The 54,546-nt window shown below is 71.7% G+C and carries 54 protein-coding genes, 3 rRNA genes and 1 pseudogene (1 of these 58 only partly in view); 16 read left to right on the top strand and 42 right to left on the bottom strand.

What is annotated here, in order from left to right; genetic code table 11:
• Together ASG32_RS28595 and ASG32_RS28590 are read right to left on the bottom strand one after the other, a co-directional pair.
• Positions 1–1,934, bottom strand: the 5' portion of a protein-coding gene (locus tag ASG32_RS28595; RefSeq protein ID WP_056533058.1) for an ABC transporter ATP-binding protein/permease. The gene continues 178 nt to the left of window position 1, outside the view; the window shows 1,934 of its 2,112 coding nt (coding positions 1–1,934); it begins with the start codon at positions 1,932–1,934; its stop codon lies off the left edge, out of view.
• A 148-nt stretch (positions 1,935–2,082) separates the two neighbouring features.
• A complete protein-coding gene (locus ASG32_RS28590; protein WP_026604902.1) occupies positions 2,083–2,400 on the bottom strand; it encodes a hypothetical protein in 318 nt (105 codons plus the stop codon).
• Positions 2,401–2,691: 291 nt separating this feature from the next.
• Here ASG32_RS28590 and ASG32_RS28585 point away from each other — a divergent pair, with 291 nt between their 5' ends.
• Positions 2,692–3,324 carry a 2OG-Fe(II) oxygenase gene (locus ASG32_RS28585; RefSeq protein ID WP_056533055.1) on the top strand — a complete coding sequence of 211 codons (633 nt, stop codon included), beginning with the start codon at positions 2,692–2,694 and terminating at the stop codon, positions 3,322–3,324.
• Between the two features lie 22 nt (positions 3,325–3,346).
• Positions 3,347–4,036, top strand: coding sequence for a hypothetical protein (locus tag ASG32_RS28580; protein ID WP_056533052.1), 690 nt, complete (start codon positions 3,347–3,349; stop codon positions 4,034–4,036).
• A gap of 9 nt (positions 4,037–4,045) precedes the next feature.
• On the opposite strand, the gene lpxB is transcribed toward ASG32_RS28580, so the two are convergent.
• From lpxB to ASG32_RS28535, 9 genes are all read right to left on the bottom strand, one after another.
• Complete coding sequence (lpxB, locus tag ASG32_RS28575; protein ID WP_056533049.1) at positions 4,046–5,224, bottom strand: lipid-A-disaccharide synthase; 1,179 nt, start codon at positions 5,222–5,224, stop codon at positions 4,046–4,048.
• Positions 5,221–6,084 (bottom strand): UDP-2,3-diacylglucosamine diphosphatase LpxI, encoded by an 864-nt coding sequence (gene lpxI / locus ASG32_RS28570; RefSeq protein WP_056533046.1) that lies wholly within the window; start codon positions 6,082–6,084, stop codon positions 5,221–5,223. Before lpxI ends, lpxB begins: the two co-directional genes overlap by 4 nt.
• Positions 6,085–6,095: 11 nt before the next feature.
• Positions 6,096–6,914, bottom strand: coding sequence for an acyl-ACP--UDP-N-acetylglucosamine O-acyltransferase (lpxA, locus tag ASG32_RS28565; protein WP_056533043.1), 819 nt, complete (start codon positions 6,912–6,914; stop codon positions 6,096–6,098).
• Positions 6,911–7,387: a 3-hydroxyacyl-ACP dehydratase FabZ gene (fabZ, locus tag ASG32_RS28560; protein ID WP_020092987.1), complete on the bottom strand. Its 477-nt coding sequence runs from the start codon at positions 7,385–7,387 to the stop codon at positions 6,911–6,913. Before fabZ ends, lpxA begins: the two co-directional genes overlap by 4 nt.
• Positions 7,388–7,496: 109 nt before the next feature.
• The gene (lpxD, locus tag ASG32_RS28555; RefSeq protein WP_020092986.1) at positions 7,497–8,555 is read right to left on the bottom strand and encodes a UDP-3-O-(3-hydroxymyristoyl)glucosamine N-acyltransferase; all 1,059 of its coding nucleotides are present in this window, start codon (positions 8,553–8,555) and stop codon (positions 7,497–7,499) included.
• Between the two features lie 50 nt (positions 8,556–8,605).
• Positions 8,606–11,176: an outer membrane protein assembly factor BamA gene (bamA, locus tag ASG32_RS28550; protein WP_026604899.1), complete on the bottom strand. Its 2,571-nt coding sequence runs from the start codon at positions 11,174–11,176 to the stop codon at positions 8,606–8,608.
• Between the two features lie 422 nt (positions 11,177–11,598).
• Positions 11,599–12,753, bottom strand: coding sequence for an RIP metalloprotease (locus ASG32_RS28545; RefSeq protein WP_020092984.1), 1,155 nt, complete (start codon positions 12,751–12,753; stop codon positions 11,599–11,601).
• Positions 12,754–12,933: 180 nt separating this feature from the next.
• A complete protein-coding gene (locus tag ASG32_RS28540) occupies positions 12,934–14,520 on the bottom strand; it encodes a DHA2 family efflux MFS transporter permease subunit (RefSeq protein WP_056533040.1) in 1,587 nt (528 codons plus the stop codon).
• 8 nt (positions 14,521–14,528) lie between these two features.
• Positions 14,529–15,791 (bottom strand): HlyD family secretion protein, encoded by a 1,263-nt coding sequence (locus ASG32_RS28535; RefSeq protein WP_056533037.1) that lies wholly within the window; start codon positions 15,789–15,791, stop codon positions 14,529–14,531.
• Positions 15,792–15,928: 137 nt separating this feature from the next.
• On the opposite strand from ASG32_RS28535, the gene ASG32_RS28530 reads away from it, so the two are divergent.
• Positions 15,929–16,567 carry a TetR/AcrR family transcriptional regulator gene (locus ASG32_RS28530; protein WP_026604898.1) on the top strand — a complete coding sequence of 213 codons (639 nt, stop codon included), beginning with the start codon at positions 15,929–15,931 and terminating at the stop codon, positions 16,565–16,567.
• A 112-nt stretch (positions 16,568–16,679) separates the two neighbouring features.
• On the opposite strand, the gene dxr is transcribed toward ASG32_RS28530, so the two are convergent.
• The 6 genes from dxr to ASG32_RS28500 form a co-directional block, all read right to left on the bottom strand.
• Positions 16,680–17,858, bottom strand: coding sequence for a 1-deoxy-D-xylulose-5-phosphate reductoisomerase (gene dxr, locus ASG32_RS28525; RefSeq protein ID WP_020092980.1), 1,179 nt, complete (start codon positions 17,856–17,858; stop codon positions 16,680–16,682).
• 19 nt (positions 17,859–17,877) lie between these two features.
• Positions 17,878–18,735, bottom strand: coding sequence for a phosphatidate cytidylyltransferase (locus ASG32_RS28520; RefSeq protein WP_020092979.1), 858 nt, complete (start codon positions 18,733–18,735; stop codon positions 17,878–17,880).
• 19 nt (positions 18,736–18,754) lie between these two features.
• Entirely contained in the window at positions 18,755–19,318 is a 564-nt protein-coding gene (frr, locus tag ASG32_RS28515; RefSeq protein WP_020092978.1) for a ribosome recycling factor, read from the bottom strand.
• A gap of 113 nt (positions 19,319–19,431) precedes the next feature.
• Positions 19,432–20,154 (bottom strand): UMP kinase, encoded by a 723-nt coding sequence (gene pyrH / locus ASG32_RS28510; RefSeq protein WP_026604897.1) that lies wholly within the window; start codon positions 20,152–20,154, stop codon positions 19,432–19,434.
• Positions 20,155–20,618: 464 nt separating this feature from the next.
• A complete protein-coding gene (gene tsf / locus ASG32_RS28505; RefSeq protein ID WP_056533034.1) occupies positions 20,619–21,545 on the bottom strand; it encodes a translation elongation factor Ts in 927 nt (308 codons plus the stop codon).
• A 118-nt stretch (positions 21,546–21,663) separates the two neighbouring features.
• Entirely contained in the window at positions 21,664–22,731 is a 1,068-nt protein-coding gene (locus ASG32_RS28500; RefSeq protein ID WP_020092974.1) for a 30S ribosomal protein S2, read from the bottom strand.
• A 239-nt stretch (positions 22,732–22,970) separates the two neighbouring features.
• Between ASG32_RS28500 and ASG32_RS28495 the strand changes: the two genes are divergently transcribed.
• Positions 22,971–23,228: a hypothetical protein gene (locus tag ASG32_RS28495; protein WP_056533031.1), complete on the top strand. Its 258-nt coding sequence runs from the start codon at positions 22,971–22,973 to the stop codon at positions 23,226–23,228.
• Between the two features lie 17 nt (positions 23,229–23,245).
• Here the strand turns inward: ASG32_RS28495 and ASG32_RS28490 are convergent, their stop codons facing one another.
• The 9 genes and pseudogenes from ASG32_RS28490 to dxs form a co-directional block, all read right to left on the bottom strand.
• Positions 23,246–23,986: a 16S rRNA pseudouridine(516) synthase gene (locus tag ASG32_RS28490; protein ID WP_020092972.1), complete on the bottom strand. Its 741-nt coding sequence runs from the start codon at positions 23,984–23,986 to the stop codon at positions 23,246–23,248.
• 13 nt (positions 23,987–23,999) lie between these two features.
• Positions 24,000–24,905: a class I SAM-dependent methyltransferase gene (locus tag ASG32_RS28485; protein WP_020092971.1), complete on the bottom strand. Its 906-nt coding sequence runs from the start codon at positions 24,903–24,905 to the stop codon at positions 24,000–24,002.
• Positions 24,906–25,053: 148 nt separating this feature from the next.
• Positions 25,054–26,052, bottom strand: a complete 999-nt coding sequence (gene era / locus ASG32_RS28480; protein ID WP_020092970.1) for a GTPase Era — start codon at positions 26,050–26,052, stop codon at positions 25,054–25,056.
• Complete coding sequence (rnc, locus tag ASG32_RS28475) at positions 26,049–26,813, bottom strand: ribonuclease III (RefSeq protein WP_056533028.1); 765 nt, start codon at positions 26,811–26,813, stop codon at positions 26,049–26,051. The genes era and rnc overlap by 4 nt, the downstream gene beginning before the upstream one ends.
• Positions 26,814–26,824: 11 nt before the next feature.
• Positions 26,825–27,610 (bottom strand): signal peptidase I, encoded by a 786-nt coding sequence (gene lepB, locus ASG32_RS28470; protein ID WP_020092968.1) that lies wholly within the window; start codon positions 27,608–27,610, stop codon positions 26,825–26,827.
• A 188-nt stretch (positions 27,611–27,798) separates the two neighbouring features.
• On the bottom strand, positions 27,799–28,209 hold the full coding sequence (gene acpS, locus ASG32_RS28465) for a holo-ACP synthase (RefSeq protein ID WP_020092967.1): 411 nt from the start codon (positions 28,207–28,209) through the stop codon (positions 27,799–27,801).
• Positions 28,206–28,955, bottom strand: coding sequence for a pyridoxine 5'-phosphate synthase (locus ASG32_RS28460; protein ID WP_056533376.1), 750 nt, complete (start codon positions 28,953–28,955; stop codon positions 28,206–28,208). The genes acpS and ASG32_RS28460 overlap by 4 nt, the downstream gene beginning before the upstream one ends.
• A gap of 158 nt (positions 28,956–29,113) precedes the next feature.
• Positions 29,114–29,545 (bottom strand): transketolase C-terminal domain-containing protein, encoded by a 432-nt coding sequence (locus ASG32_RS28455; protein WP_280141619.1) that lies wholly within the window; start codon positions 29,543–29,545, stop codon positions 29,114–29,116.
• Positions 29,546–29,571: 26 nt separating this feature from the next.
• Positions 29,572–31,218, bottom strand: a pseudogene (dxs, locus tag ASG32_RS28450) (1-deoxy-D-xylulose-5-phosphate synthase); the annotation flags it as partial.
• Between the two features lie 400 nt (positions 31,219–31,618).
• Between dxs and ASG32_RS28445 the strand changes: the two are divergent.
• From ASG32_RS28445 to ettA, 4 genes are all read left to right on the top strand, one after another.
• Positions 31,619–31,840 carry a hypothetical protein gene (locus ASG32_RS28445; protein WP_056533022.1) on the top strand — a complete coding sequence of 74 codons (222 nt, stop codon included), beginning with the start codon at positions 31,619–31,621 and terminating at the stop codon, positions 31,838–31,840.
• Complete coding sequence (locus ASG32_RS28440; RefSeq protein WP_056533019.1) at positions 31,840–32,721, top strand: DNA/RNA non-specific endonuclease; 882 nt, start codon at positions 31,840–31,842, stop codon at positions 32,719–32,721. The genes ASG32_RS28445 and ASG32_RS28440 overlap by 1 nt, the downstream gene beginning before the upstream one ends.
• Positions 32,722–32,740: 19 nt before the next feature.
• The gene (locus tag ASG32_RS28435; RefSeq protein ID WP_199866169.1) at positions 32,741–33,076 is read left to right on the top strand and encodes a hypothetical protein; all 336 of its coding nucleotides are present in this window, start codon (positions 32,741–32,743) and stop codon (positions 33,074–33,076) included.
• Positions 33,077–33,270: 194 nt separating this feature from the next.
• Positions 33,271–34,923, top strand: coding sequence for an energy-dependent translational throttle protein EttA (ettA, locus tag ASG32_RS28430; protein ID WP_056533016.1), 1,653 nt, complete (start codon positions 33,271–33,273; stop codon positions 34,921–34,923).
• An 87-nt stretch (positions 34,924–35,010) separates the two neighbouring features.
• Here ettA and ASG32_RS28425 read toward each other — a convergent pair whose 3' ends face one another.
• Positions 35,011–35,958, bottom strand: coding sequence for an NAD(P)-dependent oxidoreductase (locus tag ASG32_RS28425; RefSeq protein WP_056533012.1), 948 nt, complete (start codon positions 35,956–35,958; stop codon positions 35,011–35,013).
• A gap of 287 nt (positions 35,959–36,245) precedes the next feature.
• On the opposite strand from ASG32_RS28425, the gene opgC reads away from it, so the two are divergent.
• Both opgC and ASG32_RS33020 read left to right on the top strand, forming a co-directional pair.
• Complete coding sequence (opgC, locus tag ASG32_RS28420) at positions 36,246–37,439, top strand: OpgC domain-containing protein (RefSeq protein ID WP_056533009.1); 1,194 nt, start codon at positions 36,246–36,248, stop codon at positions 37,437–37,439.
• Between the two features lie 16 nt (positions 37,440–37,455).
• Complete coding sequence (locus ASG32_RS33020) at positions 37,456–37,629, top strand: DUF2256 domain-containing protein (RefSeq protein ID WP_170855278.1); 174 nt, start codon at positions 37,456–37,458, stop codon at positions 37,627–37,629.
• Here the strand turns inward: ASG32_RS33020 and ASG32_RS28415 are convergent.
• From ASG32_RS28415 to ASG32_RS28400, 4 genes are read right to left on the bottom strand one after another with little or no spacing between them, the layout of a single operon-like run.
• Complete coding sequence (locus ASG32_RS28415; protein WP_056533006.1) at positions 37,563–38,228, bottom strand: nucleotidyltransferase family protein; 666 nt, start codon at positions 38,226–38,228, stop codon at positions 37,563–37,565. The genes ASG32_RS33020 and ASG32_RS28415 overlap by 67 nt on opposite strands.
• The gene (locus ASG32_RS28410; protein WP_056533002.1) at positions 38,221–39,273 is read right to left on the bottom strand and encodes a molybdopterin-binding protein; all 1,053 of its coding nucleotides are present in this window, start codon (positions 39,271–39,273) and stop codon (positions 38,221–38,223) included. The genes ASG32_RS28415 and ASG32_RS28410 overlap by 8 nt, the downstream gene beginning before the upstream one ends.
• Positions 39,270–39,971: an XdhC family protein gene (locus ASG32_RS28405; protein ID WP_056533000.1), complete on the bottom strand. Its 702-nt coding sequence runs from the start codon at positions 39,969–39,971 to the stop codon at positions 39,270–39,272. The genes ASG32_RS28410 and ASG32_RS28405 overlap by 4 nt, the downstream gene beginning before the upstream one ends.
• Positions 39,971–40,294, bottom strand: a complete 324-nt coding sequence (locus ASG32_RS28400; protein ID WP_020096348.1) for an XdhC family protein — start codon at positions 40,292–40,294, stop codon at positions 39,971–39,973. Before ASG32_RS28400 ends, ASG32_RS28405 begins: the two co-directional genes overlap by 1 nt.
• Positions 40,295–40,673: 379 nt before the next feature.
• On the opposite strand from ASG32_RS28400, the gene ASG32_RS28395 reads away from it, so the two are divergent.
• Complete coding sequence (locus ASG32_RS28395; RefSeq protein ID WP_056532995.1) at positions 40,674–42,068, top strand: ATP-binding protein; 1,395 nt, start codon at positions 40,674–40,676, stop codon at positions 42,066–42,068.
• Positions 42,069–42,080: 12 nt separating this feature from the next.
• Here ASG32_RS28395 and ASG32_RS28390 read toward each other — a convergent pair whose 3' ends face one another.
• Positions 42,081–42,386 carry a hypothetical protein gene (locus ASG32_RS28390; protein ID WP_026605442.1) on the bottom strand — a complete coding sequence of 102 codons (306 nt, stop codon included), beginning with the start codon at positions 42,384–42,386 and terminating at the stop codon, positions 42,081–42,083.
• Between the two features lie 178 nt (positions 42,387–42,564).
• Between ASG32_RS28390 and ASG32_RS28385 the strand changes: the two genes are divergently transcribed.
• Positions 42,565–42,756, top strand: a complete 192-nt coding sequence (locus ASG32_RS28385; protein ID WP_026605443.1) for a hypothetical protein — start codon at positions 42,565–42,567, stop codon at positions 42,754–42,756.
• Positions 42,757–42,779: 23 nt separating this feature from the next.
• Complete coding sequence (locus tag ASG32_RS28380) at positions 42,780–43,961, top strand: pyridoxal phosphate-dependent aminotransferase (RefSeq protein WP_056532992.1); 1,182 nt, start codon at positions 42,780–42,782, stop codon at positions 43,959–43,961.
• A 189-nt stretch (positions 43,962–44,150) separates the two neighbouring features.
• Here the strand turns inward: ASG32_RS28380 and ASG32_RS28375 are convergent, their stop codons facing one another.
• The 3 genes from ASG32_RS28375 to ASG32_RS28365 form a co-directional block, all read right to left on the bottom strand.
• A complete protein-coding gene (locus tag ASG32_RS28375) occupies positions 44,151–45,215 on the bottom strand; it encodes an esterase (protein ID WP_026605444.1) in 1,065 nt (354 codons plus the stop codon).
• 111 nt (positions 45,216–45,326) lie between these two features.
• Positions 45,327–45,839: a DUF533 domain-containing protein gene (locus ASG32_RS28370; protein ID WP_056532988.1), complete on the bottom strand. Its 513-nt coding sequence runs from the start codon at positions 45,837–45,839 to the stop codon at positions 45,327–45,329.
• 69 nt (positions 45,840–45,908) lie between these two features.
• Positions 45,909–46,244 (bottom strand): hypothetical protein, encoded by a 336-nt coding sequence (locus ASG32_RS28365; RefSeq protein WP_056533374.1) that lies wholly within the window; start codon positions 46,242–46,244, stop codon positions 45,909–45,911.
• Between the two features lie 249 nt (positions 46,245–46,493).
• On the opposite strand from ASG32_RS28365, the gene ASG32_RS28360 reads away from it, so the two are divergent.
• Positions 46,494–47,378: a transglutaminase family protein gene (locus ASG32_RS28360; protein WP_056532985.1), complete on the top strand. Its 885-nt coding sequence runs from the start codon at positions 46,494–46,496 to the stop codon at positions 47,376–47,378.
• 3 nt (positions 47,379–47,381) lie between these two features.
• Here the strand turns inward: ASG32_RS28360 and ASG32_RS28355 are convergent, their stop codons facing one another.
• A complete protein-coding gene (locus ASG32_RS28355) occupies positions 47,382–48,410 on the bottom strand; it encodes an alpha/beta hydrolase (protein WP_020096357.1) in 1,029 nt (342 codons plus the stop codon).
• A 190-nt stretch (positions 48,411–48,600) separates the two neighbouring features.
• On the opposite strand from ASG32_RS28355, the gene meaB reads away from it, so the two are divergent.
• Positions 48,601–49,587 carry a methylmalonyl Co-A mutase-associated GTPase MeaB gene (gene meaB / locus ASG32_RS28350; protein WP_056532982.1) on the top strand — a complete coding sequence of 329 codons (987 nt, stop codon included), beginning with the start codon at positions 48,601–48,603 and terminating at the stop codon, positions 49,585–49,587.
• Positions 49,588–49,731: 144 nt separating this feature from the next.
• On the top strand, positions 49,732–50,109 hold the full coding sequence (locus ASG32_RS28345; RefSeq protein ID WP_056532979.1) for a CsbD family protein: 378 nt from the start codon (positions 49,732–49,734) through the stop codon (positions 50,107–50,109).
• A 70-nt stretch (positions 50,110–50,179) separates the two neighbouring features.
• Here the strand turns inward: ASG32_RS28345 and ASG32_RS28340 are convergent, their stop codons facing one another.
• The 6 genes from ASG32_RS28340 to ASG32_RS34645 form a co-directional block, all read right to left on the bottom strand.
• On the bottom strand, positions 50,180–50,965 hold the full coding sequence (locus tag ASG32_RS28340) for a 3-hydroxybutyrate dehydrogenase (protein WP_056532976.1): 786 nt from the start codon (positions 50,963–50,965) through the stop codon (positions 50,180–50,182).
• Between the two features lie 72 nt (positions 50,966–51,037).
• Positions 51,038–52,546 carry an ATP-binding protein gene (locus ASG32_RS28335; RefSeq protein ID WP_056532973.1) on the bottom strand — a complete coding sequence of 503 codons (1,509 nt, stop codon included), beginning with the start codon at positions 52,544–52,546 and terminating at the stop codon, positions 51,038–51,040.
• Entirely contained in the window at positions 52,543–53,238 is a 696-nt protein-coding gene (locus ASG32_RS28330; protein WP_056532970.1) for a response regulator transcription factor, read from the bottom strand. The genes ASG32_RS28335 and ASG32_RS28330 overlap by 4 nt, the downstream gene beginning before the upstream one ends.
• A gap of 466 nt (positions 53,239–53,704) precedes the next feature.
• Positions 53,705–53,820 (bottom strand): 5S ribosomal RNA (rrf, locus tag ASG32_RS28325).
• Between the two features lie 266 nt (positions 53,821–54,086).
• Positions 54,087–54,202 (bottom strand): 5S ribosomal RNA (rrf, locus tag ASG32_RS28320).
• A gap of 192 nt (positions 54,203–54,394) precedes the next feature.
• Positions 54,395–54,546: ribosomal RNA gene (locus ASG32_RS34645) — 23S ribosomal RNA — on the bottom strand; the annotation flags it as partial.

Genomic DNA, 54,546 nt, shown 5'->3' with positions numbered 1-54,546 from the left:
TCGAGGGAGGCCGTCGCCTCGTCGAGGAACAGCCATTCGGGCTTGGCCAGCAGCGCGCGGGCGATGGCGAGCCGCTGCTGCTCGCCACCCGACAGCCGCCGCTCCCAGGTGTCGCTCTCGTCGAGATGGTCGACGAGGTGGGGGAGCTGGGCGGCCGTCAGGGCGTCCCGGATCGCCGCGTCCGAGAACTGGTCGGTGGTGTTCGGGTAGACCACGGCGCCGCGCAGGGTCCCCTGCGGGATGTAGGGCCGCTGCGGCAGCAGCAGGGCCGACTGCCCGGCGGGCACGTCGACCCGGCCCTTGCCGAACGGCCAGATCCCCGCGATCGCCCGGAACAGGGTCGACTTGCCCGAGCCGGAGGGGCCCGTGACCAGGGTCGCGCCGCCGCGCGGCAGGGTCAGCGCGTCGGCGGTGACGATCGGCTTCCCGTTCGGCAGGGCGAGGACGAGGCCGCGCGCGGTGACGTCGCCGGTGGTCTCGTTGCCCTGGACGAGACCGTAGCCCGCCGATTCCAGCGCCTCGGCCTTGGTCATCGCCCGGCGGAAGGAGCCGAGACGGATGGTGTTGGCCTTGTAGGCCGCGAGCGTCGTGTACGAGTCCACGAAGAACGAGAGCGAGCTCTGCACCTGGCTGAAGGCCTGGGACGTCTGCTGGAGCGCGCCCAGCGTGATCTTCTTGGCGAAGAAGGACGGGGCCGCCAGCACCATCGGGAAGATGACGCTCGCCTGCCGGTAGCTGAACGTGAAGGCGATCAGCTTGATGCGGCGGAAGATGATCCCGACGTAGTTGTCGATCACGCTGTGGAACAGCGTCGAGAGCCGCGAGGCCTCCGCCCGCTCGCCGCGCAGCAGGGCGATCTGCTCGGAGTAGATGCGGTTCCGGGCCAGCGCGAAGCGGAAATTCGCCTCGACCTGCTCCTGCCGGAAGTCCAGCCCGATGAGCGGCCGGCCGATCAGGTGGGTGAGCCACGTGCCGACCACCGCGTAGGCGATCACCAGCCAAACCAGGAAGCCCGGGATCACCGTGTCGGTGAACGGCACGACGAAGTCGCGCGAAAGGGTCCAGAGGATCACGATGAACGAGACGAGCTGCGCGGCCTGGCTGAGGAGCCGGATCGACAGCGTCGTGGTCTGCACGATGAAGCTGTTGACGTCGGCCTGGATGCGCTGGTCCGGGTTGTCCGCCTCCTCGTCGGTGAACGGGATCCGGTAATGCGTGCCGTTGCCGAGCCAGCGCTCGTACAGGCTGTGGGTTAGCCACGTGCGCCAGCGGATGAGCAGCGAGGAATCGACGAACAGGTCGAACATGCCGATGGCGATGTTCAGCGTGGCCAGCGGCACGAACACCCAGAGCAGCTGATACCAGAACGCGTTCGCGTCGTATTCCTGGAGCGAATTGTAGATGTCGCGGTAGAAGAAGTTGAACCGCAGCGTCAGTGCCACGTCGGCGAAGTTCACGAAGATCGACAGCGCCACGAGGTTGCGGCCGATCCGGCCCTCGGTGGTGCCGAACCAGCGGAACAGGCCGATCTCCTTGGTCGGCTTGTCGCGATTGGCGAAGTACGGGTCGGCGATGTTGGTGATCGCGCGGATCGGCTCGAGATGCGAGATGCCGAGCACGATGGCGGCGAAGACCACCGCGCCGGTGGCGGCGAAGGCCGGCGGGAGCAGCGCGGCGATCACCGGCGGCAGCAGCCCCATGGCGGCGATTGTCTTCGATCCGGCGAGCAGCAGATAGCCGACGCCGTAGACCGAGACGAAGACCTTCAGGTAGGCCGAGATGCCGTTCGCGGCGATCAGGATGCCCGCCATGGCGAAGCCGGCGAGGGAGACGTAGAGCGGTGGGCTCGGGATTCCGGGAAACGCCAGCAGGATCAGCGCGGCCAGGGCCGTGAGCACGGCCTGGATGCCCAGTCCGGTCCTGAGTGCTGCCACCGTCGATCCCCCATCCGTGCGCGCCCGCCCGGGGCGCCGCCGGCGGCCTTGGCCCCGGCAGATGGCCAGATAGTGGCACTCGGCCCGCGCTGTCGCGTGAAACTTTGGTCACGTTCCGGCGGTGCGGCGATTTACGCGGGCGCCGCGGCTACCAGTTCCACTCCTCGAAGCCGGGCTCCCGGCAATGGTAGCCGATCGGGCATTGCGGGTTGTCGCGCGTCGGGGCGAAGCGCAGCTCGGCGATCTCCGCGCCGCTGCACTGGCCGGGATTGCTGACAAACCGCTCCGGCGCCGCTCCGGCGGCGATGATCACGTCGCCCTCGTTCTTCACCAGGGCCATCGCCTCGGAGCAGGTCATGCGGGCCGTCATCGAGCCGCGCGGCGGCCGCGACTGCGCACGGGCCTCGACCCCGGCCGCGACGGCGGCGAGGTGGGCGAACAGCAGAGCGAGGGCCAACGGCCTCATCGGGCACGGGTTCCGGTACGCACCCGGGAAGAAAGCCCGCGGGTCTGGCGCCATCCTGCACAAGCGGGCCGCCCGAGACTGTCACCGGAATGCGCCACCGGGCCGCTTTCGCCGTCGGACCGCCGCAATCGGCGGATTAGGAGATTCCGGGATCGCCGGAAGCAGCAGTAGATTTGTGGTCGTGGACGCCTGCGCGGGCGGCCCCGGCACGACGGCTGGACCGGCCCCCCGGCACGCGTCTCCGGCGCCCCGCGTGCCGGCCGACCGGCGCCGGAGCCAAGGGACCCAGCGATGTCCGCTCTCTCGATCCTCGACATCTCCGCCGTGCGCGCCGCGCCCGTCTCCCGCGAGCCCTACGCCTACACGCTCGGCAGCAACGTCCTGAATCCCGACGCGATCGACGACATCCGGCGCGACTTCCCGGACATCGCCAAGCCCGGCTACCTCACGGTCGACGAGGTCACCCTGAAGGGCCGGTTCAAGGCGCTGATCGACGAGCTGGAGAGCGACGCCTTCTCGAAGATCCTCGGCGAGAAGTTCGGCATCGACCTCGTCTCCTGCCCGCGCCTGACGACCATCATGCGCCGCAGCCAGCTGAAATACGGCTCGATCCACACCGACGGCCCGTCGAAGGTGCTCACCCTGCTCGTCTACATGAACGACGCCTGGGACGCCCCGGCGGCCGGCCGCCTGCGGGTGCTCTACGACGGCCGCAACTACGAGCCCTTCGCGGTGGAGGTCCCGCCGACCATGGGCACGATGTTCGCGTTCCTGCGGGCGGACAATTCCTGGCATGGCCACGAGCCCTTCGAGGGCGAGCGGCGCGTGGTCCAGGTGGCGTGGCTCAGGGACGCGTCGGAGCTGGAGCGCAAGCGCAAGCGCAACCGCACGGCGCAGTTCCTGAAGGGCATCTTCGGCCGCTGAGCGGACGAGAGGGGGGCGGACCATGGGGGCGGTCGTTCTGGCGGATCCGGGCGACGGGGCGCGTTCCGGCTCCTGGCGTCGCTTCGCCTTGCCGACCCTCCTCATCCTCGGCTGGGTGGGCCTGTTCGCCTACAGCGCCGCCTACCTCACCGAGGACCTGCCGTTCCGCCCGTCCCCGCCGGAAGCGAGCCCGTCCGCGGCGGGGTCCGCCGCGCCGCGCCCCGCGCGCCGCGTCGTGATGCTCGACGAGCCCGACCCGCTCACCGCTCCGGCCGAGCCGCCCGGCCAGACCGCCATGGCGGCCTCGCCGGCGCCGGCGGCCCCGCAGAGTGCCGCGGCGCCGCCCGCGACCACGGCGAATGCCCGCCCGGCCCCGGGCGCCGCTCCGGCCGCCGCCGTGCCCGCCGCCGTGCCCGCCGCCGAGTATGTCGGTGTCTGGGGCCCGACGCCCGAGGCCTGCGGAGCGCGCTCGCGCCGCCGCGGCTACATCCCGGCCACGATCACGCAGGACCGCGCCCGCGCGGGCCGCACGCTGTGCCTGTTCCACGACGTGCGGCGGAGCGGCGGCGCCTGGGTCACGGCCGCCGAGTGCAGCGATCGCGGCCGCCACTGGTCGTCGCAGGTCCGCCTGCAGGTGGACGGCGAGCACCTGACTTGGTCGAGCAGCCGCGGGACCTCGACCTATATCCGCTGCGGCCGCCGCGCCGGCTGAGCGGCGCCGTCACGCCGCCGGATCCGCTCCCTGCCCCCCGGCCGCGCGCAGGACGATCCGCGCCGCGGCCCGGCTCGGCGTGTCCGCCGCGGCGAGCCGCATCCGCCCGTCGATGCGGCCGAGGGCGGCGAGCTGGACGTCGCGCTCGTGACCGCCGGCCAGGAGCGGCCGCAGGGCGCCCGCGAGGCGCTCCGGGGTGCAGTCGGCCTGGACGAATTCCGGCATCGCGTTCTCGGCGAGGATCAGGTTCGGCAGCACGATGCTCGGGACCTGGATCAGCCGGCGGGCGATGAACTCCTCCGCCCGCGAGACCTTGTAGGCCACGACCATCGGGACGCCCGCGAGCGCCAGCTCCAGCGTGACCGTGCCGGAGGCGGCGAGCGCCGCCCGGGCCTCCCGGAAGGCCGCGTATTTCGGCGCCTCGCCGGTGACGATGCGGACCGGCACCGGCCACCCGGCCGACAGCCGCTCGATCAGGGCCCGGTGCCGGGTCACAGCGGGAAGCACCGCCTCGACCGCCAGGCCCTCGGCGACGCGGGCCAGCGCCGCACCGAAGACCGGCATCAGCCGCTCGATCTCGGACCGCCGGGAGCCCGGCAGGACCGCGAGGCTGTAGGGCACGGCCTCGCGCCGCCCCCGCTCGGCCGCGCCGGGCCGCAGTTCCGGGAGGCGCTCGATCAACGGGTGCCCCACATAGGTGCAGGGGGGACCGCCGAGCCGCAGATGCGCGTCGGGCTCGAAGGGGAGCAGGGCCAGCACGTGGTCGATGAAAGGCCGCATGCCCTTCGCCCGCCACGGCCGCCACGCCCACACGCTCGGCGACACGTAGTCGATGATCGGGATGCCGGGGGCCGCCTTGCGCACCCGCCGTGCCACCGCGTGGGTGAAGCCCGGGCTGTCGATGATCACCAGCACGTCGGGCCGCGCGCGGATCGTCGCCTCGACGGTCTCGCGGATGCGGCGGAGCAGGGTCCGCGCGCGGGCGAGGACCGGCAGGTAGCCCATCACCGCCACGTCATCGAGGGGGAACAGGGACGCGAACCCCGCCTCCGCCATGGCCTCGCCGCCGACGCCGCCGAAGACGGTGTCGGGCGCGGCCTCGCGCAGGGCGCGCATCAGCTTGGCGCCGAGCTGGTCGCCGGAATCCTCGCCGGCCACGAGCCAGATCGTGCGGGGCCGGCCGGTCACGGCGCGCCCCCGTACCCGACCACGAACAGGCCGAGGCGGTCGGCCTCCGCGGCCGTCGCCGCCCGGTCGATGACCAGGGTCCCGCCGGCCTCCAGGGCGAGCCCGGCGCAGCCCGCCCGGGCCGCGTTGCGCACGGTGCGGGCGCCGACGGCCGGGAGATCGATGCGGCGGTCCTGGCCGACCTTCGGGGCCTTCACCAGCACGGTCGCGGGCATCGCCCTGCCGAACCCGAAGGGGCGCCGTCCCAGGGCCCGGGCCCGGGCCAGCATGCGGTCCGTGCCCTCCGGCCCCTCCACGGCGAGGATCCGGTCGCCGGCCAGGACGACCGCCTGCCCCAGATCGTAGGGCGAGAGGGCGTCGAGGACGCCGCGCCCGGTGCGGATCGAGGCGGCCGCCTCCGCGTCCGGGGCCCGGCGCCCGAGGGGGCCGTCCGGGCAGAGCAGGTCCGGCGCGGCCTCGTGGACGCCGACGACCCGGTGGCCCGCCTCCTCGACCAGCGTGACCGCCGCCCGCAGCAGGCGGTCGTCCCCGCCGCCGGCGATCGCCCGCAGGGCCTCGCGGTTGCGCAGGGCGGCGCCCGCGTTGAGGATCGCGGCCGGGCTCGGGCGGGAGACGCCGCCCGCCGGCACCACGGTCGCCGGCCCCCAGAGCCGCAGCAGCTTCAGGGTGGCCGCGAGATCGAGGAGGTCGACCGTGGCGTCGGCGCCGGCGCGCAGGGCCGGTCCGGTGAAGCCGCGCAGCGCGATCACCCGGAAGGGCCGGCGCGCCCGGCGGAGCGACTCGGCGACGAGCTCCGGCAGGCGCCCCGCCCCCGCGATCAGGACCAGGGCCCCCTCGGGGGCGGGATCGGCCTCGGTCACGGCCCGGCCGCTCAGGCGGCGCTGATCGGGGTCGGAACCTCGCGCGGCGTGCAGATCGAGCGCTTGCCGCCGAGGCGGATGAAGTCGAGGATCTCGGCGACCGCCGCGTGGGACTCGAAGGTCGCGGCCACGTCCTCCACCCGCTCCATCAGCGTGCCCTCGGGGGCGAAGAGCAGGCGGTAGGCGCGCCGCAGCGCGTGGATGTCCTCGCGGGCGAAGCCGCGGCGCTGCAACCCGATGATGTTGAGCCCCGACAGGTAGGCCCGGTTGCCGAGTACCATGCCGTAGGGGATGCAGTCGTTCTCCAGGCCCGACAGGCCGCCCACGAAGGCGTGCGCGCCGACCCGCGCGAACTGGATCACGGCGGCGCCGCCGCCCAGGATCGCGTAGTCGCCGACGCTGCAATGGCCCGCCAGCATGACGTTGTTGGAGAAGATCACGTGGGCGCCGACCCGGCAATCGTGGCCGACATGCGAGTTGGCCAGGAAGGTGCAGTGGTCGCCGACCACGGTCTCCAGGCCGCCGCCGCTGGTGCCCGGGTTCATGGTGACGCCCTCGCGGATCAGGCAGTCGGCGCCGATCGTCAGGGTCGAGGCCTCGCCCCGGTATTTCAGGTCCTGCGGCTGGTGGCCGATAGACGCGAAGGGGAAGATCCGGGTGCGGGGGCCGATCGCGGTGCGGCCCGCCAGGACCACGTGGCTGATGAGTTCGCAGTCCGCGCCGAGCACGACCTCAGGTCCGACATGGCAGAAGGGGCCGATCCGCGCCCCGTCGCCGATCCGGGCGCCGGACTCGATCACCGCGCTCGGGTGGATGACGGGGGCGGTCACTCCGTCACCAGCATGGCGCTGATCTCGGCCTCCGCGACCAGCGTGCCGTCGACCCGGGCCTCGCCGCGGAACCACCACATGGTCCGGCGCTGGTTCAGCTTCGTCATGTGGAAGCGCACCTGGTCGCCGGGGGTGACGGGCTTGCGGAACTTGCACTTGTCGATGGTCATGAAGAACACCTGCTTGGTGTTCCGCCCGTCCGCCCGGATGTGGCGGCAGCAGATCGCCCCCGCCGTCTGCGCCATGCCCTCGATCAGGAGCACGCCCGGGAAGACCGGCATGTCGGGGAAGTGGCCCATGAACTGCGGCTCGTTGGCCGTGACGTTCTTGATGCCGACGCAGGATTCGTCCCGGTCGATCTCGACGATGCGGTCGACCATCAGGAACGGGTAGCGGTGCGGCAGCAGCTCCAGCAGCGTCTGGATATCGGCTATGCCCAGCTCGCTGCCGGTCTCGCGCGCCGCCTCACTCATCGAAATCCGCACCTCGACTTGCCGCCATCGGCGGCCCGCAATCCGGCCGCCACCGGGGCGCCGACCGCCCTATTCGGAAGAAATCGCCGGAAGCGCAAGGCCTTCCCGGTCAGGCGTCGTCTCCGGCGGGCTCCTTGCCCGAGCGTTCCGCGAGCCGCGCGAGCGTCGTCAGCTCGCGGAACCAAGCCCGCACCGGCTTGGCGGGCGTCCCGCCCCAGCGGCTGCCCGGCGGCACGTCGCGGTTGACGTTGGACGAGCCGGCGATCTGCGCGCCGCGACCGATGCGCAGGTGGCCGACGACGCCGACCTGCCCGCCGAGGACGACGTAATCCTCCAGCGTGGTCGAGCCCGAGATGCCGACCCCCGACACGATGACGCAGTGGCGCCCGATCACGACGTTGTGGGCGATCTGCACGAGGTTGTCGATCTTGGTGCCCTCCCCGATCACCGTGTCGCGCGAGGCGCCCCGGTCGACCGTGGTGTTGGCACCGATCTCGACGTCGTCCTGCACGATGACCCGCCCGACTTGCGGCACCTTGAGGTGGGTGGCGCCCATGGCGAAGCCGAACCCGTCCTGTCCGAGCCGGGCCCCCGGATGCAGGATCACCCGGTTGCCGAGGAGGGCGTGGCTGAGGGTCGTGCCCGCGCCGATCGCGCAGTCGCGCCCGATCCGGACGCCCGGCCCGATGACGGCGTTCGGCCCGATCACTGTGCCGGCGCCGATCTCGGCTCCCGGCCCGATCACCGCGCCGGGATCGACCGTGACCCCGTCCTCGAGCCGGGCCTCGGGATGGACGTGGGCGCCGGAGGCGACGCCGCGGACCGCGAACTGGGAACCGGGACGCAGCGCGTCCGGGTGCAGGCGGCCGAGCAGGGCCGCGTAGGCGCGGTAGGGATCGCGGCTGACGAGGGCGACGGTTCCGGCGGGGCAGCGCGCCGCGAAGCGGGGCGAGATGAGGCACACGCCCGCACGCGTCGCCGCGAGGGCGTCGCCGTAGCGGGCGTTGTCCATGTAGGCGAGGTGGTCCGGACCGGCGCTCTCCAGGGAGGCCGCGCCGCTGAACCGGCGATCCGGATCCGCTCCCTCGGGGAGGCCGAGGCCGGCGGCGGCCGCGATCTCGGCCAGGGTGAGGCCGGTGGCGGCGGTGAAGAAGACGGGATCTGTCATGTCCGACAACGCGCCGGCCGGGAGAATCCGGCCGGCGCGCGTGTTTTTTATCAGAAGCGCGAGCCGCCGGAGAAGCGGAAGGCCTGGACCTGATCCGCGCCGATATGGCCGAACTTGCCGAGGATCGGGACGAACACCTTCTGACCCTCGTCCTTGGACAGAGCGTAGGCGTAGTCGAACCGGATCGGGCCGAGCGGCGAGTTCCACAGGATGGACGCGCCGATCGAGGAGCGGATCGCCGCCGTGTCGCGGACGTTCACGCATTCCGGCTCCACGCCAATCGTGAAGGCGTTGAAGTTGCACTTCCCGGTCGTCGGCGAGATGCCGTTGATGAAGGCGTCGCCGTTCACGTTGAAGTTCCGCTGGCCGTGATAGCCGAACAGCGTGCCGGCATCGGCGAAGAGCGCGCCTTTCAGGCCCAGATCCCGCGGAACGAGGGGCAGCGGGAACTGCACTTCGAGGGTGCCGCCGACGTAGGTCGAGCCGCCGATGGCGTTCGAGCGGGCGTCGGCGATGCCGACGTCGCGCGGACCGATGCCGTTCGGCGCGAAGCCGCGGACCAGCGACGGGCCGAGGAAGAACTGGTCGGTCACCCGCAGCGGGTCGTTGTTGAGCGACGAGATGTGGCCGCCCTGGAAGCGGATGAAGCCGACCACGTCCTCGAAGATCTCCTTGTAGTACCGCGCGTCGGCGGTCACGCGGAAGAACTTGGAGTCGCCGCCCAGGCCCGCGACGTCGGGCTTCAGCTCGGCGTAGAGGCCGTTGCGGGGCGCGCCGATCACGTCGAGGGTCGAGTAGGCGAGCGTCAGGCCGGCCAGCGAGGTCAGCGTGTTGCCTTGCGAGCCCTTGATGGCGATCGAGGCCTCGCCGTCATACGCGCAGTTCGGGTAGATCGACTGGCCGCCGATGTTGCGGCCGGTGTTCGGGTCGATCGTGCCCGCCGCGTAGGTGGCGGTGTAGCCGGGGATCGGGATCGAGCAGTCGTTGTACGGCCGCTTGAGGGTGTTCGGCACCTTCAGCTCGGTGTTGTACAGCGAGTAGCGCAGCGTGATGCCGAACTCCTCGGTGATCGGCAGGCCGAGGCGCAGCTGACCGCCGTACACCGTGGTCTCGTAGCGCGAGTACCGGGTCAGGTCGGAGTACTTGTAGAAGGCATCGAAGCCCGCCGCGAGGCGGTAGCCGAGGAAGTACGGCTCGGTGAACGAGAAGTCGACGCCGCGCGAGTACTGGCCGCCCGTGCCGGCGAGCCGGACGTACTGGCCACGGCCGAGGAAGTTCGACTCGGAGACCGAGACCTCGCCGATGATGCCGTCCTGGGTGGAGTAGCCGCCCGCCACCGAGAACGAGCCCGTGGGCTGATCCTCGACGTCGATGTTGATGACCACCCGGTCCGGGGCCGAGCCCGGCTCGTTCGAGAAGCGGACCTTCTTGAAGAAGCCCAGGCCGTTCAGGCGCCGCTCGGCGCGGTCGGTCAGCACGCGGTTGTAGGCATCGCCCTCCGCGATATCGAGCTCGCGGCGGATGACGTAGTCGCGGGTGCGGGTGTTGCCGCGGATGTTGATGCGCTCGACGTAGACGTGCGGGCCGTCCTCGACCACGAAGCCGAGGGAGACCTGGTGGCTCGCCGGGTCGCGCTGGCCGGTCGGGCGGACCTGCGCGAACGGGTAGCCGGCGCGGTTGACCTGGCGGGTGACGTTGTTGAGCGTCTTCTCGACGTCGTCGGCGTTGTAGACGTCGCCCACGGAGGTGGCGATGTCGCTGTCGAGCTTCGCGGTGTCGAGGCCCGGCAGGCGCGAATCCACCTGGACGGCGCCGACCCGGTACTGCTCGCCCTCGCTCACCGTGATGGTGATGACGTAGCCGGACTTGTCGCCCTCGACGTAGCGCGCGTCGGCGCTGACCACCTGGAAGTCGGCGTAGCCGTTCTTCAGGTAGTAGCGGCGGACTTGGTCGAGGTCGTTGGTGATGCGGTCGGGATCGTAGACGTCGGAGGTCTTGATGAACGACAGGAAGTTCATCTCCGAGGAGCTCATCAGCCCCTTCAGCGTCCGCTCCGAGTAGGCGTTGTTGCCGACGAAGTTGATCGAGAGGATGCCGGTCTTGTCGCCCTCGTCGATCTGGTAGATCACGTCGACGCGGCCGTTGGGCAGGTCGACGGTCCGGTAGGTCACCTTGGCGGTGCCGCGGCCGAAGCGCTTGTAGACGTCGCGGATGCGCGCGAGGTCGGCGTTGATGATCGCCTCGCTGTAGGGCCCGCGGGACTTGGCCTCGACCACCCCTTCCAGGGTGGCCTTCTCGATCTTCTTGTTGCCCTCGAAGACCACGCGGTTGATCAGGTTGTTCTCGCGGACGGTCACCACCGTGCGGCCGCCCGACTGCGCGACCTTCACGTCGGAGAACATCCCGCTAGCGAGCAGGTTGCGGCGGGCCTCCTCGGCGGAGCCGGACGCCGTCCCGGTCACGTAGGACCGGATCGTGTCGGCATCGACGCGCTGGTTGCCCTGGACGACGATCTGCTGCGCCTGGGCAGCCCCGCTCAGGACGACACCCAGACCGGCAGTGACTAGGACGATGGTTTTCCGCACCGACTTACGTCGGGGCTTCCCCGTCAACGACATCATGCAATCGCCCGTTTCTGTTCTGGTCGCGGGGGTTAGCCCGTCACGGGCGACCGTTGATCGGCCGTCCCGTCACCTGGTCCAAGCGTGGCTTCGGTCCAAGCGTAGCTCTTAGCGGGATTCCCCTGCCAAGCAAACGCGCGGGAGGCCATCGTCAGGGGATTTTGGGGGGTCGTGGCCTTCGCGCCACTTAACGGTGCGGTCAGCTTACGGGCAAACCGCGGATCATGGTGAACGCGCCGTAAACGCCTGAGCGACCGGCCCTTTTTCGCGCCGCTCGCGGTCGCGTGAACGTCCCGTCAACCCCGTTTCGACGCGCCGGCGCGGCGTCATCCGGGCGGTGTCCGGGCGAGATCGCGGCGGGATTGGGGCAGCGTTTCCGGTGGAGATCCGACGGCGATCCTCGGATCCCCGCCGGCCCCGGATCAGGTGTTCCGCCAGGAGGCTCCGAGGTTGAGGATGTCGTTCCAGGCGGCGAACAGCATCAGCATCAGCACGAGGGCGAGGCCGATGCGGAAGCCGATCTCCTGGGCCCGCTCGCTCAGCGGGCGGCCGCGCACCACCTCGAAGGCGTAGAACAGCAGGTGGCCGCCATCGAGCAGCGGCACCGGGAACAGGTTGAGCAGGCCGATCGAGACGGAGAGCAGGGCGATCAGCCCGACCAGGCCGCCGACGCCGCCGGTCTTGGCGACCTCGCCGGAGACGCGGGCGATGCCGATCGGACCCGAGAGCTGGTCGGCGGATTCCCGGCCCGTCACGAGCTTGCCGAGATACGAGAAGGTGCGCTCGACGACGAAGTAGGTCTCCTTCACGCCGAGATTGAGCGAGTCGAGCGCCCCGTACTGCACGAGCCGCGCCTCCGAGCCCGCGGGCGAGCGGATGCCGAGCCGGCCGATCCGGTGGCGGCCGAACGGCGTCTTCTCCTCGAAGGTGGCCGGCGTCGCCTGGATGGTGATGGGCTGGTCGTTGCGCTCCACCGTGAAGGTCAGCGGCGTCCCGGCGCTGCCGGTCACCGTGCGGTACATGGCGTTGAAGTCGCCGATCTTCTCGCCGTCGATCGCGGTGATCACGTCGCCGGGCTGGAAGCCGGCCTGGGCGGCGACGCTGTTCGGCTCCACCGACGAGACCCGGGCGGGCAGCTCGTAGCGGCCGCCGAGCCAGATGGCGCCCGCGAAGAGCAGGATCGCCAGGATGAAGTTGGCCACCGGGCCCGCGGCGACGATCGCGGCGCGCTTGGACACGGGCTGGGTCGGGAAGCTGATCGCCCGCTCGTGCGGGCTCATCCGGGCGACGGCCTCGGGATCGGGCATGCTGGCGCCGTTCACGTCGCCGTGGAACTTCACGTAGCCGCCGAGCGGGATCGCGCAGACCTTCCAGCGGGTGCCGCGCCGGTCGTTGAACCCGAACAGCTCGGGACCGAAGCCGAGCGAGAAGGCGTGCACGCCGACCCCGCACCAGCGCCCGACCAGGAAGTGGCCCATCTCGTGCACGAACACCACGACGGTGAGCACGAACAGGAACGGGATCACGGCGCCGAAGAAACCGCCGGCGGTTCCGCCCATCGCGTTGAGGAAGTCCATAAGCCGTATCCTGGCCGTCTCGGCGCCGGCTTCTCGGGCCGGCCATCCGCCCTGTCTAGCAGATCGGCGGTGCCGACCGCCAACGCAATCCTGCGGCCCGGCCGCGGAAGGTCGCACGCGCCGTCCGATTCCGCACCGGACGATCGCGCGGGGGCGGTCCCGCTCGTCGGGGACCGCCCGTCAGTGGCCGCCGCCCCCGCCCGCGCCGGCCTTCGGCCGCCGGATCATGGGGACCGCGCAGGCCATCGCGAGGAACAGGACGGTGAGGGACAGGAACACGTCCTCGAAGGCCATGACGAGGCCCTGGATCCGCACCGTGTTGGTCATCGCCTTCAGCGCCATGTCGGAGGCGGCGCTGCCGTAGGCGTCGAAGCCGCGCTGCATCGCGTCGAGCCGCTCCAGCGCGGCCGTGTTCGCCCAGGTGAAGCGCTCGTGCAGCCGGGCGAGGTGCAGGTCCCAGCGGTCGTTGAGGATCGTGTTGATCAGCGCGAGCCCGACCGCGCCGCCGAGGTTGCGGGTCAGGTTGAACAGCCCCGAGGCGTTCTTCATCCGCGCCGGCGGCAGCGTGCCCAGCGCGATGTTGTTGATCGGGATCATGCACAGCATCAGCGAGCAGCCGCGCAGGATCTGCGGCAGGAGCAGCTCGTAGAAGTCCCAGTCCTTGGTGAGCCCGGTGACGATCCAGGTGCCGCAGGCGAAGCCGACGAAGCCGATCCCCATCATGATCCGGGGATCGACCTTGCCCGAGAGCCGGCCGGCGATCGGCGCGGTGGCGAACATGCACAGGCCGGAGACGAACATCGTCTCGCCGATCATCAGCGCCGAGTAGCCGCGCACCCGGGCGAGGTAGACCGGATAGATGTAGGTCAGCCCGTAGAGGCCGATGCCCAGCACGAAGCTCGCCACGCAGCCGCTGGCGAAGTTCCGGTCCGAGAAGGCCCTGAGATCGACGATCGGCTGCTTCGCCGTGAAGACCCGCCAGAAGAACAGCAGCGCCGACGTCCCGCAGACGATTGCGCAGGCGAAGACCGCCTCGTCCTGCAGCCAGTCGTGGTTGGGCCCCTCCTCCAGCACGTATTCGAGGCAGCCGAGGAAGCCGGCCATGAAGGCGAGTCCGGCCCAGTCGAACGACCGGATCAGGCCGTAATTGGGCTCGTCGAAATCGACCAGGATCCAGGTCGAGACCGTCACGAAGATGCCCGGCACGACGTTGATGAGGAACAGCCAGTGCCACGACATCAGGTCGGTCAGGTAGCCGCCCACCGTCGGGCCGATCGTCGGCGCCAGGGTCGCAACGAGACCGATCATCGGCGAGACGATGGTCCGCTTCGAGGGCGGGAAGATCGTGAAGGCCGCGGCGAAGACGGTCGGGATCATGCCGCCGCCGATGAAGCCCTGGAGCGCCCGCCAGACGATCATCTCGCCGATCGACGAGGAGGTGGCGCACATCAGGCTCATCAGCGTGAAGCCGCCCGCCGAGATGGCGAACATCCAGCGCGTCGAGAGCACCCGCGACAGGGTGCCGGAGAGCGGGATCGAGATGACCTCGGCGATCAGGTAGCTGGTCTGGACCCAGGGGATCTCGTCGCCGGAGGCCGAGAGGCCGGCCTGGATCTCGTTCAGGGAGGCCGAGACGATCTGGATGTCCAGGATCGCCATGAACATGCCGAAGACCATGCAGACGAACGCCACCATGCGGCGGCGGTCGAGGGGCGGCTCGGCGGCGCGGATCGGCGCGCCGGGCGCGAGGGCGGCACTGGCGGCCATCGCCGGTCTCAGCGGCTGGCGGTGCTGACCGGCCGCGGCGCGGAGGCGCGGTCGAGGACGGAGCGGTCCGCGCCGGTGCGGGTATCGACCCGGACCACCGCCGACAGGCCCGGCCGCAGCAGGCCCTCGCGGGCGACCTCCTCGGGCACGCGCACCCGCACGGGCAGGCGCTGGACGATCTTGGTGAAGTTGCCGGTGGCGTTGTCGGGCGGCAGCAGGCTGAACACCGAGCCGGAGGCCGGCGAGAACGATTCCACCACGGCGTGGATCTCGCGGTCCGGATAGGCGTCGACCGTCACGGTCACCGGCTGGCCGGGACGCATGCGCTCGACCTGGGTCTCCTTGAAGTTCGCGTCGATCCGGACGCTCTGGAGCGGGACCAGCGCGGCGATCCGCGTGCCGGGCCCGACATAGGCGCCGGCCTCGACGGCCTTGTTGCCGACCACCCCGTCGAAGGGCGCGCGGATCGCCGTGAAGTCGAGGTCGCGCCGGGCCCGGTCGACGGCGGTGCGGAGCTCCGCCGCAAGGCTCTCCGCCTCGCGCTTCTGCGCCTGGAGCACGTCCACGTTGGCGCGGGCCGCGAGGAGGCCGGCCTCCATGGCCTTTACGGAGGCCTCGGTGCGGTCGCGGTCGGCGCGGGTCTGGTCGATGCGCGACTTGGCGACGTAATCCGCCTGCATCTGCGTCGACCGGGCGAAGTCGGCCTGGGCGCGGACGGCGTCGGCGCGGGTCGCGTCGAGCTGCGCGGCGGCCTGGGCGACCTGGGCCTGCGCAGCCTCGGCCTGCCGGCCGATCCGCGCGATCGTGCTCTCCTGAGTGGCGAGCTTGTCCTGCGCCGCCTGCAGCGCGAGGCGGTAGTCGCCGTCGTCGAGCTTGGCGATGACGTCGCCCTTCTTCACCGCGAGGCCGTTCACGACCGGCACCGACTGGAGATAGCCCGGGATCTTGGCCGCCAGGACCGAGATGTCGGCCTGGACGTAGGCGTCGTCGGTCGAGACGAAGAACCGCCCGACGGTCCACCACTGCCATCCCTGATACACGCCGCCGCCCAGGGCGGCCGCCAGCAGTCCGAGCAGGACGAGCCGCTTCACGGAGCGCTTGCGGGCGGGCGGCGCCTCGACCGGCACGGGCGTCGGCAGGGACGCCGCGGCGGGGGCCGGCGCGGCCGGCGCCGTGCGCTCGGCGCGCGCCTCGTCCCCGGCCTCGATTCGGGCCTCAATAGCGGCATCGAGACCGGAATTCGGCCGATCGGCGTCCTCGCGAAGGGACATATCAGCGCCTCGACATCAATGACCGAACCGTTCGGTCAATAACGAGGCACGGCTTGACGCGCCCCCGAAGAAGCCGCAGGTTATTTTGACCGAACGGTTCGGTCAAGCGTGACGGTGTCACGGTGCGGAGCGGGATCATGGCTCAGGGTGCGGCGTTGGAGCGGGGTCAGGCCCAGCACGAGGGCGACAAGCGGCAGCAGATCCTCGAGGGCGCGCGGACGGTGTTCCTGGCGGCGGGGTTCGACGGCGCCAGCATGGGCGAGATCGCGCGGGCGGCCGGGGTCTCGAAGGGCACGCTCTACGTCTACTTCGAGAACAAGGAGGACCTGTTCGAGGCGCTGACCATTCAGGAGAAGGCCAGCCTCGCCGAGGCCCTGTTCACCCTGGACGCGGACGATCCCGACGTGCCGGGCGTCCTGACCCGGCTCGGAAGCAGCTTCCTGACCGAGATGTGCCGGCCGGCGCACGTCTCGCTGGTGCGCATGGTCATCGGCGCGAGCGAGAAGTTTCCGCGCTTCGGGCAGGTCTACTACCAGGCCGGTCCGGCCTGCGGCGTCGAGCGCCTCTCGCGCTACCTCGACGCGCAGGTCCAGGCGGGACGCCTGACGATCGCCGACACCGAGCTCGCGGCCCGGCACTTCCTGCATCTCTGCCAGGCGGGTCTGCTGACCCGCCTGCTGTTCGCGGCGGGCGGCATCGCCGGCGAGGCCGAGATGCGCCATCAGGTCGACGAGGCGGTGCGGGTGTTCCTGGCCGGGTACGGCCCCGCGCGCTGAGGCGCGGCTCAGGCGGGAAACGTCGTTGCGAGCGCAGCGAAGCAACCCAGGGCGGGCGACATTCTGCGAGCGTGGCGTCGCTGGATTGCTTCGCTGCGCTCGCAATGACGGCTCAGCCGGCGGCGCGCAGCTCCGGCAGGGCCTCGGCGCTCCAGATCCGCACGTGGGCGTCGATGGCGAGCGCCTCGTCGACGTCGGCGGGCGCGGCCCGGTACTGGCCGGCGAAGTGGGTGCAGGCGCGCTCGACCAGATCGCTGATCCCGTAGAAGCCGATCCGGCCGGCGATGAAGGCCGCCACCGCGATCTCGTTGGCGGCGTTCATCACGGTGGGCGCCGCGCCGCCGGCGGCCAGGGCCGCGCGGGCGATCCGCAGGCACGGGAAACGCGCCTCGTCCGCGGCCTCGAAGGTCAGCGAGCCGAGCTTCACGAGGTCGAGGGGCCGGCCGCGCTCGATCGTCAGCCGGTCGCCGAGGCCGAGGCAGTGCGAGATCGGCACGCGCATGTCGGGCAGCGCCAGCTCGGCGGTCACCGCCCCGTCGAGCCAGTAGACCAGGCCGTGGATCACCGATTGCGGGTGCACGACCACGTCGAGGCGCTCGGGCTCGATGCCGAACAGGTGGTGCGCCTCGATCAGCTCGAGGCCCTTGTTCATCAGGCTCGCCGAATCGATGTTGATCTTCATGCCCATCGACCAGGTCGGATGGGCGGCGGCCTCGGCCGCGGAGGCGGCGGCGATCCGCTCGCGGGTCCAGGTCCGGAACGGGCCGCCCGAGGCCGTGATCATCATGGTGCGGACGTCGGCGAGCGGCCGGCCGGCCAGCGCCTGGCTCAGCGCGTCGTGCTCGGAATCCATCGGCAGGATCGTGGCGCCGTAGCGGGCGGCGTCGCGCATGAAGGCGTCGCCGGCGCAGACCAGGCTCTCCTTGTTGGCGAGCGCGACCTTGCGGCCGAGCCGGAGGGCGGCGTGGGTCGATTTCAGCCCGGCCGCCCCGCTCACGGCGGCGACGACGATGTCGGCGTCGCGGGCGGCGGCCTCCATGACGGCCGCCTCCCCAGCCCCGCTCGGGATGCCGGAGCCCGACAGGGCCTCGGCCAGTGCCGGGCCGGCGGCCTCGTCGGCGAGCGCCGCGAAGGAGGCGTTGAGCTCGCGGGCGACCTTGGCCAGGGCGACGGGATCCTTGCCGCCGACCAGGGCCCCGACGCGGAACCGGTCGGCGTGCTGCGCCAGGAGGTCGGCGGTGGAGCGGCCGATCGAGCCGGTGGCGCCGAAGACGGTGACGACCTGGGTCACGGGTTCAACTCCCTCATCGTCACGTGATCAGACCGCCGCCGCGCAGGGCGAGATAGACGGCCGCCAGCACGGCGACCGCGAAGAATCCGTCGAGCCGGTCCATGACGCCGCCATGGCCGGGGATGATCTTGCCCGAATCCTTGACGCCGTAATGGCGCTTCAGGCCGGATTCGATCAGGTCGCCGGCCTGACTCAGCACCGAGGCGAGCGCGCTCACGCCCGCCACGACCGGGAGAGAGGCGGCGCTGGGCAGGGTCATCCCGGCGAGGTCGGCGACCACCGGGACCAGCGTCCCGGCGGCGACCGCGCCGACGAGGCCGCCGAGGGCACCCGACCACGTCTTGTTGGGCGAGACCCGGGGCATCAGCTTGGGGCCGCCGATCTTCCGGCCGGCGAAGTAGGCCGCGATGTCGGTGGACCAGACCACCGCGAACATCCAGGCCGGCCCGACGAGGCCGATGGCAGGGTCGTCGCGCAGGGCCACCGGCACCGCCGCGATCGCCGCCGCGCCGAGCACGCCGAGGAAGGCGCGGAGCCGGCCCCGTCCGGTCCGCGCCACCGTGGCGCAGGCCGCGGCGCCGAGCAGCAGGACCGCGAGGCAGGCCGGCGTCGGGGCGCCGCCGCGCTGGCAGAGCAGCAGGGCGCCGAGCGTCGCCGCGCCCAGCGCGATCAGCACCTCGCGGGGCTCGGTGCGGCTCATCACCATCCACTCGGCGAAGCCGACGATGCCGGCGGCGAGCCAGATCCCCGCGAAGGGCCAGCCGCCATAGACCAGAGCGGCCAGCACGCCGGCGCCGAGCACGAGGCCGGAGGCGACGCGCAGCCACAGCTCGCGCCGTCCCGAGGGACGCGCGGCCGGTGCGGCGGCGGAGGTCACGCGCGTCCTGCCCTTCGCCTCAGACCTGCATGATCTCCTTCTCCTTGGACGCCAGCACGCCGTCGATCTCGGCGATGTACTGGTCGGTCGCCTTCTGCACGTCGGTGGCCTGACGCTTCTCGTCATCCTCCGAGATGGCGCTGTCCTTCAGGAGCTTCTTGAGATGGTCGAGGCCGTCCCGGCGCACGTGGCGCACGGCGACGCGGGCCTCCTCGGTGTACTTGTGGGCGACCTTGACCATCTCCTTGCGGCGCTGCTCGTTCATCTCGGGGATGCGGAGCCGGATGGTCTGCCCCTCGGTCTGCGGGTTGAGGCCGAGGTCGGATTCGCGGATCGCCTTCTCGACGGCCGTGACCATGCTGCGGTCCCAGACCGAGATCGACAGGAGCCGCGGCTCCGGCACGCTGACGGTGGCGACCTGGGCCATCGGCATCATCGAGCCGTAGGCGTCGACCTGGATCGGGTCGAGGAGCGACGGCGTGGCGCGCCCGGTGCGCAGCGAGCCGAGATCCTTCGAGAGCGAGGACACAGCGCCCTGCATGCGGCGCTTGATGTCGTTGAGATCGAATTCCGGTGTGGCCATGAGGGTCGTCCCGAGACGTCTGACGTGGTCTTGAGCCCGGCGCGGGCAGTCGCGGCCTCAATGGACGAATTTTTTCAGGGCCGCAAACGGTCGCGGCCCGGTCGTGCCGCGCGTCAGGGCGCCACGAGGGTCGAGGGCGCGTCGCCCGACAGGATCGCGGCGATCGAGCTCGGCGGGTGGAGCGAGCCGACCACGATCGACAGGCGGCTCTCCCGGGCCAGCGCGAAGGCGGCGGTGTCCATCACCTTCAGGTCGCGGGCGATCGCCTCGTCGTGGGTGATGCGGTCGTAGCGCGTGGCGCTCGGATCCTTCTTCGGATCCGCCGAGTAGACGCCGTCCACCTGCGTCGCCTTGAGGACCGCGTCGCAGCGCAGCTCGGCGGCCCGCAGCACCGCGGCGGTGTCGGTGGTGAAGAACGGGTTGCCGGTGCCGCCGGCGAGGACGACGACCTGGCCCTTGTCCAGGTGGTGCAGGGCCGGCTGGCGGGCATAGGTCTCGCAGATGGTCGGCATCGACACCGCCGACATGGTCCGCGCCTGCACGCCCGCGGCGTTGAGCGCCGTCTCGATCGCCAGCGAGTTCATCACCGTGGCCATCATGCCGAGCGAATCCCCGGTCGCCCGGTCGATCCAGCCGGCCGCGGAGATCCGCGCGCCGCGGATCATGTTGCCGCCGCCCACCACGATGGCGATCTCGGCGCCCGACTCGATCGTGCGGGCGATGTCCTCGGCGAGCGCCGCCAGCGTCGGCGGATGCAACCAGTAGCCGTCGGGAGCGGCGAGCGCCTCCCCCGACAGCTTCACGAGGATACGGCGAAACGGCGTCGTCTCCGGCATCTGGGCCCCCGGCTCCACCCCGCATCGCGTGAGCGGGGAGGCTTCTACGTCAACCGCCCGAGCGCCGTCGAGGGGCCCGGCCCGGATCCGGCGGGGATCGTGGGCCGAAATGCTACCGGCGCGCGAGCGACGCGCGAGAGACGTGCGCCCGGGGAGGACGTCTGCGCCGCCGCCGCGGTCCGGGTCCGGAGCGCCGGCGCTCGTTCTCAGCTGCCGGCGAGGACGCCGACGGCGCCGAAGACGGTCATGGCGAGGCCGGAGGCGAACACGCCGATCATGAGGTAGGAGAAGGGCTTCAGAAGCATGCCCGGAACTTAGCGCGGCGCCGCACGGCGGGGTGTGCGGCGCAACACGACCCCGCGCGGATCGATCGGGCGCCTCCGGAAACGGGAAGCCCCGCCCGGCGCGTGCCGGGCGGGGCTGATCTCACGACGGCCCGGCAAGCCGGGCGCTCGCGGTCGGTGTCAGGCGCGGCCGGCCTGCTGGGCGACCTCGGTGGCGAAGTCCGGCCCCTCTTCCTTCTCGATGCCGTCGCCCAGCGCGTAGCGGACGAAGCCCGTCAGGGTCACGGCGCCGCCGACCTTGGAGCCGGCCTCCTTGAGGACCTGGCTCACGGTCTTGGAACCGTCGTGCACGAAGGGCTGCTCCAGGAGGGTGACCTCCTTGTAGTAGCTCTTCAGGCCGCTCTCGACGATCTTGGCCATCACGTGGTCCGGCTTGCCGGCGTTCTTCTCGCGCAGGATGTTCGACTCGCGCTCGACCGTGGCGGCGTCGACGCCCGAGGCGTCCAGCGCCACCGGGTTGGTCGCCGCGATGTGCATGGCGATCTGGCGGCCCAGCGCCGAGAGCGCGTCGACGTCGCCCTCGGACTCGAGCGCCACGAGCACGCCGATCTTGCCGAGGCCCTCGGAGATCTGGTTGTGCACGTAGGAGGCGATGACGCCCTTCTTGACCTCGAGCTTGGTCACCCGGCGCAGGTTCATGTTCTCGCCGATGGTGGCGATCAGGGCCTGCAGCTTCTCCGAGACGGTCTCGGTGGCGCCCGGGAAATGGGCGGCCTGGAGGCCCTCGAGCGTGCCGTCGGTGTTGAGCGCGATCTTGGCGGCCTCGCGGGCGAAGGCCTGGAAGGCGTCGTTGCGGGCGACGAAGTCGGTCTCGGAGTTCACCTCGACCACGGCGGCGTGGCGGCCGGCGGACTCGACGGCGACGAGGCCCTCGGCGGCGACGCGGCCGGCCTTCTTGGCGGCCTTGGCGAGACCCTTCTTGCGCAGCCAGTCGACGGCGGCCTCGATGTCGCCCTGCGTCTCGTTGAGCGCGCCCTTGCAGTCCATCATGCCGGCGCCGGTCTTCTCCCGGAGCTCCTTCACCATCGCGGCGGTGACGTTGGCCATGGCGGTCCCTTTCGTGTGGTCTGGATGCGAGAGGCCCGGCGCGCGGGTGAGCGGCCGGGCCCGGTATGCCTGGATCCGCGACGGCCCGATGACGGTGCCGCCGCGAAGCCCCGATGGATCAGGCCGCGGCGGCGGCCTCGACGAAGCCGCGGGCCTGCGAGACCCACGAGTCGCGGTCGATGCGGCCGTTGAGCTTCAGGTCGGCATCGACCTTGGCGACGTCCTCGGGGGTCATCGCGGCGAGCTGCCAGTAGTGGTAGATGCCGGCGTCGTTGAGCTTCTGCACGATCTGCGGGCCGGCGCCGTTGAGCTTGGTCAGGTCGTCCGGCGCGCCGCGCGGGGCGGCGAGCAGCTCGAAGTGCTCGGTCGACTCGGCGAGCATCGCCACGTCGGCCGGGTCGAGGGCGTCGGACTCGACCGTGACGGCCGCGTCGTCGTTCGCCGGCAGCTCTTCGGCCATCGGCTCCTCGGAGGCGCCGATATCCATGCCCGACGAGCCCTGGGCGCGCGAGATGCCGTCGATGGCGGCCTTGGCGATCAGATCGCAGTACAGCGCGATCGCGCGGCCGGCGTCGTCGTTGGCCGGGACGATGTAGCTGATGCCGTCCGGGTTGCAGTTGGTGTCGACGATGGCGGCCACCGGGATGCCGAGGCGGTTCGCCTCCTTGATCGCCAGCTGCTCCTTGTTGGTGTCGATCACGAACAGCAGGTCCGGCACGCCGCCCATGTCCTTGATGCCGCCGAGCGCCTTCTCGAGCTTCTCCTTCTCACGGGAGAGCATCAGGCGCTCCTTCTTGGTCAGGCCCGGGCCGCCGGTCTCCAGCGTCTCGGTGACCTTGCGCAGGCGCGAGATCGAGCCCGAGATGGTCTTCCAGTTGGTGAGCATGCCGCCCAGCCAGCGGGAGTTGACGTAGTACTGGGCCGAGCGCTTGGCCGCCTCGGCGATCGTGTCGGCCGCCTGGCGCTTGGTGCCGACGAACAGCACGCGGCCGCCCTTGGCGACGGTGTCGCTCACCGCCTGCAGCGCCTGGTGCAGCGCCGGCACGGTCTGGGCGAGGTCGATGATGTGGATGTTGTTGCGGGTGCCGAAGATGTACGGCTGCATCTTCGGGTTCCAGCGGTGGGACTGGTGACCGAAATGGGCGCCCGCCTCGAGGAGCTGACGCATAGAGAAATCGACGGCCATGGCTCTTGTGCTCTCCGGTTATATCCGCCGCGGAGGGATGCGGTCGGCCGAGAGTTCGGACGACCACCGGAAACGCCTCATTCAGGCATGAGGCCGGCTCCGCGTGTGGGATGGGCGGGCGCTTAGCAGAGGGCGGGTCAGAAGGCAAGAAGCGGCGGGGCGGCGCGGGCCAGCCCTCAATCACAGCCTGTGTTCAGACCGCTTGCAACACGCGGGCTCGCCTCGCGAGAGTTCGAACCATGGCGGCGGTCGCATTCGACACCCTGAAATTCGCCCGGACCCTCCGGGAGAAGGCCAAGCTCTCCCCGGAACAGGCGGAAGGCTTGGCCGATGCCATGGCGGAAGCGTTGCAGGGCGATCTCGTCACGAAGGCGGATCTGCGCGCCGAGCTGGCGGATACGCGGTCCGAAATCGTGCGCTGGGTGGCGGGCCTGATCGGCTTCCAGACACTCGCTGTGATCGGCGCGGTCGTCGCCCTCGCCCGGGCGCCGCACTGACAGGCGCGCAGCCCGGATCACCCGCCCGCGAACACCGCCGCCACGTCGTCGGCCGTCATCACCCGGTACGCCCCCGCCGGCAGGTCCGCCGGCAGAGCGAGACCGCCGACCCGATCCCGGTGCAGCGCCGCGACGTGGTTGCCGACGGCGGCGAACATCCGGCGGACCTGGTGGTAGCGGCCCTCCGTCAGCGTCACCGCGCAGCGCGTGGCATCCTCGACGTCGAGCCGCACCGGCAGGAGCGGGCGCTCCTCGCCCTCCAGCACGAGCGTCCCCGCGGCGAACACCTCCGCCTCGCGGCCGGTCAGCGGCCGGTCGAGGGTCACGCGGTAGCGCTTCGCCACCTGGGCCTTCGGGCTGATGATCCGGTGCAGGAGCGCCCCGTCGTCGGTCAGCAGCAGCAGGCCCGAGGTCTCCTTGTCGAGGCGCCCGACCGTGGAGAGCGGCGGGTCGCGGCGGCGCCAGCGCTCGGGGAGCAGCCCGTAGACCAGCGGGCCCGCCTCCTTGTGCGAGCAGGTGACGCCCAGCGGCTTGTGCAGCATCAGGCACAGGCCGGGGAGCGGGTCCAGGGCCTCGCCGTCGATCGTGAGGCGCTCCGGCAGGTCCGGCGCGAGGGCGATCCGGTCGCCGGCCTCCGCGAGCTCCGCGCCGTCGAGGCGGATCGCGCCGGCGCGGGCGAGCGCCTGGATCTCGCGGCGCGAGCCGTAGCCGAGATTGGCGAGGAGCTTGTCCAGGCGGACGGATCTCGCCGCGCTCATGGAAGCGGCGCGCTCACCGGCGGGCCTCGTAGACCCGGTAGCCGTTCGCCTGGACGGCCACCGCGACGTGCCGGAACGCCTCGCGCAGGCTCGCCTCGTAGGGCAGGTGCGCGTTGGCCACGAGCCACAGCGCCCCCCCGGGGCGCAGGGCCTCGGCGGCCCGCGCGATGAACGCCCGGCCGAGCGCCTGATCCTCGCTCCCGCCCTCGTGGAACGGCGGGTTCGTGACGACGAAATCGAGGTGATCTGGCACGGCGCCGGACGCCCGAATATCCGCCCAGAGGATCGTCGCCCGCGGGTCGGCGACGTTGCGGCGGGCCATCTCGACGGCGCGCCGGTCGATCTCCAGCAGGGTCAGGGCGGTCACGGCCTCGGAGCCCAGGACGGCCCGCGAGAGGACCCCGAGCCCGCAGCCGAAATCGGCGCCGCGGCCCTTGAGGGCCGGGAGGTTCGCGAGCAGCAGCGCCGTGCCCGGATCGAGCCGGTCCCACGAGAAGATGCCGGGCTGCGTGCACAGGGCGAGGTTGTCGACGTGGCGCGGGCCGCCCTCGTCGATCGCCTCGGCGAGGCCGGCCGGCGCCGTTGGCCGCTCCGCCGTGCAGATCCGGTGGTGCCGGCGCGGCTGGTCCGCGGCCGCGCAGCCGAAGGTCGTCAGCTCCTTGGCGAGGCGTGTGCCGCCGCGATCCTTGGGCGCCAGGGCGACCATGCGGCCGCCCGGCCCGAGGGCGCGCAGCACCTGGGCCAGCACGTAGCGCCGCTCGACCGTTCCGGGCGGCGCCAGCACGGTGGCCGAGTCGAGGCTGTTCTCGGACAGATCCTCGAGCCGCGCGGCGCCGGGGATCAACGGGGAGAGCTGGACGGCGTCGCCCGGGACCTCGGCGAGGTCCACCGGCGGCAGGCCGTAGACGGCGTGGCGCATAGACGATTCGGGATTTGGAGTGCCGAAACCGGAACGCGAATCCGCGGCGGAGCGGGGTAAACCCGCGCCCGACTCGATTCATCCGGGGGAACACCGCGTTTATACCGGAACCGGCCGCGAAGCCCAGCCTCCCGCGCGGCCCGGCGCGTCAGCCCCGCGGAAATTCCAGGCCCATCTCGCGGTAGCGGGCCGGGTCGTCGGCCCAGTTCTCCCGCACCTTCACGTGCAGGAACAGGTGGACCTTGGCGTCGGCCGCCTCGGCGATCTCGATCCGGGCCGCCTGCCCGATCGACCGGATGGTCTGGCCGCCCTTGCCGAGCACGATCGAGCGCTGGCTCTCCCGCTCGACGAAGATCGTCTGCTCGATCCGCACCGAGCCGTCGGGCCGGATCTGCCACTGGTCGGTCTCCACCGTGGAGCGGTAGGGCAGCTCCTCGTGCAGCCGGTCGTAGATCTTCTCCCGGGTGATCTCGGCGGCGAGCATGCGCAGGGGCGCGTCCGAGACCTGATCCTCCGGATACAGCCACGGGCCCGCCGGCATGCGGGCGGCCAGCGCCCGGCGCAGGTCGGCGACGCCGTCGCCGTTGAGCGCCGAGATCATGAAGGTCTCGGCGAAGGGCGCGGCGGCGTTGAGCTTGGCGGCGAGATCGAGCAGCCGCTCGCGCGGGATCAGGTCGATCTTGTTGAGGATCAGCAGTTTCTCGCGCTTCACCTCGCCGAGCCGGCCGAGCACCGCCTCGACTTCCGCGTCGACACCCTTGCGCGCGTCGACCAGCAGGCAGACGGCGTCGGCGTCGGCGGCGCCGCTCCAGGCCGAGTGGACCATCGCGCGGTCGAGGCGGCGCTTGGGCGCGAAGATGCCGGGGGTGTCGACCAGCACGACCTGGGCGGAGCCCTCGATGAGGATGCCCCGCACCAGGGCCCGGGTCGTCTGCACCTTGCGGGAGACGATCGATACCTTGGTGCCGACGAGGTTGTTGAGCAGGGTCGACTTGCCGGCATTCGGCACGCCGATCAGCGCGACGAAGCCGGCCCGGGCGTCGGCGGGCGTGCCGGGAAGGGTGGACGGGTCGCGCGCGGGGTCCCGGGCCGGCGCGATGCCGGGCCCGTCCTGCGCGTCGTGATCGTCCTGCTCGTGCGCGCTCATGCTGTCTCCGTCGGTTCCGCGTCCGCGGAGGCCCCGATTCCCTCCCGCTCCATCAGCGCCCGCGCGGCGGCCTGCTCGGCGATCCGCTTCGACGTGCCGTCGCCGAGACCGGGCTCCAGGCCCTCGACCTGCACGGCGATGCGGAACCGGGGCGCGTGGTCGGGACCGGTGCGCTCCACCACCTCATAGCTGGGGATCGGCAGGCTGCGGCCCATGGCCCATTCCTGCAGGGCGGATTTGGCGTCGCGGCCCCGCGCCGCCGCGGTCGGCTCGCCGGGATGGAAATGCGCCTCGACCACCGCCCGGGCGGCGTCGAACCCGGCATCGAGGTAGATCGCACCCAGGATCGCCTCGCAGACGTCGGCGAGGATCGTCTGGTTGCGCCGGCCGCCGCCCATGACCTCGCCCTGGCCGAGGATCAGGTGCGGGCCGACCTCCCACGAGGCGGCCACGGCCGCGCAGGTCTCGCGCCGGACCAGGGCGGCCAGGCGCCGGGAGAGGTCGCCCTCGTCGGCCTCCGGGAAGGCGCCGTAGAGGCGGTCGGCGACAGCGAGCCCGAGCACGCGGTCGCCGAGGAATTCCAGGCGCTGGTAGCTGCCGCCCCGGCCGCTCGCCTTGCTGGTGTGGGTCAGCGCGCGGGTGAGCAGGTCCTGATCGCCGAAGCTGTGGCCGATCCGCTCCTCGAGCGCGGTCAGCGGCGGGCGCGGCTTGTGGGCCCGCCGGGATCGGGCGTTGGCCCGGGGCTGCGCGGCGTCGTCCAAGTCCGGGCCGGTCAATGGATCGTCGTGAACAGGCGCGACCAGCGCACGTGGGCCGGCCAGTTCCAGACCTGCCAGGCCGGCGTACCCTCGTCGATCGAGAAGAAGATCATCTCGGCGCGCCCGACCAGGTTGGCGAACGGCACGTAGCCGACATTGGCGAGATCGCGCGAATCGGTGGAGTTGTCGCGGTTGTCGCCCATCATGAAAAAGTGACCGGGCGGGACCGTGTACAGCTCGGTCTTGTCCCAGAAGCCGTTGTCGCCGTCGCGCTCGATCACCCGGTGGACCACGCCGTTGGGGAGGGTCTCCAGGTACTGGGGCACCTTGGTCGGCTGGCCGTAGGGATCGGTGGTCTCGTAGTCGGCGATCCGCTCGCGCTTGACCGCCTTGCCGTTGATGTTCAGCACGCCGTCGATCATCTGGATCTTGTCGCCCGGCAGGCCGATCACGCGCTTGATGTAGTCGGTCGAATTGTCCTTGGGCAGCTTGAACACCGCGATGTCGCCGCGCTTCGGGTCCGCGCCCCAGATCCGGCCGTCGGCCTGGATCGGGATGTACTCCGAGAGCGGCAGCGAGTACTTGGAATAGCCGTAAGAATATTTTGACACGAACAGGTAGTCGCCGATCAGCAGGGTCGGCACCAGCGAGCCCGACGGGATGTTGAACGGCTGGAACAGCAGGGTCCGCACCACGAGGGCGATCAGCAGCGCCTGGATGCCGACCTTCAGCGTCTCGCGGATGCTGGCCCAGGTGCCGGTGTCGGCAGGTTTCCTGAGCGGCTTGCCGTCGTAATCCACGCGCGCGTTCCGTCTTCGATTGAGGTGCGACGCCCGCGATCCGCGGGGCGCGGCCCCGCCGCGCGCGGCCTGATGTGCGGTTGTCCCGAGGAATGCGCCGCAATCGTGTCCGCCGTGTCCGGGGGTCTAGACCATGCGCGAGCCCCCCGCAACGCGCGACCGCCGCAGGCTAATCCGCGACGGCGGCCTCAACCGGCGACAGGGACCGGCAAGGCCTCGATGATCACGAAGGCTTGCGCCATCGGCGGATCGTCCGTGAGGCTCACGTGGAGCCGCGCCGCGTGCCCCGCCGGCAGGAGTTCCGCGAGCCGCTCGGCCGCGCCGCCCGCGAGGCGGAGGGTCGGCTGCCCGGAGGGCAGGTTCACCACCTCCATGTCGCGCCAGAACACGCCGGCGCTGAGGCCGGTGCCGAGCGCCTTGGCGCAGGCCTCCTTGGCGGCGAAGCGGCGCGCGTAGCCCTCGGCGCGGGCGGCCCGCCGGTCGCAGCGAGCCCGCTCGCCGTCGGTGAAGACCCGGTGGGTGAAGCGCTCGCCGTGGCGCTCCAGGGTCCGGGCGATCCGGCGGATGTCGCAGAGATCCGAGCCGATCCCGACGATCATGGGTTCCGCGCCCGGTCCATGGCGGCCCGCATGTCGCGCACCGCCCGGTCGAGCCCCACGAAGATCGCGTCGGCGATCAGGGAATGGCCGATATTCAGCTCCCGGATCTGCGGCAGCGCCGCCACCGGGCCGACGCTGCCGAGGGTGAGCCCGTGGCCCGCGTGGATCTCGAGGCCGAGGCCGGCCCCGTGCTCCGCCGCGCGCCGGATGCGGGCGAGCTCGCGCGCGGTCCGGGTGGCGTCGTCCTCCAGCGCCGCCTCGCAGTAGCTGCCGGTGTGCAGCTCGACGACGGGCGCCCCGAGGGCATGGGCGGCGTCCATGATCGCGGGCTCGGGCTCGACGAACAGCGAGACGCGGATGCCGGCCTCCGCGAGGGCCCGGACGCGCGGCGCGAGGTGCGCGCGGCCGCCGACGATGTCGAGGCCGCCCTCGGTGGTGCGCTCCTCGCGCTTCTCCGGGACGAGGCAGGCGGCGTGCGGGCGGGTCTCGAGCGCGATCGCCACCATCTCGTCGGTGGCGGCCATCTCGAAGTTGAGCGGCACGGACAGGCCGCGCTTGAGCGCCGCGATGTCGGTGTCGCGGATGTGGCGCCGGTCCTCGCGGAGATGCGCGGTGATCCCGTCGGCGCCCGCCTCGACGGCGAGCAGGGCCGCCCGCACCGGGTCCGGATAGTCGCCGCCGCGGGCGTTGCGGACGGTCGCGACGTGATCGATGTTGACGCCCAGGCGCAGTTTCTCGGAGGTCATCCGCTCGTTCGTCCCCGTGTCGGCGCGGCGCGACAGGCTCACCGGGGGGTCGGAAGGCGCCGCGCGCCCTCACCCCGTGCCGGCGATATGCGGAGGATCGCGCGCGCCGGCAAGACGGTCGGGGTTCGGGGGCGGGCTCCGGCGGCCGGCCCGCCCGGTCAGGCGAGCCGCAGGCGCGACCGGCTGTCCTTCCGCTCGGGCAGTGTATCGAGGGCGGTCCTGACGATGGTCTTGGCGTCGAGGCCCGCCTCGGCGTACATCTTCTCCGGGCTGTCGTGGTCTTGGTAGGCGTCCGGCAGCGTCATCGTCCGCACCCGCACYCCGCCCGCGTCCAGCGCGCCCCGCTCCGCCAGCAGGTGCAGCACCATCGCGCCGAACCCGCCCCGCGAGCCCTCCTCGATCGTGATCAGAACCTCGTGSTCGCGCGCCAGATCCAGGATCAGCGCCTCGTCCAGCGGCTTGGCGAACCGCGCGTCCGCCACCGTCACCGCCACGCCCTGCTCGGCCAGCGTGTCGGCCGCCTTCAAGGCCTCCGACAGCCGCGTGCCGAGCGACAGCAGCGCCACACGCGCCTCCGGGTCGCGCCGCACCACCCGGCCCTTGCCGATCGGTCGCGCGCCAGATCCAGGATCAGCGCCTCGTCCAGCGGCTTGGCGAACCGCGCGTCCGCCACCGTCACCGCCACGCCCTGCTCGGCCAGCGTGTCGGCCGCCTTCAAGGTCTCCGACAGGCGCGTGCCGAGCGACAGCAGCGCCACACGCGCCTCCGSGTCGCGCCGCACCACCCGGCCCTTGCCGATCGCCAGCGCCTCGCCCCGCTCCGGAAGCTCGACGCCCACACCCTCGCCGCGCGGGTAGCGCAGCGCGATCGGGCCCKTGTCGTGCGCGTGGGCGGTCGCCACCATGTGCACCAGCTCGGCCTCGTCGGAGGCCGCCATCACGGTCATGTTCGGCAGGCAGCACAGGTAGGCGAGGTCGAACGCGCCCGCGTGCGTCGCCCCGTCGGCGCCGACCAGGCCCGCCCGGTCCAGGCAGAACCGCACGGGCAGGTTCTGCAGCGCCACGTCGTGCACCACCTGGTCGTAGGCCCGCTGCAGGAAGGTCGAGTAGATCGCCACGAACGGCCGGTAGCCCTCGGTGGCCAGACCGCCCGCGAACGTCACCGCGTGCTGCTCGGCGATGCCGACGTCGAAGGTCTTGTCCGGGTGCGCCTTGCCGAACAGGTCGATGCCGGTGCCCCCCGGCATCGCGGCGGTGATCGCCACGACCTTGTCGTCGGCGTCGGCCGCCTTGATCAGGCTCTCGCCGAACACCCGCGTGTAGGCCGGCGCGTTCGGCTTGGCCTTGGCCTGGACCCCTGAGACCACGTCGAACTTGACCACGCCGTGGTAGCGGTCGGCCGAGGCCTCGGCCGGGGCGTAGCCCTTGCCCTTCTGGGTGACGACGTGGAGCAGGATCGGGCCGTGCTCGGCGTCGCGGACGTTCTTGAGGACCGGCAGCAGGTGGTCGAGGTTGTGCCCGTCGACCGGGCCGACGTAGTGGAAGCCCATCTCCTCGAACATGGTGCCGCCGCCGACCACGAGCGAGCGGGCGTATTCCTCGGCCGCGGCGGCGCGCTGGTAGAGCGCCTTGGGCAGGAGCTTGCCGAGCTGCTTGGCGGTCTCGCGCAGGGACTGGTAGGCGCCGCCCGAGGCCAGGCGGGCGAGGTAGGCCGACATGGCGCCGACGGGGGGCGCGATCGACATGTCGTTGTCGTTGAGGATGACGATCAGGCGCGAGTGCAGGGCGCCGGCATTGTTGAGGGCCTCGTAGGCCATGCCGGCCGACATCGAGCCGTCGCCGATGACCGCGATGGCGTTGCGGCGCTTGRGCGGGCGGTTCTTCGACTTGGCGGCGGCGTTGTCGAGGTCGCGGGCGACCGCCATGCCCAGCGCGGCCGAGATCGACGTGGAGGAGTGGGCGGCRCCGAAGGGGTCGTAGACGCTCTCGGAGCGCTTGGTGAAGCCGGACAGGCCGCCGCCCTGGCGCAGGGTCCGGATGCGGTCGCGGCGCTCGGTGAGGATCTTGTGGGGGTAGCACTGGTGTCCGACGTCCCAGACGATGCGGTCGTCGGGGGTGTCGAACACGTGGTGGAGCGCCACGGTCAGCTCGACCACGCCGAGCCCCGAGCCGAGATGGCCGCCGGTGATCGAGACCGCGTCGATCATCTCGGCGCGCACCGCGTCCGCCACCGCCGGAAGCTCCGACTCCGGAAGACGCCGCAGCGCCGAAGGNTGGCCGCCGGTGATCGAGACCGCGTCGATCATCTCGGCGCGCACCGCGTCCGCCACCGCCGGAAGCTCCGACTCCGGAAGACGCCGCAGCGCCGAAGGAGACGGAACGCGGTCCAGCAACGCCGATTGCTCAGGGGAGAGTGCCAATGCTCGCATCCGTTCGTTCGAGTATGGCGACGGCTCCGTCACGGGCCCTCGGCAACCGCGACGCCAGCAGCCCGGGGACACGCGTTCATGCTAGAACCCGCCCGTCCGTCGCTGTCATGATAGTGCCAGTTACGGACGATCGGCGGCGCGATCAATGTCGGGCCGGCGTTTTTTTCAGTCACGTGCCCTTAACGCCACAAGAGGTTCGCCTTTGAATCCGGCTCGTCTGTGCACAATCCTGCTCATGTTCGCGATTACGGGTCACGGCCAAGCTTACGCCCAGCCACGGCCGCCGGACGGCAATCTCGACTTCCTCTGCAACTTCCTCGGCGACTGCCCGGCGCGGGTCGCGCCGGGCGGTCCCGATCGCGATGCCCGCCCGTTCAGCAACAGCCTCGGCCGGCCCTGCGCGTGGCGGGACCGCCCGACCCCGGAGGGCGTCCGCCGGGTCCGCGTCTGCTGGTGATGCGGGCACCGACGCTCGCCGCCGCGGTCCTGACCCTCGCGCTGGGCGCACCCCCGGTCCGCGCCCAGGATTCCTGTCCGGCCCTGTTCGCGGACGGGCAGACGCCCGTCCTCACGAATCCGAAGCTCGCCGTCCGCGCGGTCCCGCTGTGCTTCGAGGCCTTCGCGGTCCTGCATTCGGGCGTGACGCGCACGCCGCTCTACGCCGCCGAGCACCTCACCCGCGCCAGCGTCGCGGCGGCCCGGGCGGTGGCCCGCGACGATTCCTTCCACGAGGAGACGCGCCTGCCGGAGGATCAGCGCGCCGCGCTGGAGGATTACGTCCGCAGCGGGTTCGACCGGGGCCATCTCGCGCCGGCCGGGGACATGCCGACCCTCGCCGCCCAGGCCGAGTCGTTCAGCCTCGCCAACATCGTGCCGCAGAACCGCGTCCTGAACCGGGGGCTCTGGGCGGATGTCGAGGAGAGCACCCGGCGGCTGGCCACCCGCCGGGGCGCGCTGTTCGTCGTCACCGGGGTGATCTTCGCGGGCGACGCGGTGCAGCAGATCAAGGGCGGCGTGCTCGTCCCGACGCAGCTGTTCAAGGCCGTGTACGACCCGTCGCGCGGCGAGGCGGGGGCCTACCTCGCCCGGAACGACGATTCCAAGGACTGGCGCGCCCTGTCGATCGACGATCTCCGCCAGGAATCCGGCATCGACGTCTTTCCCGGCCTGCCGCCCGCGGCCCGGGCGACCGCGATGGGGCTGCCGGATCCTCAGGCCTCCGCCCGCGCGGAGGAGCGCCGGCCCCGGCACGAGCAGACCTGGCAGGACTGGCTCGAGCGCGAACTCACCCGCGCCCTGCGCAAGCTCGTCCGCGACTTCCTGCGCACGTTCTTCTGAGAGCTTCTGAGAGGACCCGATGCCCGAGAACAAGCGACGCGCCCGGCCCAAGACGGAAAGCCCGGACAGCGAGAGCCCGGACGGCAAGAACTCGGACACCGAGGGCTTCGCGCCGTTCGCCGACGATGCCGGCGTGCGCTCCGTCGGCGCCCTGAGCTTCGAGAACGGCACGGACCGGATCGCCCTGCACGGGTCCCTCGACCTGACCCGCGACCGGACCGGCCTGGAGCAGGCCAGGCTGCTCCGGGAGACGCTGGACGCGATCGTGAAGGCCCTGGAGGCGTCCGACCTGCCGGACGCGGTGGCGGAGGTGCCGGACGCGCCGCCGGGAACGGTCAAGAACCCCTTCGCGTGAGCGTTCCGGCGCCCGCCGGCGGCGGGCCCGTCTTTGCCGCGTCCTTGCCGCGTCCCGGCGGGCCTGATACTCGGAGAGGGTCATTCCTATATCGTAGGGACGCGCGTCCAGGACGGGTGCTGAGGCCCGGTGCCTGACCCGTGCCGCTGGCACGATCCGCGCGGTCCCGAACAACGCGCCGAGGACGATCCGCGATGGCTCGCGAATTCATCTACCACATGCGGGGCCTGACCAAGGCCTATACCGGCGGCAAGAAGGTCCTGGATAGCGTCAACCTGTCCTTCTACCCCGACGCCAAGATCGGCGTGCTCGGCATCAACGGCTCCGGCAAGTCGACGCTGCTCAAGATCATGGCGGGCATCGACAAGGAGTTCACCGGCGACGGCTGGGTCGCGCAGGGCGCGCGCGTCGGCTACCTGCCGCAGGAACCCCAGCTCGATCCGAGCAAGTCCGTCCGCGAGAACGTGATGGAGGGCGTCGCCGAGAAGCAGGCCATGCTCGACCGCTACAACGAGCTCGCCATGAACTACTCGGAGGAGACCGCCGACGAGATGATCGAGCTCCAGGACCGGATCGAGTCGCTGGGCCTCTGGGAGCTCGACTCGAAGGTCGATCAGGCCATGGAGGCCCTGGGCTGCCCGAGCGACGAGCAGCCGGTCGCGACCCTCTCGGGCGGCGAGCGCCGCCGCATCGCGCTGTGCCGCCTGCTCCTGTGGGAGCCGGAGCTGCTGCTCCTCGACGAGCCCACCAACCACCTCGACGCCGAGACGGTGAACTGGCTGGAGGGTCACCTGCGCCAGTATCCGGGCGCGATCCTGATCGTGACCCACGACCGCTACTTCCTCGACAACGTGACGAGCTGGATCCTGGAGCTCGATCGCGGCAAGGGCATCCCGTACGAGGGCAACTACTCGGCCTGGCTTGTCCAGAAGCAGAAGCGCCTGGAGCAGGAGGGCCGCGAGGACATGGTCCGGCAGCGCTCCATCGCCCGCGAGCAGGAATGGATCGCCGCCTCGCCGAAGGCCCGCCAGTCGAAGTCGAAGGCGCGCATCACCCGCTACGAGGAGCTGGTCGCCAAGCAGGCGCAGAAGGTCGACGCGTCCGCGCAGATCGTCATCCCAATCGACGAGCGGCTCGGCAACAACGTCATCGAGTTCGAGCACCTCAGCAAGGCGTTCGGCGACCGGCTGCTGATCGAGGACCTGTCGTTCAAGCTGCCCCCGGGCGGCATCGTCGGTGTGATCGGCCCGAACGGGGCCGGCAAGACCACTTTGTTCAAGATGATCACCGGCCAGGAGAAGCCCGACAACGGCAAGATCGAGGTCGGCGAGACCGTGAAGCTCGGCTACGTCGACCAGTCGCGCGACGCCCTCGACCCGAACGCCACGGTCTGGCAGGAGGTCTCCGGCGGCAACGACATCATCTATTTCAACAAGCGCGAGATCAATTCGCGCGCCTACTGCGCGGCCTTCGCGTTCAAGGGACCCGACCAGCAGAAGAAGGTCGGCACCCTCTCGGGCGGTGAGCGCAACCGCGTTCACCTCGCCCGGACCCTGAAGGGCGGCGCCAACGTGCTGCTCCTCGACGAGCCGACCAACGACCTCGACATGGAGACCCTGCGCGCCCTCGAGGACGCGCTGGAGGATTACGCCGGCTGCGCGGTCATCATCAGCCACGATCGCTGGTTCCTGAACCGCATCGCCACGCACATCCTGGCCTTCGAGGGCGACAGCCACGTCGAGTGGTTCGAGGGCAACTTCTCCGACTACGAGGCCGATAAGGTCCGCCGGCTCGGGGCGGATTCGATCATGCCGAAGAAGATCAAGTACAAGCGCTTCTCGCGCTGAGACCGGTCGCGGCTCCGGGGCGCCGCCGGCGTTCCGGAGCCGCGCGCCCGTCCGAGGACGTTGCCGTCACCTCTGCCCGGTGACGGATCACCGGAGGCGCGCCCGCGCCTCCGCCAGGATCGTCGCCAGGCTCTGCGCGAGCGGGATGGTCGGGGCCCATCCGGTGGCGGTCGCGAAGGCCGCGGGGTCGCAGCCCTCGCTGCGCACACCCGCCGGGCGGACCCGGCCGGGCGCGACGCGCAGGTCGAACCGCGCCTCCGTCAGGCCGCGCAGCGTCTCCAGGATGTCGGAGACCGGTGTGACGACCCCCGATCCCACGTTGAAGATGCCGCCGTCCGGCAGGTCGTCGATCCGGGCGATCACGCGCAGGCACGCCGCGGTGACGTCGGCCACGTCGAGGAAGTCGCGCCCCGCCGAGAGGTCGCCGACCTCCAGGCTCGGCGGCGCCAGCCCCCGCTCGATGCGGGCGATCTGACCGGCGAAGGAGGCGACCACGAAGGTCTCGCTCTGCCCGGCCCCGATGTAGTTCGACGGCCGCAGCACGAGATGCTTGATCCGGGCATTCGCCAGCACGTCGCGGAGGATGTACTCGCAGGCGTTCTTGGTCCGGCCCGAGATCGTGTCGGGGCGCGGCGTGACGTTCTCGTCCGGGCGCGGGCAGGCGCGGAACACCTCGCCGTAGACGACCGTGGAGCTGAGGAAGACCAGCGCCGCGCGGGTCCGCGCCACCGCCTCGGCGAGGTTGAGGGTGCCGAGCAGTTCCGCCCGCCAGGCGTAGGACGGCGTCTCGCTCGACTGCGCCACCGAGGCCAGCGCCGCGAGGTGGAACACGCAGGTGGGGTCGAAGGCCGCGACCGTCTCGGCGAGCGCGCGCGCGTCGAACGGGTCCACGGCCCTCAGCGTCACGCCGTCGAGGGGCGGTGGCGGGCTCCGGTCGAGGCCGAGGATGGGGCTGCCCGGCGGCAGGTCCCGACGCAGCGCCTCGAGCAGGCGGCGGCCGAGATAGTCTCCCGCTCCGGTGACGAGGACGCGCATGCCCCTTGCCCTCAACCCTGCCACGAACCCAGCGACGCGCCCCGTGCCGGCGCGGGCGCCGGGAACCGGGATCGTCGGCCGCGTCTATACCGCGCCCCGCCGCGACGCGAGGGGGCGGCGCGGCCAACGGCCGCCGCGGCGGGCGGATCATCGGTGCGACCCCGCCGTTGTGCACATCCGAACAAAGGCGCGTGATCGGCGGGGCCTCGGGCGGCCGGCGCGCTATGGTTGCACCGCGGCCCCGGCCGCTCCGCGTCCGGACGGAGAGCGCCACGGTGATGGGCTGAGTGACGCGCCTCGACGATCTCGAACGGCCCGGCGCCGCGGAACCGCGGGCGCTCCCCCCACCGCCCGCGGAGGCACGGCCGGCGAAGCCCGCGCGCGACGCGCGGGTCGACGTGGTGCGCGGCCTCGCGCTCCTGACGATCTTCATCGACCACATCCCGCGCAACGCGCCGGCCCTGCTGACGCTGCACAATTTCGGGTTCTCGGACGCGGCCGAGATCTTCGTGCTGCTGGCCGGCTACTCGTCGATGATCGCCTACGGTGGGCTGTTCCGGCGCGCCGGGATCCGGACGGCGCTCACGCGCATCGCCAAGCGCTGCCTGCGCATCTACCTGTTCCAGGCCGGGCTGCTGCTCGCGACCCTGGTCATCGTCCGGATCTGGATGGACCTCACCGGCCTGACGCCGCGATTCGGCGTCGCGCCGCTGCTGCAGATGGGGCTGCTGCCGGGCCTGCTGCGCGGCCTCGCGCTGAACGCGCTCCCGAACTACCTCGACATCCTGCCGCTCTACATCCTGCTGCTGGCGCTGTTCCCGCTGATCTATCTCGGGATGCGGCGCGGGATCTGGGGCGTGCTGGGCCTGTCGGGTGCCCTCTGGCTCGCCGCCAACGTCGATCATCAGCTGAACCTCCCGAACGCCGCGGCGGTGGATGACGGGTGGTACTTCAACCCCTTCGCGTGGCAGTTCCTGTTCGTGATCGGCGCGGCGCTCGCGGTCACGGTCCGCGCCCATGACGGCCTGCTGCCGCGGCGCGGATGGGCCGTGGCGGCGGCCGCGGCCTACCTCGCCTTCGCGGTCCTGCAGGGCGGGTCCTGGGCGGAGTGGGGGCTTCCAGACCTCCGGCCGCTGGCGATCGGGCCGCCCGACAAGAGCCACGTCGCGCCCCTGCGCCTGATCAACATGCTGGCGCTGGCCTACCTGCTGTTCAGCGCGCCCGCCGTGGCCCGCGCGAGCCGGTGGCGGCGGCTGCGCCTCGTCGACGCCTGCGGGCGGCACTCGCTGGAGATTTTCGCCGCCGGATGCCTGGCGGCGCTGATCGGCCGCATCCTCTACCGGACCTTCGACCCCACCTGGCCGCTGCAAATCGCGGTCAATGTCGGGGGGATCGCGGTCATGCTCGGCCTCGCCCACGCGCTGGACGCGCGCCTGCGCCGGGCGGCCGGGACCGGCCCCGACGCGCGCCGGCCCGGATAGGCCGGGAGGAGCCGCGATGCCGCCGATGCGCCGCAAGGGCGATCTGCCGGAGAAGATCTGCGCCCAGTGCGGCCGCCCGTTCGCGTGGCGCAAGAAGTGGGAGCGCGTCTGGGACGAGGTCCGCTACTGCTCGGACCGGTGCCGGGCCGAGGCGAAGGCCGCGCGCGGGCGCGACGCGGCGGGGCGCTGATCGCCCAGCGCGGCCAGCGCGTCCGGCGTGTCGACGTCGAGGGCGGTGGCCGGATCGCCCGGGATCTCCAGCACGTCCGGCCGCCCCCTCAGGAGCGGCCCCGCGCCGTGATCGCCGGCGAGGCGGGCGATGTCTGGGCCGAGGCGGCGCAGGTTGAGCAGCACCGGGTTCCCGCGCCGGCCGGCCTGCACCGGCACCACGGCCGCAGGCGGCTCCGCGGCGCGCGCTGAGGCCTCCGCGAAGGCCTCCGCCAGGCGATCGAGATGCGCGGCGGTGACGCGCGGCATGTCGCCCAGCACGACGATGGCGGCCGTGCAGGTGGCGGGCAGCGCCGCGAGGCCGGCGCGCAGCGAGCTCGCGAGGCCGGAGCGGTAATCCGGATTGTCGACGCGGACGAGGTCGAGCCCCGCCAGCGCTTCGCGGACCGCCGCCCCGTGGGCGCCGAGCACGGCGACCACCGGCCGGGGCCGGGCGCCGAGGGCCGCCTCCGCGGCGTGGCGCACCAGCGGCCGCCCGTCGAGGGGCGCGAGCAGCTTCGGCGCGGCGCCGAACCGGCTGCCGAGGCCCGCGGCGAGCAGGATCGTGCCGATCTCAGGCATCCCTGTCCTCCGCCCCCGGATCCGGCTCGTCCGCCGCGGCCGCGCCGCCGGCGCGGGGCTGCGGGCGCGAGACGATCTCCATCAGCAGGCCGCCGACGCCGAGGGCGACGATGTCGGCCCGGGTCACGGTCAGGTCCGCCAGCAGGCGGTGGAGGATCCAGTCGAAGCCGTTCTCCTTGGGCGAGCGGGCGCAGCCCGGCGCGCCGATCACCGGCACGCCGCCGCGGGCGCCGACGAGGAGCAGGTTGCCGGGGTCGACCGGCATCCCGAGATGGTCGACCCGGCCGCCCGCCGCCGCGATGCCGGCCGGGATGACGTCGCGCCGGTCGGCGATCGCCGAGGCGCCGAACACCACCACGAGGTCGGCCCCGGCGCGGTCGATCATCTCCGCCAGGGACGCCGCCACGGATGCGGCGGTGTGGGGCACCCGGGTCTCGGCCACGATCGCGGCGCCCGCGGGCGCGAGGCGGTCGGCCAGGGCCCGGAGGGTCTTGTCGATCGTCGTCTCCTTGAGGCTCGGCAGGCGCGTCGAGACCACGGCCACCCGGCGGCGGCGATACGGCACCACCCCGAGGACGTCGCCCTCCGCGGCCGCGCAGGCCCGGGCCAGCACGGCGCCCGGCACGGCGTAGGGGATGATCTTCACCGTGGCGACCATCTCGCCCTCGACCACCGGCCGGAAGCGCGGCAGCGTCGCCACCGTCACCGCCTCGTCGACGGCGTTGACCGCGTCGATCCGGGCCGGATCGAGGGTGAGCACCCCCGCCGTCTCGGCGAACAGGTTGCTGCGGCCGGTGAAGGGCGCCTCGACGCGCAGGTTCGGCCCGCGCAGGCGCGCGGCGAGCCGCGCCGCGGCGGCGTCCTCGCCGACGTCGCCGGGCTCGAGCGTGGCCGCCACGATCTCCGACAGGCCGGCCCGCGCCAGGCCGGCGGCGGCCTCCGCGGCGATGACGGCGCCCTTGCGCAGGGTGATGTCGGCCCGCCGCACCGTGTGCGCGCTGATCAGCCCGGCCGAGTCCGCGACCGGGACGGTTCCGAACCTCACGCGACCTCCGGGCGGGGCACGCGGCGCAGGGCGGCGACGATCTCGGCGAGCACCGCCAGGGCGATCTCGGCCGGGCTCACGGCGCCGATGGGCAGGCCGATCGGCGCGCGGATCCGGCCGATCTGCGCCGGCGTGAAGCCGGCCTCCGTGAGCCGCGCGACGCGCGCCGCGTGGGTCTTCCGGGAGCCGAGGGCGCCGACGTAGAAGCACTCGGCCGTCAGCGCCGCCTTCAGCGCGGGATCGTCGATCTTCGGATCGTGGGTCAGGGCCGCGAGGGCGCAGTAGCGGTCGAGGACCGGCACGCTGGTCCCGAGGGCGGCGTCCGGCCATTCGGCGACCAGCGCGGTGCCGGGGAAGCGCTCGGGCGTCGCGAAGGCGGTGCGCGGGTCGATCACCGTGAGCGCGAGGTCGAGCCCCGCGGCCATCGGCGCCAGGGCCTGCGAGATGTGGACCGCGCCGACCACGACGAGCCGCACCGGCGGCACCTGCACGGTCAGGAACAGGGTCCGCCCGCCCGCCTCGACGAGGCCGCTCTTGCCGGAGGCGAGGTGCTTCGCCAGCACGTCGGCGAGGGGATCGGCGGCGATCGCGTCCTCGCCGACGAGGCGCTGCGCGCCGTCGGCGATGTCGGTGATGAGGATCGCGGCGCGGCGCGCGGCCCGCGCGTCGTTGAGCGCTGCCAGGACGTCGCCGCGCATCAGTCGACCCGCTCGACGAAGACCCGGATCCGGCCGCCGCAGGACAGGCCGGCGCGCCACGCGGTCTCGTCCGCGACGCCGAATTCGAGGACGCGCGGCACGCCCGCCTCGATCACCTCGATCGCCTCGGTGATCACCGCGCCCTCGACGCAGCCGCCGGAGACGGAGCCGAGGAAATTGCCCTCGCCGTCGACCACGAGGTGGCTGCCCACCGGTCGGGGCGCCGAGCCCCAGGTCTCGATCACCGTGGCGAGGGCCACGGCGCGGCCGTCGCGCCGCCAGGACTGGGCGGCGGAGAGGATGTCTGTGTCTGTGCTGAGCATGGCCTCGTGGACTTCCGGCCGGCGGGCGCCCCCCGCCCCTCACAGGTATGGCCCGCGTGCCGCGGTGCAAGAAGCCCTCATGCCGAAGGCGCGTCAGGAAACATTGGCCGAGATCGTCGGTCGGCCATACTCTGCACCCACGATCTTTCGCGGAGACGGCGCCCCGATTAGTGTCCGGCATGTCCAAACCACAGCCTCATCCTGAGGTGCCGGAGCGCGGCGGAGGCCTCGAAGGAGCCCTCCAGCCGGCCGCGCGATCCCTGGAGCCCTCCTTCGAGGCCCGCTGGCGCGGTCACCTCAGGATGAGGGCGTGGGGTGGACGTTTCGCTGAAACCGAGGCCCCTTTCGCCCGATGGGCCCGGCCCCGGCGCCCAGCCCCATGAACGCCCCGGACCCCGCCCTCGCCCGGGCGCTCCGGAAGGATCCGCCGCGCTCGGGCCCGCGCCGCCTGTGGAAGCGCGTCAGCCGGGCGATCGGCGACGTCCTGCCGAAGGGCCTCTACGCCCGCTCGCTGATCATCATCATCGCGCCGGTCGTCCTGCTCCAGTCGGTGATCGCCTACACCTTCATGGAGCGGCACTGGCAGCTCGTGACCAAGCGCCTGTCGGCGGCGGTCACGGCGGACGTCGCCGCGCTGATCGACATCTACGAGAGCTACCCGCAGGACAAGGATGCCGAGACCCTCGCGCGCATCGCCGGGGAACGGCTGAACCTCGACCTCGACATCCTCAAGGGCGCCAAGCTGCCGCCCCCGGGCCCGCGCCCGTTCTTCTCGATCCTCGACGAGGCCCTGTCCGACGAGATCAAGCGCCAGATCCGAAGACCGTTCTGGATCGACACGGTCGGGCGCTCGAACCTCATCGAGATCCGCGTGGCGATCCCCGACGGGGTGATGCGCATCACCGCCCGGCGCAGCCAGGCCTACGCGTCGAACTCGCACATCTTCCTCGTGTGGATGATCGGCTCGTCGCTGGTGCTGCTCGGCGTCGCGATCCTGTTCCTGCGCAACCAGATCAAGCCGATCCTGCGGCTCGCGGCCGTGGCGGAGGGCTTCGGCAAGGGGCGCGAGATCGAGTTCCGGCCCCGCGGTGCCCGCGAGGTGCGTCAGGCCGGCCACGCCTTCATCGAGATGAAGCGGCGCATCGAGCGGGCGATGGAGCAGCGCACGACGATGCTGAACGGCGTCAGCCACGACCTGCGCACCATCCTGACCCGGTTCCGCCTGTCCCTGGCGCTGATCGAGCAGACCGAGGAGATCGAGGATCTCAGCCGCGACGTCGACGAGATGAGCCGGATGCTGGAGGGCTACCTCGCCTTCGCGCGGGGCGATTCGGCCGAGCCCGCGACGCCCACCGACATGCGCGCCCTGCTGGAGGACCTGCGGACCGACGTCGAGCGCCTCGGCGCCCACGTCTCCGCGGTCGATCTCGCCGGCGCGCCCGAGGTCACGGTGCGGCCGGGCGCCTTCCGGCGCTGCCTGTTCAACCTCGCCGCCAACGCCGTCCGCTACGGCGAGACGGTGGCGATCTCCGGCCGGCTGGAGGCCCGGACCTTCCTCGTCTCGATCGACGATGACGGGCCCGGCATTCCGGCGGAGAGCCGCGAGGACGTGTTCAAGCCGTTCGTGCGGCTCGACGACGCGCGCCAGGATGCCGGCGGCTCCGGGCTGGGCCTGTCGATCGCCCGGGACATCGCCCGGGCCCACGGTGGCGACATAACCCTGCACGACAGCCCGCTGGGTGGCCTGCGGGCCACCGTCCGGGTCCCGGCCTGAGCCGGATCCGGCTCAGGTATCGGCGGGCCGGCGCAGGCGCAGGAACTCGGCCTGCACGTTGCGGATCAGGTGATCCATGCTCGCCTCGTCGAGGGCGGCGCTCGTCAGCCGGGCGCGCAGGCCGGCCTCGCCGTTCCAGGCGTAGCCGGCCTCGAACGGCAGGTGGCGCCGCAGGAGCGGGCTCACGACCGACTCGCGCCGGTAGGCGGGATGTCGCAGCAGCCGCCCGATATGGAGCGCCAGCGTCTCGACGCTGGAGGATCTGGAGCCTGAACTCCCAGCTCCCTTGCCTTTCGAATCGACCGATGCCCAACGCATACGTGTCCGCCCTCCCGGAGACGCCACTGTTGCGCGAAATGATTGCGCATCCATGAGCGTTCGGGCGAGCCGGCGAAAAACTGCAGCTCGCGGGGTCCCAACCTTCGCAGCACGGTGATATGCAGGGGCGCTTTCCCAGGGCCGCGGTCAGCCGCGCGCCGGATCCCGAGTGCCGAACATGAACCCGCTCGTCCCGCTCTTCGCCCTCATCTCGCTGCCGCTCGCGGCCATCGGGCTCGTGCTCTACACCGATGAGGGCATCAACCCGGACCTGTTCTACGCCTCCGTGAAGACCTTCGTGATCCTGGGCGCGATCGCCGCGGCGATGTCGTTCGGCGCGATGAAGCTCTCGGAGCGGTCCAAGCACTGACGTCCCACCGCCCGGAGGGCGCGATGCTGCACGTGGTCCCGGCCTTCTCGCGCATCGGCGAGGAGAACGCCTTCGCGGTTCTGGCGCGGGCCCAGGCCCTCGCCGCGCAGGGTCGGGACGTGATCAATCTCGGCATCGGCCAGCCGGACATGCCCACGCCCGCCCACGTGGTCGAGGCGGGGATCAAGGCGCTGCGCGACGGACACCACGGCTACACGCCGGCGGTCGGCATCCCGCAGCTCCGCGAGTCGGTGGCCCGCGACATCCACCGCCGCCACGGCGTCGAGGTCTCGCCGGATTCCGTGATGATCGTGCCGGGCGGCAAGGTCACCATGTTCATGGCGATCCTGATGTTCGGCGCGCCCGGGACCGAGATCCTGTATCCGGACCCCGGCTTCCCGATCTACCGCTCGATGATCGAGTTCACCGGGGCGACGCCCGTGCCGGTGCCGATCCGCGAGGAGAACGGCTTCGCCTTCTCGGCGGCCGAGACCCTGGCGCTGATCACGCCGAAGACGCGGCTGCTGATCGTCAACTCGCCCGCCAACCCCACCGGCGGCGTGACGCCGAAGGCCGAGATCGACGCCCTGGTGAAGGGCCTCGCCGAGCACCCCGATGTCGCGGTGCTGTCGGACGAGATCTACGGCACCATGACGTACGACGGCGAGACCCACCACTCGCTGCTGAAATATCCCGAGATCCGCGACCGGCTGGTCTACCTCGACGGCGCGTCGAAGACCTACGCGATGACCGGCTGGCGGCTCGGCTGGTCGGTCTGGCCGAAGCCGCTCTACGACGCGGCGCGCAAGCTCGCGGTCAACGCGCATTCCTGCGTCAACGCGGCGACCCAGTGGGCCGGTATCGCGGCGCTCGACGGACCGCAGGATTGCGTGGCCGAGATGGTCGCCGAGTTCGACCGGCGACGGGCGATCGTGGTCGACGGGCTGAACGCCCTGCCGGACGTCTCCTGCATCGCGCCCAAGGGCGCGTTCTACGCCTTCCCGAACATCGCCCGGACCGGCTGGAAGGCGAAGCCCCTGGCCTCGACCCTCCTGGAGGAAGCGGGCGTGGCGGTGATCGGCGGTCCGGATTTCGGCGTCCACGGCGAGGGCTACCTCCGCCTGTCCTACGCCAATTCGGCCGAGAACATCCGGAGGGCGCTGGAGCGGATGGGCACGTTCCTCAGCGCGCACAGGCCGGGCTGAGAAGACGCCCGGTCACCGACCTCGGCAGGGACGCCATCATCCGCGCCGCCGTCCTCGCGAGGGCGGCGAAGCGATCCAGTCGCCGCGACGACCGCCGAAGCTGGGCAGCCCTGGGTCACTTCGCAGCGCTCGCGATGACGGTTGTGGCGACCGAACCGTTTGAACGCACACCGGTTCGACCGGCACGCCTCAGGACTTGCCGGGCGCCCGCTTGTCGATCCAGCCGACCAGCCAGTCGGCGATGTCGAGGCTGTTCTTGTCCTGCATCAGCATGTGCGAATTGCCGTGGATGCCGATCTCGGGCAGCAGGATCAGCTCCGCCTTGCCGCCCGCGGCGTTGGCGGCCGCCACGAAGCTGCGGCACTGCTTGAGCCGCGGCGCCCAGCGGGGCGAGGCGTCGACGTAGTCGCCGAACAGGACGAGGATCGGCAGGTCCTTGTAGGGCGCGAGGTCGTCCTTGGCCGGGTCCGGGCAGGCGGCCGGCTCGATGGCCACGATGGCGCGCAGGCCGGTCCGATCGAGGGCGGCGGTCTGGAACGGGTAGATCCCCGACTGCGAGTGCGAGATCAGCACCGCGCCCTTGAGCCGCTTGGCGAGCTCCGACAGGGCCGGCACGGTCGGGTTCGGCACCGGCAGGGCGGCCGACCAGTCCGGGACCATCTGCTTCCAGAACTCGCCCTGGGCCTCCAGGGGGAACTGCATGCCGGGGAACACCTTCGGGTATTCCGGCCCGAACCGGAAGATCGCCCAGGCCGGCTCGCGCCCGGCCGAGAACACGGCCGGCAGCGTCTTGGGGTCGGCCTGCCCCGTCTTCACGGCGTTGATCTGGGCCGGGCTCGCCGCCGAGCGGCCGCGCCAGGCCTGGTCGATCACGTAGGTCGGGAAGCCGCGCCGGACGAGATACTCGTCCCAGCCCATGCGCCCGTCGGGCGTCGTCTCCCAGGTCTTGCCGGTGAGGCAGCAGCCGTGGATCAGGACCAGCGGCGGCCGTCCGGCATTCACCGGGACCTGATAGCGGACGTAGATCTGGTCGACGCTGATCGTGCCCGACGGCGCGTAGGCCGGCAGCGTCGAGAGCGTGTCGGACTGGACGTCGCGGCCGCCGACGAAGAAGCTGCCCTGCTCGGCGATCGTCAGGGGGCCGGCGGCCGGATCGGCCGCGCGCGCGGAGCCGCCGGCGATCAGCATGGCTGCGACCAGCGCGCAGGCCCGCCGGCGGGCGCGCCCGGGCGCGGGCACTGACAGTCCTGCCATGAAATGTCCCGTCCTCCCGCGCGCGGGCCGTCCACCGGACCCGTCGTCGCGCGGGAGCCTAGCACGAAGCTCGGCCGCCGTGGGAGATCCGCCCTTCGGGCAGGTTGCCAGTCAGGCTCCGATGTCGCGCTCGACACGCTCGACCGCCTCCGCGGGCAGGTCGAGGGCCTCGGCCAGCATCTTCAGGAACTGACGCTCCTGGAGCGTGTCGGGCTCGATGGCGAGTCGCGCCGCCGCGAAGATCCGCGCCGCCGCGTCGGGATCCGCGACCCGGTCGGCGATCGCGTCGACGTCGGCCGGGTCCGCGAGCTCGCGCTCGAGCCAGGCTCGACCGTCGGGATCGAGGCCCGCCTCCGCCACGGCGGCGTCGAGGCGCTGGCGCTCCGCGGCGTCGACCATCCCGTCGGCCGTCGTGGCCGCCACCATGGCCCGCAGCATCAGCCGGGCCTCGTCCTCGTCGACCGTGGTGAAGTCCGGCCCCCCGGCCTCGGGCGGGGGCGCCCCGCGCAGCGCCCGGTAGGCGAGGCCGCCGATCAGCGCCAGTCCGCCGAGGGCGGCACCGGCGGCGAGCCCGCCGCGCCTCGACCGCACGAGCGCGTCGACGATCCGTCTGCTGTCAGCCATGCCGTCCTCCCGGGATCCGATCCAGATCGGATCGGAAACCTCCCGGGAGGCGCTCGGGTTCAGCCGCGCTCAGGCGTCGGCCTCGTCCTCGTCCTCGTCGATATCCACGAGGAAGACGATGTCGGCCTCGTCCTCATCGTCCGAATCGGTCCCGGTGTGGCGCGGATCCTCGACGAAATCACCCTCGCCGTCGTCCTCGGCGAGGGCGTCCTCGAAGATCTCGACCTCGTCCTCGGTGGCGGCCCGGACCGTGAGCGCCGACGTGCCGTTCCAGACCGGCTTCCCGCCGGTCGTCATGGTCCGGATGTCTTCCTTGAAGCCGTCACAGGTGAAGAGGTCCTTGGCGGACGCCTCGTCGCTGTTGATCACCGCAACGGCGGTGCCGTCGATCTCGAGCGTGAACATGGCCGGCATCCCTCTCGTAACCGTCCTCAGGCGCGCCCGGTCAGCGGGCTGGCGCACGGGTGCGACGCGCTGCCCCGGGAAGAAACGTCTCGGTTTCGTCCGTCTGACAGGAGCGTCACGCGGGGATGCTGTAGGGGTGAAGCGGACGGCCGCCAAGCCCGTCGCGGCCCGACCCGCACGATTCGGCGCGGCACGGATCCTGCGCCCATCGGGGCGGCCACAGTCTCGAACACGAAGGATCACCCGCGCATGCGGATCAGGCTCGGCTGCGAGATGCGCTACGCCTTCCCCTACCCCGTGCCCATGGTGGTGATGCTCAACGTGCATCCCTCCGGGGCGGCCGCCCTGGAGGCGCCCGACACGCTCCGGACCGATCCGCCCGTCCCGGTGGCGATCTACCGCGACGGTTTCGGCAACCTGTGCGGCCGGCTGACCGCGCCCGCCGGCAACTTCACCGTCGGGACCGACGCCGTGATCCGAGACAGCGGGAGGCCCGATCCGGCGCACCCGGAGGCCGCGCAGCACGCGATCGAGGCGCTGCCCGCCGAGACGATCGTGTTCCTGCTCCCCAGCCGCTACTGCGAATCCGACCTGCTGGCCGACGCGGCGTGGCGCCTCTTCGGCCATACCGAGCCCGGCTGGGCCCGGGTGCAGGCGGTCTGCGACTTCGTCCACGCCCACATCGCGTTCGGCTACGAGTTCGCCCATCGCGACCGCACGGCCGCGGACGCCTACGCGGGCGGGCGCGGCGTCTGCCGGGACTTCACCCACCTGGCCGTCGCGTTCTGCCGCGCCCTGAACATCCCGACCCGGTACTGCACCGGCTATATCAGCTTCATCGGCGAGCCCGAGCCGCACCCGGCGGGCGACTTCGCGGCCTGGATGGAGGTCTACCTCGGCGGCGCCTGGCACGTGTTCGACCCGCGCAACAACAGCCCGCGGATCGGCCGTGTCATGGTCGCGTACGGCCGGGACGCCGCGGACGTGCCGCTGACCCACACGTTCGGACCGAATCCCCTGGTGGGCTTCCGGGTCTGGGCCGACCGGATCGACCACCTGGACTCCTCGGGCGACGCGCCGGTCCTGCCGGAGGAGCCCCTGCCGCCGCAGAGCATGGCGACACGGACCGGGTGAGCGTCAGACGCCGGCGCCGCGGGCGATGGCGCGCTTGACCACGCCCTGGACGTCCGGGTTCGAGAGGAACAGGTCGTGGTTGATCAGGCCGCCGCCGTAATCGGAGGCGTCGGCGACGCGCACGCCGAGCGCCTCGAGCTTGGCGCGATCGGCGGCGCCGGCGCGCACGCCCCCCGCCAGCGCGGCGGAGAGCTCGAGCGCCCGGTCGTTGGTCGAGGAGATCACGGTGATCTTCGAGACGTCGGGTCCCATGCGGGCGACGCCGTTGGAGAACAGGTCGAAGTCGATGTCGGGGGCGGCCAGCACCACGGCGCCGATCCGCGACATCGCCGCCTCGCCCGCCTCGGCGCGGAGCATCCGCAGGGTCTCGAGGGTGAGGAGCGTGCCCATCGAGTGCGCGACGATGTTGATGCGGCCGCCGCTCGGCGAGGCGGCGAGCGCCTTCAGCAGGTCCTCGAAGGCGTCGCGCGACCAGAGGGCGCTCTCGCGATCGTAATTGTAGTCGAGGGTCGCGGCCGCCGACGGCCACGTGAACAGGCCGGAGACGCCGCGGAACCGGATCCCGTCCGAGAGCCGGGCGGCGCTGACCGCGGCCGATTCGAACGATTCGCGGTAGCCGTGGACGTAGATCAGCACGTCGCGTCCGAGGGCCGCCTGGGCGAAGGCCTCGGCGGCGCCCGGTCCGGATTCGGATTTCGGAACCGCGCCGATGGTCCAGTCGCCGGTGATGACGGACGAGACCTTGCCGAGCAGCGAGCGGTCGGGCGGCGACAGGCGCACCTCGGCGAAGCTCAGGCCGCGGCCGCGGTCGCTGCTGAAATACGGCGGCCGGGGCGGGTTGCCCACGGGCTTGCGGGTCGTGGCGACCAGCAGCACCGGCATGACGTCGAGGGCCGACTGCTTCTCGGGCAGCGCCGCCCCGGACCCGAGGTCGTCGGTGACGCAGGCGCCGAGCGACGGGGCGAGGCCCGCGGCGCCCGCGAGCGCTCCGAAGCGAAGAAGGATGCGGCGTGAGACGATCTGGCTCGACATGATCCGGTTACGCTCGGGCGGGACGCCTTCCGTTGCCTAGGATCGTGACCATCGCGGGGCACGAGCGACGCGACGCGGCGTGAATAGCGGGCACGGCCGGGCTTGTGGTGGGCGGGACACAGGCCGGCGATCCCCCGACCCCGACGCTCTCCCCCTCGACGACGGCCGTCGCCGCGGCCATGAAGGGAGCATGACGCCGTCCACCGACATCGAGAGTCTCCGCGAGCGCCTGCTGCGCGGCGACCGCGCCGCTCTGGCCCGGGCCATCACGCTGGCGGAGTCCAAGCGCGCCGATCACCGGGCGCTGGCGGCGAACCTGATCGACTCGGTCCTGCCCGAGACCGGCCGGGCGATCCGCGTCGGCATCACCGGCGTCCCCGGCGTCGGCAAGTCGACCACCATCGACGCCCTCGGCTCGAACCTCACGGAGGCCGGTCACAAGGTGGCGGTGCTCGCGGTCGACCCGTCCTCCTCCAGGACCGGTGGCTCGATCCTGGGCGACAAGACCCGGATGGCGCGGCTGTCGCACGACCCCAGGGCCTTCATCCGCCCCTCCCCCTCCTCGGGCACGCTCGGCGGCGTCGCGGCCAAGACCCGCGAGACCATGCTGCTCTGCGAGGCCGCGGGCTTCGACGTGATCCTCGTCGAGACGGTCGGCGTCGGCCAGTCGGAGACGGCGGTGGCCGACCTGACCGACTTCTTCCTCGTGCTGATGCTGCCCGGGGCGGGCGACGAGCTGCAGGGCATCAAGAAGGGAATCCTCGAGCTCGCCGACATGATCGCGGTCAACAAGGCCGATGCGGGAGAGGCCGAGCAGCGCGCCAACGCGGCGGCCTCGGAATACCGGGCGGCGCTGCACATCCTGACCCCGGCCTCGGCCACCTGGACGCCGCCGGTGGTCACGATCTCGGGCTTCCACAACCTGCGCCTCGACGCGATGTGGGCGAAGATCGTCGACCATCGGGAGAAGCTCACGGCGACCGGCGAGATCCAGGCGAAGCGCCGGGCCCAGGACGTGAAGTGGATGTGGGCGCTGGTCGACGAGCGCCTGCACCAGCGCCTCGTCGGCTCCCCGGAGGTCCGTCGCCGCACGGCCGAGGCGGAGGCCGGCGTCGCCCGGGGCGAGACCTCTCCGGCCGCCGGCGCGGCGGCCATCGCCGAGCTGATCGGGCTCTGACCCGCTCCGCCGCCGCGATCGCGGGTCGAGGCGCACAATTTCGTGGCGATCGGGGGCACAAACGCCATCTCGCGCGTTCGGTGGACGACGGCGTAACGAGCGGCGCCGGTGTCGCGACGCCGCGCTCACGTCCAGGAGAGTGCCATGGTGGATACGGATCGGATCGTCGGCGGCGCCAAGGAGGCTGTCGGCAAGGTTCAGGGCGCGGCCGGCGACTTCGCGGGCTCCAACCGCGACTCGGTCGAGGGACGTTTCCGCGAGGCCCAGGGCCAGGCTCAGAACGTCTACGGCCAGGTGAAGGACAAGGCCCACGACATCGCCGACCGGGCCGGTGACTACGCGAGCGACGCCTACGAGCGCGCCGGCGACGTCGCGGAGGACGTCTACCAGCGGGGCGGCTCGTACCTGCGCGACGGGCGCAGCGCGGTCGGCGCCCGGGTGGAGGAAAATCCCCTGGTCGCGCTGCTGATCGCCGGCGCGGTGGGCTACGGCCTCGCCCTGCTGGTCCACGGCCGCCGTTGACCGGGAGCGGCCCCGCCCGGCACGGGCGGGGCCGCGCTTGGACGAGGCGCGCCTGTCGAGGCCGGTCGCGCTACTGCGCGGTCCAGCCCCCGTCCATGCTGATGTTGGCGCCAGTGATCTGGCTCGCCGCGTCGGAGCACAGGAACACCGCCAGAGCCGCCACCTGGTCGACGGTCACGAACTCCTTGGTCGGCTGCGCCTTCAGCATCACGTCCTCGATCACCTGCTCCTTGGTGAGGCCGCGGGCCTTCATCGTGTCCGGGATCTGCGCCTCCACGAGCGGCGTCCAGACATAGCCCGGCGAGATGCAGTTCACCGTGATCTTGTGGGGCGCGAGTTCCAGAGCCGCCGTCTTGCTCAGGCCCGCGATCCCGTGCTTGGCCGCCACGTAGGCCGACTTGAACGGCGAGGCCACCAGCGAGTGGGCCGAGGCCGTGTTGATGATCCGGCCCCAGCCCCGGGCCTTCATCCCGGGGATCGCCGCGTGCATCGTGTGGAAGGCCGAGGACAGGTTGATCGCGATGATCTGCTCCCACTTCTCGGCCGGGAACTCCTCGATCGGCGAGACGAACTGGATCCCGGCATTGTTGACCAGCACGTCGACGGCCCCGAAGGTCTCCTCCGCCTCGCGCACCATGGCGGCGATCGCGTCGGGCTTGCTCATGTCGGCGGCCGAGTAGCGGGCCTTGACCCCGTAGGCGCTCTCGATCCCGGCCCGCGTCTCCTCGATGGCGGTCGCGTCCCCGAACCCGTTGAGGACGACGTTGGCCCCCTCCGCCGCGAAGGCGCGCGCGATGGCGAGCCCGATGCCGCTGGTCGAGCCGGTGACGAGGGCGGTCTTGGTCTTGAGAGTCATGGAGCCTCCTGGGACGCGGGCGCCCGGCCGAACGGTCGGGGACGGCGCGCTCGCGGTGGGACAGGTCGCGACCTAAGTAGCGCGGGAAGGGGATGCCGGCACAGGGTCGCGCGGAGGCGGTGCGGGCACGATGTCACCGGCGGCCGGCTGCGGGCGCGGCGTGGCCGGAAACGCGATTTCGACCCGCAGGCCGGGCCCGTTATCGGCGAGCCGCAGGCTCCCGTGGTGCAGGCGCACGACCGCGTTGACGAGGCTGAGGCCCAGCCCGAAGCCCGGCCGCGAACGGGCGTCCTCGAGGCGCACGAACCGGTCGAGCACGCGGGCCCGTTCCGCCTCGGGAATGCCCGGACCGTGATCGGAGACGGCGAGGCGGATCGACTCCCCATCGCGCCACGCCTCGAGCGTCACGCTGGTCTCCGCGCCCGCGGATTCGGCCCCGTATTTCAGGGCGTTGTCGATGAGATTGGCCAGGGCCTGGCCGATCAGCTCGCGGTTGCCCGCGATCGTGAGTTCGTCCTGCGCGTGCACGGCGAGCGTCAGCCCCTGATCCTCGGCGAGCGCGTCGTACAGTTCGCCGACGCTCCGGACCGTCTGGCCTAGATCCAGCGGCACGAGGATCTCCCGGGCGGATCCGGCCTCGAGCCGCGCGATCATCAGGAGGGCGTTGAACACCCGGATCAGCCCGTCGCCTTCCTCGATCACGGCTTCCAGCGCCGCGCGCAGCTCCTCCGGCGTGGAGGCGCGGCGCAGGGCCTCGTCGGCACGGTTGCGCAGGCGGGTCAGCGGCGTCTTGAGGTCGTGGGCGATGTTGTCGGAGACCTCGCGCATGCCGCGCATGAGCTCGCCGATGCGCTCCAGCATCTGGTTGAGGCTCGATGCGAGACGGTCGAGTTCGTCGCCGTTCCCGGCCACGTGGAGCCGGTCGTCGAGATCGCCGGCCATGATCGCGCGGGTGGTCTGGGTCATGGCATCGACCCGGCGCAGCACCCGGCTCGCCGCCAGCCAGCCTCCGATCACCCCGAGGATCACGACGGCGGCGAGCGAGGTGATGAAGGCGCGCCCGATCACCGCCCGCAGCCGGTCGCGCTCCTCGGTGTCGCGCCCGACGAGCAGGCGGAACCCGCCCGGAAGGGTGAAGACCCGCACGATCGCCCGGTGCGCCTCGGCATCCGCGTCGTTGCGGCCGTAGCGCGTCTCGCTCTGGCCCGGCGTCGCCAGCACGGCGGCGGGCACGTAGCCGACATTGCCGACGACATGGTCGCCGCCGGCCGTGGTCACGAGGTAGAGCGAGGCGCCGGGCTCGCGGGAGCGCCGCTCCACCACGGTGATCAACCGCCGCAGGCCGCCGGCATTGTACTGTTCCGACAGCCCGTTGATCTCGGCGTCGATCGTGGAGACGATCTGGTCGTCGAGCACCGCGCGGGCGTTCCACGCGACGTAGCCGAGCGCCAGGAAGGCGCAGAGGGCGAAGATCGCGAGGTAGGCCAGCGACAGCTTGAACGCGGTGGTGCGGAACAGCTTCTGGAAACGCGCCGCCGCGGTCTCGCGGGCGATCGGCGCGTCGGTCCAAACCTCGCTCACCCAGCCGCGCCCTCGTCGTAGCGCAGCACGTAGCCGGCGCCCCGAACCGTGTGGATGATCGGCGACGCGAAGCCCTTGTCGAGCTTGCTGCGCAGGCGCGAGACGTGGACGTCGATGACGTTGGTCTGTGGATCGAAGTGGTAGTCCCAGACATGCTCGAGCAGCATGGTGCGCGTCACGACCTGTCCGGCGTGCCGCATCAGGTACTCGAGGAGCCGGAACTCGCGCGGCTGCAGCGGGATCTCGCGGCCGGCCCGGGTCACCCGGTGCGAGAGCCGGTCGAGTTCCAGGTCACCGATCCGGTAGCGCGTCTCCTCCGCGGAACCGGATCCGACCTGCCGCCGGGCCAGTGCCTCGGTGCGCGCCAGGAGTTCGGAGAACGCGTAGGGCTTCGGCAGGTAGTCGTCGCCGCCGGCACGCAGGCCCTTCACGCGGTCGTCGACCTGACCCAGCGCCGACAGGATCAGGGTCGGGGTCGCGACGTTCTGCTCGCGCAGCGACCGGATCAGCGACAGCCCGTCGAGCTTCGGCAGCATCCGGTCGACGATCAGCACGTCGTAGTCGCCCTCCCGGGCGAGCGCGTACCCGTCGAGGCCGTCATGTGCGCTGTCGGCTACGTGTCCGGTCTCGCGGAACGCCTTGACGAGATAGGCGGCCGCCTCGCGGTCGTCCTCGATGATCAGCAGTCGCATGGCCCCGTTCCATAGCGCGCCGCGCGGGTCGGGGGAACGTATCTCCATCAACATGGTCAAGCCGCTCCCCTCCCCCGTCGTGATGGACGGGCCGAGGCCGCGGACCTCGACCCGTCCCGAAGCGGCGCGCGGAGGACTCGGAGGGCGCGAGATCCGTCACCGGCTTCGTCCGCGTCGGCGATGGGCCACGCGCGGTTCGAGGATGATGGCGCGGGAGCAGTTACGAGATGCTCGCGGGAAGATGACTTCGCGGTAAGGCGGCCGCGGCGGGCTGGCCAACAGCGAAACGCCGAAGGGCCGCTCTCGGAGAGAGCGGCCCTTCGGCGTCGCGGATCGTGTCGAGGGAAGGTGTGTGTATTGCGATGGGCGGGTCTGGCGGCGACCGACTCTCCCGTGTCTTGAGACACAGTACCATGGGCGCTGGCGTGTTTAACGGCCGAGTTCGAGATGGTATTGCGATGGGCGGGTCTGGCGGCGACCGACTCTCCCGTGTCTTGAGACACAGTACCATGGGCGCTGGCGTGTTTAACGGCCGAGTTCGAGATGGGATCGGGTTCTGGGCACGCCGCTCAGGCCACCAGACCGGCGCATCGCAATTCGTTTCGGACTTGGCCGTCGCGGGTTGCGAGGCGCGTGTGTCCGGTTCGGCAAGCATGTTGGTGGCAGCGTCTGCTGCTGGTCTGTTTATGACCGTATCTCTGGCTTCGCCAGCCTTTGCGGCTGCCGAACCAGTCCGGACACGGATCACGAGAGCGATCAAGCCAATCGGGCGATTAGTACCGGTCGGCTCAACGCGTCGCCGCGCTTGCACCCCCGGCCTATCGACGTGGTCGNATTGCGATGGGCGGGTCTGGCGGCGACCGACTCTCCCGTGTCTTGAGACACAGTACCATGGGCGCTGGCGTGTTTAACGGCCGAGTTCGAGATGGGATCGGGTTCTGGGCACGCCGCTCAGGCCACCAGACCGGCGCATCGCAACTTTTTTGGCACTTGGCGGCGCAGGGTGCTGCGACGGCGAGTGYTKYGTTCGGCAAGCATGTGGTGACTGTCGTCGCGCTGTAGCGAGGACGGCCTCTGGTCTTCTTATAACCGTGGCTGTGTGCCCGTCACCCGCTTTGCAGCGGCTGCCGGTCACACACGGACACGGATCACGAGAGCGATCAAGCCAATCGGGCGATTAGTACCGGTCGGCTCAACGCGTCGCCGCGCTTGCACCCCCGGCCTATCGACGTGGTCGTCTTCCACGGCCCTCAAGGGAGGTCTCGTTTTAAGGGGGGTTTCCCGCTTAGTTGTGGGAGCCGTGTCCGG

The sequence above is a fragment of the Methylobacterium sp. Leaf361 genome (assembly GCF_001424445.1).
Taxonomy (GTDB): Bacteria; Pseudomonadota; Alphaproteobacteria; order Rhizobiales; family Beijerinckiaceae; genus Methylobacterium.
This window is presented reverse-complemented; position numbering and strand designations above follow the sequence as displayed.

Excerpts from the sequence above, each read along its gene's own strand:
- ASG32_RS28590 (WP_026604902.1), bottom strand. The coding sequence starts at position 2,400 with ATGAGGCCGTTGGCCCTCGCTCTGCTGTTCGCCCACCTCGCCGCCGTC.
- ASG32_RS28585 (WP_056533055.1), top strand. The coding sequence starts at position 2,692 with ATGTCCGCTCTCTCGATCCTCGACATCTCCGCCGTGCGCGCCGCGCCC.
- ASG32_RS28580 (WP_056533052.1), top strand. The coding sequence starts at position 3,347 with ATGGGGGCGGTCGTTCTGGCGGATCCGGGCGACGGGGCGCGTTCCGGC.
- fabZ (WP_020092987.1), bottom strand. The coding sequence starts at position 7,387 with ATGAGTGAGGCGGCGCGCGAGACCGGCAGCGAGCTGGGCATAGCCGAT.
- lpxD (WP_020092986.1), bottom strand. The coding sequence starts at position 8,555 with ATGACAGATCCCGTCTTCTTCACCGCCGCCACCGGCCTCACCCTGGCC.
- bamA (WP_026604899.1), bottom strand. The coding sequence starts at position 11,176 with ATGATGTCGTTGACGGGGAAGCCCCGACGTAAGTCGGTGCGGAAAACC.
- ASG32_RS28545 (WP_020092984.1), bottom strand. The coding sequence starts at position 12,753 with ATGGACTTCCTCAACGCGATGGGCGGAACCGCCGGCGGTTTCTTCGGC.
- ASG32_RS28540 (WP_056533040.1), bottom strand. The coding sequence starts at position 14,520 with ATGGCCGCCAGTGCCGCCCTCGCGCCCGGCGCGCCGATCCGCGCCGCC.
- ASG32_RS28535 (WP_056533037.1), bottom strand. The coding sequence starts at position 15,791 with ATGTCCCTTCGCGAGGACGCCGATCGGCCGAATTCCGGTCTCGATGCC.
- ASG32_RS28530 (WP_026604898.1), top strand. The coding sequence starts at position 15,929 with ATGGCTCAGGGTGCGGCGTTGGAGCGGGGTCAGGCCCAGCACGAGGGC.
- frr (WP_020092978.1), bottom strand. The coding sequence starts at position 19,318 with ATGGCCACACCGGAATTCGATCTCAACGACATCAAGCGCCGCATGCAG.
- pyrH (WP_026604897.1), bottom strand. The coding sequence starts at position 20,154 with ATGCCGGAGACGACGCCGTTTCGCCGTATCCTCGTGAAGCTGTCGGGG.
- tsf (WP_056533034.1), bottom strand. The coding sequence starts at position 21,545 with ATGGCCAACGTCACCGCCGCGATGGTGAAGGAGCTCCGGGAGAAGACC.
- ASG32_RS28500 (WP_020092974.1), bottom strand. The coding sequence starts at position 22,731 with ATGGCCGTCGATTTCTCTATGCGTCAGCTCCTCGAGGCGGGCGCCCAT.
- ASG32_RS28495 (WP_056533031.1), top strand. The coding sequence starts at position 22,971 with ATGGCGGCGGTCGCATTCGACACCCTGAAATTCGCCCGGACCCTCCGG.
- ASG32_RS28490 (WP_020092972.1), bottom strand. The coding sequence starts at position 23,986 with ATGAGCGCGGCGAGATCCGTCCGCCTGGACAAGCTCCTCGCCAATCTC.
- ASG32_RS28485 (WP_020092971.1), bottom strand. The coding sequence starts at position 24,905 with ATGCGCCACGCCGTCTACGGCCTGCCGCCGGTGGACCTCGCCGAGGTC.
- era (WP_020092970.1), bottom strand. The coding sequence starts at position 26,052 with ATGAGCGCGCACGAGCAGGACGATCACGACGCGCAGGACGGGCCCGGC.
- acpS (WP_020092967.1), bottom strand. The coding sequence starts at position 28,209 with ATGATCGTCGGGATCGGCTCGGATCTCTGCGACATCCGCCGGATCGCC.
- ASG32_RS28460 (WP_056533376.1), bottom strand. The coding sequence starts at position 28,955 with ATGACCTCCGAGAAACTGCGCCTGGGCGTCAACATCGATCACGTCGCG.
- ASG32_RS28445 (WP_056533022.1), top strand. The coding sequence starts at position 31,619 with ATGTTCGCGATTACGGGTCACGGCCAAGCTTACGCCCAGCCACGGCCG.
- ASG32_RS28440 (WP_056533019.1), top strand. The coding sequence starts at position 31,840 with ATGCGGGCACCGACGCTCGCCGCCGCGGTCCTGACCCTCGCGCTGGGC.
- ASG32_RS28435 (WP_199866169.1), top strand. The coding sequence starts at position 32,741 with ATGCCCGAGAACAAGCGACGCGCCCGGCCCAAGACGGAAAGCCCGGAC.
- ettA (WP_056533016.1), top strand. The coding sequence starts at position 33,271 with ATGGCTCGCGAATTCATCTACCACATGCGGGGCCTGACCAAGGCCTAT.
- ASG32_RS28425 (WP_056533012.1), bottom strand. The coding sequence starts at position 35,958 with ATGCGCGTCCTCGTCACCGGAGCGGGAGACTATCTCGGCCGCCGCCTG.
- ASG32_RS33020 (WP_170855278.1), top strand. The coding sequence starts at position 37,456 with ATGCCGCCGATGCGCCGCAAGGGCGATCTGCCGGAGAAGATCTGCGCC.
- ASG32_RS28415 (WP_056533006.1), bottom strand. The coding sequence starts at position 38,228 with ATGCCTGAGATCGGCACGATCCTGCTCGCCGCGGGCCTCGGCAGCCGG.
- ASG32_RS28405 (WP_056533000.1), bottom strand. The coding sequence starts at position 39,971 with ATGCGCGGCGACGTCCTGGCAGCGCTCAACGACGCGCGGGCCGCGCGC.
- ASG32_RS28400 (WP_020096348.1), bottom strand. The coding sequence starts at position 40,294 with ATGCTCAGCACAGACACAGACATCCTCTCCGCCGCCCAGTCCTGGCGG.
- ASG32_RS28395 (WP_056532995.1), top strand. The coding sequence starts at position 40,674 with ATGAACGCCCCGGACCCCGCCCTCGCCCGGGCGCTCCGGAAGGATCCG.
- ASG32_RS28390 (WP_026605442.1), bottom strand. The coding sequence starts at position 42,386 with ATGCGTTGGGCATCGGTCGATTCGAAAGGCAAGGGAGCTGGGAGTTCA.
- ASG32_RS28385 (WP_026605443.1), top strand. The coding sequence starts at position 42,565 with ATGAACCCGCTCGTCCCGCTCTTCGCCCTCATCTCGCTGCCGCTCGCG.
- ASG32_RS28380 (WP_056532992.1), top strand. The coding sequence starts at position 42,780 with ATGCTGCACGTGGTCCCGGCCTTCTCGCGCATCGGCGAGGAGAACGCC.
- ASG32_RS28375 (WP_026605444.1), bottom strand. The coding sequence starts at position 45,215 with ATGGCAGGACTGTCAGTGCCCGCGCCCGGGCGCGCCCGCCGGCGGGCC.
- ASG32_RS28370 (WP_056532988.1), bottom strand. The coding sequence starts at position 45,839 with ATGGCTGACAGCAGACGGATCGTCGACGCGCTCGTGCGGTCGAGGCGC.
- ASG32_RS28365 (WP_056533374.1), bottom strand. The coding sequence starts at position 46,244 with ATGTTCACGCTCGAGATCGACGGCACCGCCGTTGCGGTGATCAACAGC.
- ASG32_RS28360 (WP_056532985.1), top strand. The coding sequence starts at position 46,494 with ATGCGGATCAGGCTCGGCTGCGAGATGCGCTACGCCTTCCCCTACCCC.
- ASG32_RS28355 (WP_020096357.1), bottom strand. The coding sequence starts at position 48,410 with ATGTCGAGCCAGATCGTCTCACGCCGCATCCTTCTTCGCTTCGGAGCG.
- meaB (WP_056532982.1), top strand. The coding sequence starts at position 48,601 with ATGACGCCGTCCACCGACATCGAGAGTCTCCGCGAGCGCCTGCTGCGC.
- ASG32_RS28345 (WP_056532979.1), top strand. The coding sequence starts at position 49,732 with ATGGTGGATACGGATCGGATCGTCGGCGGCGCCAAGGAGGCTGTCGGC.
- ASG32_RS28340 (WP_056532976.1), bottom strand. The coding sequence starts at position 50,965 with ATGACTCTCAAGACCAAGACCGCCCTCGTCACCGGCTCGACCAGCGGC.
- ASG32_RS28330 (WP_056532970.1), bottom strand. The coding sequence starts at position 53,238 with ATGCGACTGCTGATCATCGAGGACGACCGCGAGGCGGCCGCCTATCTC.